This is a genomic window from Ferrovibrio sp. GW821-FHT12B10, from assembly GCF_058807515.1.
In genome coordinates this window covers 1,447,979-1,503,383 of sequence record NZ_JBXAQT010000001.1, presented here as the reverse complement: position 1 = coordinate 1,503,383, position 55,405 = coordinate 1,447,979, and the positions used below count along the sequence as shown (strand labels likewise).

Genomic DNA, 55,405 nt, shown 5'->3' with positions numbered 1-55,405 from the left:
GTCCAGGCCTTGCTGGACCATTTCCGCGTCGAGGCTGCCCGCCGCCGGTCCTGACCCGGCCGCCCTTAAATCCGCCACACTGGCGATTTAACGCACATTGCGTTAGACAAACGGGACCCTATCTCATGCCTGCCGGCCGTTTTTCCCGGTAGCTCTTTGGAATCAATGCGTTATGGATCGAATTCGGTTGCGCGGCGGCAAGCCGCTTGAGGGTAGCATCGCTATCGGCGGGGCCAAGAATGCGGCCCTGCCGCTGATGGCCGCCAGTCTGCTGACGGCCGACACGCTGTCGCTCGCCAACGTGCCGCATCTGGCCGACATCGCCACCATGGCGCATCTGCTGCAGCAGCATGGCGTCGACGTTTCGATGGACGGCGGCAACGGCACCCCTGAGGGCCGCACGATTCATCTCAATGCGTCCAAGATCACCTCCACGCTCGCGCCCTACGATCTGGTGCGCAAGATGCGCGCCAGCGTGCTGGTGCTGGGTCCGCTGCTCGCGCGCTTCGGCGAGGCTGAAGTCAGCTTACCCGGCGGCTGCGCCATCGGCACGCGGCCGGTCGATCTGCACATCATGGGCCTGAAGGCGCTGGGCGCCGATATCACCGTCGAGAACGGCTATATCAAGGCCACGGCGAAGAAGGGGCTGAAGGGCGGCGTCGTGCGCTTCCCGCAGGTCTCGGTCGGCGCGACCGAGAACCTGCTCATGGCGGCGACGCTGGCCGAAGGCACGACTGTTCTCGAAAACGCCGCGCGCGAGCCCGAGATCAGCGATCTCGCCTATTGCCTCGTCGCCATGGGCGCGATGATCGACGGCATCGGCACCGAGCATCTCACCATCCATGGCAAGACCTCGCTGCATGGCGGTACGCACAAGATCGTGCCCGACCGTATTGAAATCGGCACCTATCTCGCCGCAGTGGCCATCTGCGGCGGCAAGGTCGAGCTGACCGGCGCGCGCATGGACCTGATCGATGCGGTGGCCGAGAAGCTGCGCGAGGCCGGCTGCGTCATCGAGGAGACCACGCGCGGCATGTCGATCGCGCGCAATGGGTCGCGGCTGAAGGGCGTCGATTTCCAGACCCAGCCCTATCCCGGCTTCCCGACCGACATGCAGGCCCAGGTGATGTCGATCATGAGCGTGGCCGAAGGTGCGGCCATGATCACCGAGACGATCTTCGAGAACCGCTTCATGCATGTGCCGGAACTGGCGCGCATGGGCGCGAATATCACGGTGCATGGATCGTCGGCGCTGGTGCGCGGCGTGCCCAAGCTGACTGGCGCGCCGGTGATGGCCACCGATCTGCGCGCCTCGGTGTCGCTGGTGCTGGCGGGCCTGGCGGCCGAAGGCGAAACCGTCGTCAACCGCGTCTATCACCTGGATCGTGGCTACGAACGCCTGGAAGAGAAGCTCGCCGCCTGCGGCGCGGTGATCGAGAGGCTGAAGGACTGATGATCGAGCGTCGTGCGCAGCCGAGACTGCAGCCCCTGCGGCTGCGTGCCGAGGATGTCGAAGACATCACGGTGCTTTCGGCATGCCTGCAGGACGCGACCGTCAAGACGGTCGACATGGTGTGGCAGCCGAAACAGCGCCGCTTCGCGCTGCTGGTGAACCGCTTCCGCTGGGAAGACGAAACCAACCCCGATGCGCAGCGCCGCATGATCCGTGCCACGCCGCATATCCGCGTGCAGGCCGGCCTGCATTTCGATGGCGTGCTGGCGGTGAAATCCGCCGGCGTGGACCGCAATGATCCCAAGGCCGTGCTGGAACTGCTCTCCATCCTGGCTGATCCGGGTGAAGATGGCGCTGCGACGCTGACGCTGGTGTTTGCCGGCGGCGCGGCGGTGAAACTGGATGTCGAATGCGTGGATGCGCAGATGCAGGATATCGGCCAGCCCTGGCCGGTGCGGCGCGCCCCGCAACACAAGGACCTGTCATGACGACCGCCGATAACAACAAATTGGTGATGGCGCTGCCCAAGGGCCGCATCCTGAAAGAGGTTCTGCCGCTGCTGAAAGCCGCGGGCATCGAGCCCGAGCCGGAATTCTCCGACGAGAACAGCCGCAAGCTGCGCTTTGCCACCAGCCAGCCCGATATCGAGCTGATCCGCGTGCGCAGCTTTGATGTCGCCACCTTCGTCGCCTTTGGCGCGGCGCAGCTCGGCGTCGCCGGCAACGACGTGCTGATGGAATTCGATTTCCCCGAAATCTATGCCCCGCTCGATCTCGATATCGGGCATTGCCGGTTATCAGTTGCCGAGCCGGTGGAACTGTCGGCATCCGATGACCCCAAGCGCTGGAGCCATGTGCGCGTCGCCACCAAATATCCGCATGTGACGCAGAAGTATTTCGCCGCGCGCGGCGTGCAGGCCGAATGCATCAAGCTGAACGGCGCCATGGAACTGGCGCCGACGCTGGGCCTGTGCCGCCGCATCGTCGATCTGGTCTCGACTGGCGCGACGCTCAAGGCCAACGGCCTGGTGGAAGTGGAAGTGATTGCCCAGGTCACCTCGCGCCTGGTCGTCAATCGCGCCGCGCTGAAGACGCGCCCGATCCAGGTTGGTGGCTGGCTGGAGAAATTCCACGCCGCTGTTGATGCCGCGGCCGCCCAGAAGATCAAGAAAGTCGTGTAATGCCCGTTTCGCTCAATGCATCCGACAGGGATTTCACCCAGCGCTTTGATGCGATGGTGAAGGCCAAGCGTGATGCCGAGGCCGATGTCTCGGGCATTGTCGCGCAGATCATTGCCGATGTGCGCAAGCGCGGCGATGCCGTGCTGCATGAGCTGAACCTCAAGTTCGACAAGGTCGACTCCGCCAGGCTCGGCCTGCGCATCAGCCAGTCTGAGATCGATGCCGCCGCCGCGCAGGTCGACAAGATCACGATGGCGGCGCTCGAAACCGCCGCCGCGCGCATCCGCGACTTCCATGCGCGCCAGAAGCCAGCCGATGATTTCTATACCGATGCCCAGGGCGTGAAGCTCGGCCATCGCTGGACACCGCTGGATGCCGTGGGGTTGTACGTGCCCGGTGGCAAGGCGGCCTATCCCTCCTCGGTGCTGATGAACGCGCTGCCGGCCATTGTCGCCGGCGTGCGCCGCGTCGTCGTTGTCGTGCCGACGCCTGGCGGCGAACTCAATCCGCTGGTGATGGCGGCGCTGAAACTTGCCGGTGTGACCGAAGCCTATCGCACCGGCGGTGCGCAGGCGGTGGCGGCATTGGCCTATGGCACCGAAAGCATCAAGCCGGTCGACAAGATCACCGGCCCGGGCAACAGTTATGTCGTCACCGCCAAGCGCCAGGTCTTCGGCCAGGTCGGCATCGACAATCCGGCCGGCCCATCCGAGATTCTGGTCGTCGCCGATGCCAAGAACGATCCGGCCTGGATCGCCGCCGATCTGCTCAGCCAGGCCGAGCATGATGAAGTGGCGCAGTCGGTGCTGATCACCGACGACGCCAAATATGCCGAACAGGTCGGCGCCGCCGTGCGCCAGCAGCTCTCGACAATGCCGCGTGCCGACATTGCATCGGCGAGTTGGGAAAAGTTCGGCGCGCTGATCACGGTGAAGCAGCTCGCCGATGCCGCGCCGCTGATCGACGCCATCGCGCCCGAGCATCTGGAGCTTGCCATCGACAACCCGCAGGATCTGGCCTCGAAGGTGCGCCATGCCGGCGCGATCTTCCTCGGCCGCCATACCCCCGAGGCCATCGGCGATTATGTCGCCGGCCCGAACCATGTGCTGCCCACGGCGGGTGCCGCGCGCTTCGCCTCGGGACTCAACCTGCTCGATTTTATGAAGCGCACCACATTGGTCCAATGTGACGAAGCCTCGCTGCAGAAGATTGGTCCGGCTGCCGTCACGCTGGCCGAGGCCGAAGGCCTGCAGGGCCATGCGCTTTCGGTCGCAATAAGGCTGAATAAGGCATGACCGAGAAGGCGCCGCCGGCCAACCACCGTCTTGTCGGGATCGATCTCGACGAGCGCAGCGTGGTGCGGCGCAATGCCGATATCGAACATGAGCAGCGCGTCGCCATTTTTGACCTGCTGGAACAGAATGTCTTCTCGCCGGTCGGCGCCCACGAGGACCAGGGTCCATTCCAGCTCATACTGGCGATCGAGGACAACCGCCTGGTCTTCGACATCCGTGGCGAGGATGCCGTGGCGCTGGGCAAGATCATTCTGGCGCTGTCGCCCTTCCGCAAGATCGTGAAGGACTATTTCGAGATCTGCGACAGCTACTATCAGGCGATCAAACGCTCCTCGCCGGCGCAGATCGAGACCATCGATATGGCCCGGCGCGGCGTGCATAACGAAGGATCGGAGCTGCTGCGCGAACGGCTGAAGGGCAAGATCGACTGCGACTTCGACACCGCGCGGCGGCTGTTCACCCTCATTTGCGTCTTGCATATCCGGTAAGCCGCGATGAACGAGCGGCTTCCCGGCAGCGTGCTGTTCTGTTGCACCATGAACAGCGTCCGATCCCCGATGGCCGAGGGCATCCTCAAGGCGCTGTATCCCAAGCAGGTCTTCGTCGACTCCGCCGGCGTGCGCAAGGAGAAGGTCGATCCGCTCGCCGTGGAGGTCATGGATGAGATAGGCCTCGATATCGCCAAGCATCGCTCCAAGACTTTCGATGACCTGGAAGACAGTTCGTTCGACCTGATCATCTCGCTGTCGCCCGAGGCCCAGCACACCGCCGTCGACATGACCCGCACCATGGCCTGCGACGTCGAATTCTGGAACACCTTTGATCCCACCATCGTGGAAGGCTCCCGCGAGCAGCGGCTGGCCGCCTATCGCGAGGTGCGCGACTTCCTTCAGAAGAAAATCCGCGAACGGTTCGCGCCGGCGCGAAGCGGAAGTTTGATTTGAATCAAGACTGATCGGCCGCGGCGGCCTTACTCTGCAAGGGAACCCAGCAGGATTCTTTTTTGGAGAGGTCGCTCGTGACTCACTATCATGCCGTGGTGTGGCTGGACCATGCCGAAGCTCGCATTTTCCAGTTCAACCAGAATGCCGCCGAACGCATTCTGGTCCATGGCCACAAGCATCACCTGCATCACAAGGCGGGTTCGATCGGATCGGGCCGTGAAACCGCTGATGCGGAATTCTTTGATGATATCATGCCCACCCTTACCGACTGCGGGGAGATCCTGTTGGTTGGTCCCGGTGCGGCCAAGCTGGAATTCCTCCGTCACCTGCATCGTATGCGGCCGGCGCTGGAATCGAAGGTCGTCGGCATCGAGACCGTCGATCACCCCAGCGATGGCCAGCTGGTTGCCTATGCGCGCAAGTATTTCCATGCCCGTGATCGCATGCTGCCCCTGCGCGTCGGAGCCTGACTGCCGCAAATCCGCCAAGATTGGGCGATACTCCTTGGCCTTCTCATTGCCTGGAGTATGCCCGTCATGACCCGTCGCCTGCTGTCCGCCCGCCATCTGTCTGTCCTGGGCGCTCTTGCCCTCATCTCTGGCCTCGCCGCCTGCGACAACGCCAAGGCGCAGACTGTGCAGCGCACGCTGCCCGATGACGCCACCGTGGTGAACCTGAGCGAAAGCGCCGACCGGGACGTCACACCCGACACCATCCGCGCCCGCCTGATGGCGCAGGCCAGCTCTGAATCCGCTGCCACCGCGCAGAACAGTGTCAACCAGGCGATGGCCAAGGCGCTGGATCGCGCCAAGGCGCTGGGCCTCGAGGTCGAGACCGGCGGCTATAACACCTATCAGGAAACCCCGCCGCGCCCGGCCAGCCTGCCGCCGGGCGCCAAGCCGCCGGCGCCGCTCTGGCGCGCGCAGCAGAGCCTGATCCTGACCACCAAGGAAGATGCCAAGCTACTTGAGGCTGTCGGCGCGCTGCAGAACGAGGGCCTGCTGCTGCAGGAACTTGGCTACACCGTGTCGCGTGCCCAGCAGCGCAGCCTGCAGGACGACATGTTCGCCGAGGCGCTGCAGCGGTTGACGGCGCGCGCCGAGAAGGCCGCGCAGGCGCTGGGTATGCGCTTCGAGGGCTGGGCCCGCGTTGGCCTGAACGGCGGCATGGTGCAGCGGCCGGTGATGATGAAGACCATGGGCATGGCTGCAGAGAGCCGCGCCGCGCCGCCGGTGGCAGCGGCCGGCGAGCAGACGGTGAGCGTCACCGTCGATGGCGAGGCGATCCTGCGCCGCCGTTAAGTCAATTTGGGCTAGGTCAGTTCCTTCACACCGTGCGGGGTGTCGATCAGCGCGCGATAGCGCAGGCGCTCGCCGTGTTTCACGATGGGCGGCCTGTCGATGGCGAGCGCGTCATACAGTGCCGTCACCTTTGCCGGCTCCGGATGCTCGATGATGAAGGACTCCAGCCGCGCGCCCAGGTCGGCCATGGTGGCCACTGACGGCGGACGACCACCGCGATCGATCACCGATGGCGCGATACCGCCCGATGGCAGCGTGCCGTCATCCGGGATCGCGAAATGAAAGACAACATCGCCAGACATCATCCGGACTTTCCTGCCCAGGGCAGCTGCATGCTTTGACAGCACGGCATCGATGTCCGTCGTGCGCGTCACCCAGCCGCGCAGGCGCCGACCGTCTTCCCAGGCTGCGCGCACTGCAGCCTGGTCGTCGAGGCCGAACCAGCGCGGGCGGGCAGGGCGCGGTGCGTCGGGGTTGACCGCGATGATCTCCAGGTAGACGGCGTCGCCTGGTTTATCGCCACTCAGGCGCAGCAGGTGGTTATGCGTATCCATGCCCTCGTGGCGCCGGCCAAACGGCACGTCGAGATCCAGGCAGGCCCGCACATGCGCCACGCCGTCGGCCAGGGAGGGCGCAATGATGGTGATATGGTCGAGCTGCAGCATGGGGCCTCTTCCGCAACCTGCGGGTTCTTTTAATGATGCAGACGCGGGAAATTGCGTCCTGCGCGAGCAGACTATAAGCGGCAAATCGCCGCGGGAATCGTCATCCCAATGCCTTAACCATAACTTGCCGTGATCCGCAGCGCGACGGGGCTTGCCCGCGGGCATATCAGCCGCCTAAATACCGCCGCTGAATTTTGAGACTTCCCCCTTGCAGGCCGCACCACTTCCTCCCAATGAAGCCGCACGCCTCGACGCGCTGCGCAGCTTCGCCATTCTGGACACGCCGCCCGATCCGCGGTTTGACCGGCTGGTGAAGCTTGCCGCGCGCGTCTTTGGCGTGCAGGCGGTGGGCGTGGCGATGATGGATACCGATCGTCTGTGGTTCAAGGCCAGCGTCGGCGTCGATGTCCCCCAGGTGCCGCGCGAGAACGCCTTCTGCAGCTGGACCATCCTGGGCAATGAAGTCTTTGTCATCGAGGACACCGCCAAGGACCCGCGCTTCTGCGACCATCCCATCGTCATCGCCGGCCACGAGGCGCGTTTCTATGCCGGCGCTCCGCTGATCACCGTCGATGGCTACACCATCGGCACGCTGGCACTGATCGATACCATGCCGCGCGTCTTCGCCGAGGCGCAGCGCCAGCAGTTGCGGGATTTCGCCGGCCTGGTGATCGATGCGCTGGAGCTGCACCGGTCTCTCGCGCGCACCGAGGCCGCCCATGAGGAAGCCCAGCTTGCCTCGCGTTCCAAGGGCGAGTTCCTCGCCTTCATGAGCCACGAGCTGCGCACGCCGCTCAATGCCGTCATCGGTTTTGCCGAGATGACGGAATCCGAAGCCTTCGGTCCGCTCGGCGATATCCGCTACAAGGATTACGCCGGCCTGATCCGGCAGGCCGGCACGCATCTGCTGGAAGTGATCAATTCCATCCTCGATCTCAGCCGCATCGAAGCCGGTAAGATGACGCTGACCTTGGACCAGCTCACCATCGTCAGCGAGGCCGATGCGGTGATATCGCTGCTGCTCACGCAGGCGAGGCAGAAGGAGCAGTCGCTGGTCATGGATGCCTCGCTGCATGACCTGCCGACACTGCGCGCCGACCGCAGTGCCTTCCGCCAGGTGCTGCTCAACCTGATCTCGAACGCCATCAAGTTCACGCCGCGCGAGGGCCGCATCGTGGTGAGCGGCAGTGCCGATGCGCGCACGCTACGCATTACCGTGCGCGACGACGGGCCCGGCATCGCGCCCTCCGACCTGCAGCGCCTGGGCGAGGCTTTCTACCAGGCCGGCCCGAAGAACCAGCGCCAGCAGGGCACCGGGCTTGGCCTCACCATCAGCCATCGCCTGATGGCACTGCATGGCGGCCGCCTCAGCATCGAGAGCGAGCTCGGGCAGGGCACCGCCGCCAGCATGGTCTTCCCGCTCAGGCAGGACTGACGCCGCGCGACTGGCCGCGTATGCGAGACGCGGCATGGCCCAAAGCTCTGGCCAAAAACTCTGGCCAAAAACTCTGGACAGCCCAGCCCCGATGCGCGTAACGACAAGGCCTGTCGCTTTCTCTTCGGGGAGATTCCGCATGCTTCGCTCGCTCATTGCCATCCTGGTCGCGCTCTGCCTCGTCACGGCTGCTCAGGCTGCCGATCTGGCCAAGCCGACTGGCCCGGTCGTGCTCACCGTGCATGGCAATATCGCCAATGCCAATCGTGGCGCGCTGAACGACTTCGACGACGCCTTTTTCAAGTTCGGCAATGTCGCCTTCGACAAGGCAGCCAGCTTCGATCTCGCCATGCTGGAAAAGCTGGGCAAGAAAAAGCTGACGGTGAAATACGACACCTGGCCGAAATCCTACGTATTCGAGGGTCCGCTGCTGCGCGACGTGCTCAAGGCCGCCGGCGCCAAAGGGAAATCGATCAAGGTCTTTGCCCTTGACGGCTATGGCGCGGAAATTCCACTGGCCGAGACCCAGCAGTTTGACGTGCTGCTGGCTGTGAAGGCAGACGGCAAATATCTGGGCCTCGGTGGCCGCGGCCCGACCTGGGTGGTCTATCCGCGCGACGACAAGCATCCGGCGCTGAAAAGCCATGACGACGCCAAATGGGTCTGGTCGGCCGTCCGGGTCGAGGTTGAATAATAAAACGTGTATTAACTGTAATACTAAACACGCCAGACTAGAAACGAAGCAAAACGAGGCCTGGCGAAGCTGGATGACCCCAGGGGGCTGGCGCCGGTCCGGTCCGGTCCGTGGTCATCCCCCCATGCTATCTGTCGGGCCGGCTTGATTTTCGGCAGGTCCGCGCGCATGTTCTCGCCCGCGCCGGTCGACGGCGCCGAAGCCGCGCAACCTTATGCGCGCGGATCACCAGACAGAGGCTGAATGGCGAAGGAAGAATTGCTGGAGTTCCCCGGCGTGGTTGAGGAGTTGCTCCCCAACGCGAATTTCCGGGTCAAGCTGGACAACGGCCACGAGGTGCTGGCGCATACCTCGGGCAAGATGCGCAAGAACCGCATCCGCGTGCTGGCGGGTGACAAGGTCATGGTGGAAATGACCCCCTACGACCTGACCAAGGGCCGCGTCACCTTCCGCTTCAAATAACGTCTACCCGCGCCGATGGCCCCCTTTATCCTGGCCTCGGCCTCGCCGCGTCGCCGCGATCTGCTGCGGCAGATCGGCATCGAACCGGCGGCGATCCTGGCCGCCGACCTCGACGAAACCCCGCATAAAGCCGAGCTGCCGCGCGCCCTGGCCGAACGCCTGAGCGCGGCGAAAGCCACATTGATCGCGCAGCAGCGTCCCGATGCCATGGTGCTGGCCGCCGATACCGTGGTGGGGCTGGGCCGCCGCATCCTGCCCAAGGCCGAAACCCCCGATGACGTCCGCCACTGCCTGGAAATGCTGTCGGGCCGCCGCCATCGCGTCACCACCGGGCTTTGCCTGATCCATCCCGATGGCCGCCGGGCCAGCCGGCTGGTCGAGACCATCGTGCGCTTCCGCAATCTGAGTGCCCCCGAGATCGCGGCCTATGTCGCGACCGGGGAAGGGCAGGGCAAAGCCGGCGGCTATGCCATCCAGGGCCGGGCCGAACAGTTCGTGACCTGGCTGGGCGGGCCGTATTCGAATGTCGTGGGGCTGCCGCTGGCCGAGACCACCAAGCTGCTGCACGGCTTCGGCTATCCGCTTTGGCCCGAAACTTAGTATAGTCGATTCGATGGCCAACGAGCTTCTGATCGATGTCGGACTGACCGAGACGCGCGTCGCGCTGGTCGAGGACGACCGCCTGGTTCACCTGGATCTGGAACGGCCCGAGCGCGATTCCGCGCTGGGCGCGATCTTCCTCGGCCGCGTGCGCCGCATCGAGAAGGGTCTGCAGGCGGCCTATGTCGATATCGGCCTCAGCCGCGACGGATTCTTGGGCCGCGACGATCTCATCGATACCGGCGACAAGCCGATCGAGCAGTGCATCCATGAAGGCGAGACCATCCTGGTGCAGGTGATCCGCGACCCGATCGGGGAGAAGGGCGTCAAGCTCAGCTGCCATATCGCGCTGCCTGGTCGCTTCCTCTCGTTTACGCCCTATGATGCCGCTGTGCGCGTCACCAAGCGCATCGTGCAGGATGCCGAACGCATGCGGCTCGCCGCCGTGATGCAAAGCCTGATGGCGCTGGCCGCCGATACACCGCTGGAAGTCACCGCGCGCCTCAAGCGTCGCGCCGGCGACCGCCGCAGCGTCGAGAAGGTCGTGGAGCAGGAACGCCGGGAGGGCGAGCGCCGCAAGCATATGGGCTGCGTGCTGAACGCCAATGCTGATGGTGTGTCCAAGGAAGAGCTGCATGCCGATCTGGACCGCCTGCGGTCGCGCTGGATCGCCATCGAGGAGCGCCGGGACAAGGCTTCTGACGCCGGCAATGTGCCGGCCGAGCTCTGGCGCGAGATGGGTCCGGTTGGCCGTGCGTTGCGCGACTATGTCGGCGCGCGCCTGGATGCGATCCGCGTCAATGCGGCGGCCGGCTTCGCCGAGGCCCGCGCCTGGCTGTTCGAGCATGCGCCCAATCACGTGGCGCGGCTGCAGCGTTTCGATGATCCCGCCGGCCTGTTCGAGCTGTTCGATATCGAGCAGGACATCGCGGCAGCCTTGGGGCGCCGTGTCGACCTGCCCGGCGGTGGCGCGGTTATTTTCGGAGAGACCGAAGCGCTGACCGCCGTCGATGTCGATTCCGGTCGGGCGTCGTCGCGCGGTCATGCCTTCGAGGAACAGGCGCTCAAGATCAACGAGGAAGCCGCTGTCGAGATCGCGCGCCAGCTTCGCCTGCGCGGCATCGGCGGCATCGTGGTGATCGATTTCCTGCACATGGAAAACGCCGCGTATCGCGCCCGCACCGTGAATGCGCTGCGCGAGGCGCTGAAGCGCGACCCGGCGCCGACCAAGGTGCTGGGCATGTCTTCGCTCGGCCTGGTCGAGATGACCCGCAAGCGCGTGGGCGAGCCGCTGGCTGCCCGCCTGTTCGAGAACTGCCCCACCTGCGACGGCGACGGGCGGCTGCCCTCGCTGCCCGCCGTTCTGGCCGAACTGCTGCGCCGGGCCTTCCGCGAGGCCTCGGGTAGCCCGGGCGGTAAGCTGGAAATCGCCTGCGCTCCCGACGTGGCCGCCATGTTCGACGCCGAGCTGCGGACCCGGCTGGAACGCCAGATCGGCGCCGTGGTGCATGTGAAGCCGGAAAGCGGCCGCCGTCGCGAATCGTTCTCAGTGGCCAAGTTGGGGCGCTGAGCCGTCATGACGGCGCCCGCGAAACCCTGCCCCATCTGCGGCAAGCCGGCCGGGGGAAAGACCGCGCCCTTCTGTTCGCCGCGCTGCGCCGACGTCGATCTCAACCGCTGGCTCAAGGGGTCCTATGCGATTCCGGTGGTCGAGACCGATGAGGAGGATGGCGAGGAGGGCGGCGACGGCGGCCCGTCCGAATCCGACGGCGCGCCATCCAGCCGCCTGCACTGAAACGGGCCAATCCGCCCATCATCCTGACTTGCCGGACTGACCTGGGGTTGTCATGACCGAGTCGGCTGCAGGTGGCGGCAAATACCCGGTGATGCAGTTCTGCAACACCATGGGGCAAAAACCTGCCGCCCGGGCCGGTTGTGCCGATGACGGTCACAAGTTCCGGGATTCGGCTTGCGCCTGCCGGGGGGATGCCTGATAAGGTAACCCTAAGAATTATAACGAGGTCCCAGCATCATGTCTGTTGCCCTGCGCGTCTCTGACTCGCGCCCGTCCCAGTGGAAGACCCTTGCCGCGGTTGCGCTGTTATCCACCGGACTTCTCGTCGGCTGCGCCTCCGCACCGACCGATCCTCAGGCCAAGGCCGATTACGACGCCGTGAATGACCCGCTCGAGCCGGTCAATCGCGCGATGTTCGAATTCCACAACGTGATCGACGACCTGCTGCTGAAGCCGGCCGCCTTCTTCTACTCGACCTTCGTGCCGCCGCCGCTTCAGACCGGCATCCGCAGCGCGCTGCTCAACCTGAAGGCTCCGATCTTCCTGGCGAACGACCTGCTGCAGGGCGAGACCGGCCGTGCCGGCGATACCGTGTCGCGCTTCGCCATCAACTCCACCATCGGCGTGCTCGGCTTCTATGATGCCGCCGACAAGTGGTTCGGCATCGCGCCGCATACCGAAGACTTCGGCCAGACGCTCGCTGTCTGGGGTACCGGTGAAGGCCCGTATCTCTTCGTGCCGATCCTCGGGCCGTCGAATCCGCGCGACCTGACCGGCTTCGTGGTCGACTCCGCCGCCGACCCGCTGAACTGGTATCTGCGCAACACCGATCGTGACGAGTGGATCTTCGCCCGCGCCGCCGTCACCGGCATCGACGCGCGCGCCCAGCTGCTCGAGACACTCGACAATCTGGAAAAGACCTCGCTCGACTACTACGTGACGCTGCGCACGGTCTATCGCCAGCGCCGCGCCGACGAGATCGCCAACCGCGCCTCGAAACAGCCGAACGTGTCGCCCACCTCGATCAGCCGCGCCGCCGATGCCGGCAGCCAGATCGAGACCCAGCCGATCAAGCAGTAAGCTTATCCGGCATACCGAAGATCAGACGGCGCGTCGCAAGACGCGCCGTTTTCTTTTACGGCCGTTGCGTTTTTAACGCCGCGACGAAACGCAGCTGGCGGGGAAATGCAGCGTCACCCGCGTGCCCTGCTTGGGCGTTGACGTGACACTGACGCTGCCCTGATGCAGCTCGATCAGCTTGCGGCAGATGTTGAGTCCCAAGCCGCTGCCCTCGCTGCGGCGGATGCCGGCATCCGCCTGCCAGAAGGGTTCGAATACGCGCTCCAGGTTCTCTTCCTCGATGCCGATACCGGTATCGGCCACCGTCAACGCGAAGCCGCCATCGGTCTGCATCTGGCCCTCGATGCTGATGGCGCCGCCACTGGGCGTGAACTTCACGGCATTGCCCAGCAGGTTGATCAGCATCTGCTTCACCGCGCGGGCATCCACCAGCAGCAGCGGCAGGTCCTCGGGCAGACGATTCGCCAGGGTCAGGCCGGCCTCGCGCGCACGACCCTTCACCAGCCGCATGCTGTCTTCCACCAGGTCGTAAGGATCATGCGCGCCAAGCTCGAGCGCAAAGCGGCCGCTCTCGATCTTGGAGACGTCAAGGATATCGTTGATCACGCCCAGCAGGTGATGCGCGCTGCCGCTGATGTCGCGGGCGTATTCAAAGTATTTGTCCGATCGCTCGCCCAGAAGGCGGCCAGCAATCATGTCGGAGAATCCGATAATGGCGTTCAGCGGTGTGCGCAGCTCGTGACTCATATGGGCGAGGAATTCGCTTTTCGCCCGGTTTGCGGTCTCGGCGACCTCGCGCTGTCGCGCATAATTCTCGGCCAGGCGCTCGCGCACCTCCGCCTGCTCGCGCAGAGCCGCTTCCAGTTGCTTGCGCTCCGTGATGTCGGTGGCAATGCTGCCAACTGCCAGCAGCGTCTCGCCTGCGTCGTAGATGGGAAAGCGCACGATGATGAAGTCGCGCATGTTGCGGCCCTGTCGCGCCGAGGCATCAAAGACCAGCGCCTTGCCGGCGGCCAGTGTGTCCCCGATCTGCCGCATCAGCGCGTCAGCCATATCGGGTGGATAGAAGTCATGCGGCACATGCCCGATCATCGAGGCAGGGTCGCGGCGCATCTGCTCGCCGTAATGGCGATTGACCATCAGGTAGCGGCCCTGGGCATCCTGCAGCGCCATGATCAGCGGCGGATTGTCCATCATGCCGCGCAGCAGCGCCTCGGTGGCAGCGCGCCGGCGCTGCTGCCGCCAGTTGCTCCACACCGCGGCGATGGCGCCTAGCGTCACCAGGCCGAACAGCCCGCCATAGCCCAGCGCGGCGCCCAGCCAACTGCTTTCAATGCGCGTGCGGTCAAGCCGCATGAGCAGCGTCACCGGCAGGTCGGTCAGACGCGACCAGTACAGGGTGTCATCGGCAATGGCGGCATGACCATGCGGGGCGGTGATAAAGCCGGTCATGCCAGTCAGCCGCTCGGCCTCGCTGCGCGGCCAGCCGGCGACCAAGCGACCTTCGTCATGCACCAGCGCCATGGCGGCGGGCGGTAGGGTGAAATAGGCCGGATCGATCAGATCGTCGACGCTGATGTCGAGTGTGGCGATCAGCACGCCGGCAAAGGGTTCACCCGGCTGTCCGATGCGCCTTGTCAGCCATATGCGCGCGTCCTCGGTATCTGGTGCATTGCCGAGCAGTGCGGCCGTGATTTGCTGCGGCAGTCCATTTTTGTGGGCGACGAAACCCGGATGCCAGCCGATCTCCAGCGGCATGGCGACCGAGCCGACAGCGAACCAGTATCGGCCGCGCTCGTCATAGACATGCACGGCCTTCACTTGTGGCATGCTTTCGATGCGGGTGTTAAGCAGTGAGATGATAGCATCGCTCGGCGTCAGGCCGCGGCTCATGCGCTCGCTTGTCTCTGCGGCGGCGAATTGCAGCAGCAGGTCGGCCACATCGATCTGACGCTGGGCGGAATCAGCCAGCGTGCGGGTCAGGGCTTGGGCCTGTAGGGTGATGCGCTCCTGCTCGTTGCTGCGCAGGTTCAGCACCAGCGATAGCGACACACCGCCGGTGGCCACCAGCAGCAGGACGACGGCACTGACCAGCGCGGCAAAGCCGCGCGGAATTCCGCTGCGGCCTCGTCTACCCGTCGCACTCCCGGATGTCGTCATGCGTGTCAGCCTATACGCGAATTCAGTTCTGGAATTCGTGGCCTGAAATCAGGCGGTTGACTGGCAGTTTGTCACAGACCCCGCGCCGCCTACAAAGGTTTTGCGCTGGGCTGCCGCAGAGAAAGTGATCAGGCCGGATTGACCGGGAACCAGGCCGGATCGACAGCATCGCCCAGACGGGCGAGGTCGGGTTGCGCGATGCGATAGGGCAGCCACTCGGTCTTATGGAGGATACCGAGGCGATGATAGAAATCGCGCGTCGGATTCCAGTCCAGCACGTTGAGGTCGAGGCGTTTGCAGCCACGCGCATTGGCGATGGCAGCCAGCGCGGTGATCAGCTGCCGGCCCAGGCCATGGCCGCGAGCGCGCTCCAGCACGAACAGGTCCTCGATGAACAGGCCGGCCCGGCCCTCCCAGGTCGAATAGTTATGGTAGTACAGCGCAAAGCCCACCGGCTCGCTGTCCAGCTCGGCGATCAGTGCCTCGAAGCGCGGCACCGGACCGAAACCGTCGCGCCGCACATCCTCGGCCGTTATCTTTACGCTGGTCAGCGGTTCCTTCTCATAGATCGCCAGCGCCTGCACCAGGGCCACGATGGTGTCGGCATCGGTCGCGGTGGCCGCGCGGATCAGGGTCTTGCTCATGGTCACTCAGGCTTTCTTCTTGGCGGGAGACGAATCGGTTATCGTTGAATCGGTCTGGCGCAGCGCGGCCACCAGCGCCTCGCCGAACAGCGTGAATTCCTTGGCACGCTGTGTGCCGCGGCGCCAGGCCAGGCCGATATGACGTGCAGTGCTGCCGCTGCCTGCTGTAGTGCTGAGCGGGCGGGTCACCACATCGGTGCCGCGCAAGATGCCGGCATCGAGGGCCAGTTGCGGCAGCAGGGTAATGCCAAGCCCGCTATCCACCATTTGAACCAATGTGTGCAGTGAGGTGGCGGCGAAACCGTCCCTGCGAGGCGATGGCGGCAAACGACACGCCGCCAGCGCATGGTCGCGCAGGCAATGGCCGTCTTCCAGCAGCAGCAGTGGCACGTCGGTCAGGTCGTCGAGCTTGACGCTGCCGCGTTTGGCCAGCGGGTGATCGCTGCGGCTGGCGACCTGGAAGTCGTCATCGAAGAGTTTCAGCGTATCCAGCGAGCCGCCCTCGTAGGGTAGCGCCAGCAGCAGCAGATCAAGTTTGCCAGCCTGCAACTGCTCGACCAGCCGGCCGGTCAGATCCTCGCGCAGGAACAGCCGCAGGTCGGGAAAGCGCTTGCGCAGATTGGGCAACACGCGCGGCAGCAGGAAGGGCGAGATGGTCGGGATCACGCCCAGACGTAACGGGCCGCTCAAGGGTGCCGAGGCGGCGCGCGCCAGCAGCACCATATCTTCCGCATCGGCCAGCAGCTCGCGCGCCCGGCCGGCCAGATCCTCGCCGAGCGGCGTCAGCACAACTTTCCGTTTGGTGCGGTCGACCAGGGCAGCGCCAAGCTGGGTTTCCAGTTCCTGGATGCCGGCTGAGAGCGTCGATTGGGTGACGAAACAGGCCTCGGCGGCGCGGCCGAAATGCCGGCTTTCCGCCAAAGTCACCAGATACCGCCACTGCCGCAAGGTGGGGAGATTCAGCATGAGGTTAATATAATCGTCTCAATCGATTAGTTTCAACGAAATTATCTGTTTGAACAATATTAGAAGATATCTAAGTATCACTCTCAGTGGGAACGGACCCCGCCGCCTGTCCCTCCAGGGGAGGCGACAGGGTTGCGAGACCAGCCCGCTGCCCCAGACTTTTGAAACCGTAAGAGAGGAGCATTTTCATGCTGACCATTGGCGACAAGTTTCCGCAGTTCAATCTGAAGGCCGTTGTCTCGACCGACCCGAAGAAAGCCTTCACAGACATCACTTCGACCAGCGACAAGGGAAAGTGGAAGGTCGTGTTTTTCTGGCCGAAGGACTTCACCTTCGTCTGCCCGACCGAGATCGCCGCCTTCGGCAAGATCAATGGTGACTTCAAGGATCGCGACACCGTCGTCTACGGCGTGTCGACCGACTCTGAATTCGTCCATCTGGCCTGGCGCAACAACCATGCGGATCTGAAGGATCTGCCGTTCGCCATGCTGGCCGACATCAAGCGCGAGCTGAGCCAGGAACTCGGCATCCTCGACAAGAACGAGGGCGTCTGCCTGCGCGCCACCTTCATCGTCGATCCGGAAGGCATCATCCGTTTCGTCTCGGTGAACGATCTCAGCGTCGGCCGCAACCCGGCGGAAGTGCTGCGCGTGCTCGATGCGCTGCAGACCGATGAGCTCTGCCCCTGCAACTGGCAGAAGGGCGAAGACGTCCTGAAGCCGGCCGCCTAAGCAAGACCGGGCTGCTGCACTCTCTGAGTGCGGCAGCCCATCTCGCCAGACTGAATAAGAATAACAAGGAGTGTCCCGATGAGCCTCGAAAGCCTGAAGAACCGCCTGCCCGACTACGCCCGCGACCTGAAGCTCAACCTGGGCTCGCTCGCTACCGAGCCGGGCCTGACCGAACAGCAGCGCGCCGGCACGTTCGTCGCTTCGGCGCTCGCCTCGCGCGACGCCAGCGTGATCCAGGCCGTGCTCGCCGAATTTTCGCCCAAGCTGTCGCCGGAAGCGCTGGAAGCCGCCAAGGCCGCTGCTGCGATCATGGGCATGAACAATATCTACTATCGTTTCGTCCATCTGATGGGCGAGGGCAATGCCGAGAACCAGTACAAGACGCTGTCGGCGAAGCTGCGCATGAACGTCATCGGCAAGCCCGGCGTCGACAAGGTGGATTTCGAACTCTGGTCGCTCGCTGTCTCGGCAGTGAACGGTTGCGGCATGTGCCTCACCGCGCATGAGCATGAATTGCGCAAGGGCGGGCTGTCATCGGAGCAGGTGCAGCAGGCCGTGCGCATCGCCGCGGTGGTGCACGCTGTGGCTGCCACGCTGGATGGCGAGGCGGCCATCGGGGCGGGTCTCGCCGCTGCAGCGGAGTAAATATTCGATAACATCACTGTTCTCCGCCGGGTTCCTGCCCCTCCACCCGGCGGACCATACGGGCGCCATCGCAAGATGGCGCCCGTTTTTCATGGCAGTTCAGCAGGATTCTTGCGCTGTGTGTATCGCGTGAATGCTGTTTGTGTCGTTTGGGCAGTCCAACGTGATCGCGCGCACAGAGTTGAAAATAGCGCTTGTCTGATCGCGTCCAGACTGTAAAAGCTCCGCCCGACACGTGACTTGCTGTCGTGTCGATATCGCCGCGTCGTCATGCGGTACATCCGGAATAACAACAATGCGTGCCCTGTAGGGAGGGTGAGTGAGGTGCGGTGCATGAGGCGCCGCGCCATGCCATTGCCAATTTCCGGTCTGCCGGTGCGTGCCACAGATCGCCCAACAGGAGCTTTTCATGTCAATCGGTCGTCTGTCGCTTGTCACCAAGATCGCGTTGATCGTGGTCGCGCTCATCGTCCTCACGGCAGCGGCCGTCGGCGGTGGAGCGATCTGGCAGATCCGTGGCGAACTGGCGGATCAGGTGATCCAGCGCCAGAATAACAGCCTGCGTACGCTGGCCGTGCTGGTGCAGAAAAGCTTCCCCGGCACCAAATTCGAAGTCGATGCACAGGGTCGTGTCGGCCGCGTCACCATGGCGGCCGTGCCGGACTTCGATAAGCATGACATGATCGACGAGGTCGGCGTGGTCACCGGCGAGACGGCGACACTGTTTCGTTGGCAAGAAGCCGAGCAGGATTTCGTCCGCAAAACCACCAACATCATCAATGCCGAGGGCAAGCGCGCCGTCGGTACGCCGCTGGGCAAGGCAAGCGCCGCCTATAGCCCGCTGAGCCAGGGCCGCACCTTCCTGGGTGAGGCCGTGATTCTGGGAAAACCTTATTACACTGTCTATCACCCGGTGCACGATCCGGCGGGTAAGGTGATCGGCATTCTATATGCCGGTGTGCTGAAGTCGCGCATCGAGGCCTTTGCCGACAGCATCGCGGTGAACATGCTGATCACCTCGGCCATCGCCATCCTGATCGGTGCCGGCGTCGCCGTCGCCATGATGCGCGGCATGATGAAGCCGCTACCGCGCCTGACCGATTACACCAACCGCTTGGCCCAGAATGACCTGACGGTGGAGATCGGCTTCCAGCAGCGCCAGGACGAGATCGGTGCGCTGGCCCGTGCAGTCGCCGTGTTCAAGCGTAATGCCGAGGACAAGCTGGCGATGGAAGCTGCGCAGGAGCAGGAGCGCCAGCGCTTCGCCAGAGACCGCGAGGCCCAGGAGCAGCGTTTTGAACAGGCCATTGGCCGCGTCGTGTTAGCGGCTGCTGATGGGGACCTGTCGCAGCGCGTGGAAACCGGCGATCTGGGTGGTGTGCTGCAGCGCGTCGGCAATAGCGTCAACGCTCTGCTGGACCGTACCGATGAAACCATGGGCGCGGTGATCGGCGTGACCTCGGCTATGGCCGGCGGCGATCTGAGCCGCAAGATCGAGCAGGACTTCCACGGCCGCTTCAACGAGCTGGCGCAGAACGTCAACAATATGATCGACCGCCTGCGCGATTTCGCCCATCGTCTGGCCGACAGCACCGAGACAGTGCGGACGGCCTCGGCGGAAATATCGACCGGCAGCCTCGATCTGGCCCAGCGCACTGAAAGCCAGGCGGCTTCGATCGAAGAGACGGCGGCGAGTATGCACGAGATCACGACGACCGTGCGACAGAATGCCGATAACGCCCAGGCCGCCAACCAGTTGGCGGCGGTTGCGCGGGACACTGCTGAAAAGGGCGGTGTCGTGGTGGCGGATGCGGTCGCTGCCGTGACCCAGATCGAGGCGAGCGCCCAGAAGATCAGCGACATTATCGCGATGATCGACGAAATCGCCTTCCAGACCAACCTGTTGGCGCTCAATGCCTCGGTCGAGGCGGCCCGCGCAGGCGAGGCCGGCAAGGGTTTCGCGGTGGTGGCGCAGGAAGTGCGCGCTCTGGCGCAGCGTTCGGCCAATGCGTCGAAGGACATCAAGGCATTGATCTCGGCTTCCAATGCCCAGGTCAAAAGTGGAGCCGCCCTCGTCAACCAGGCCGGCGGCTCACTGGGCGACATCGTCGCCGCCGTGAAAAAAGTGACCGACATCGTGGCTGAAATCGCCGCCGCCAGCCGCGAGCAGGCGACCGGCCTTGACCAGATCAATACGGCGGTCGGCAGTATGGACGAAATGACGCAACGTAATGGCGCCTTGGTGGAAGAGACCTCAGCCTCGGCGCAGGCACTGGCCGATCAGGGCCGTCGCCTGTCGGAGCTGGTTGCCTTCTTTAGGTTGCGGTCATAAGCGGTAGTAAGGCGAAACTTCGCCTTGCGCGAGCAGTGCGGACGCGAAGGTCAATCTGGCATGTTAATTCGCGGTAACGTGGGGAAAATCTACGTAGTGACGGTAATCCCGTTGGACTAACGTCCCCCTCATCCGGCGCCGTATGCGCCATTCGTGGGGGATTGATCCATGCGTATCCGTGCCAGCTTCATGTTGTTTGTCGCCATCATCGGCGTCATCGTCCTGAGCCTCGCCTGGCAGGTGATGCACGATGCGTATCAGGACCGCCAGAATGCAGTGGTGGCCCGGGGTCTCGCCGCCACGCAGGGCGAGTTGCTGCGGATCGTCGAACTGCTTGGCATCGAACGGGGCGCCTACAATGCGGCACTGCGCGAAGACAAGATCGCCGATCCCAAGGGCGATTTCCTTGCCAAGCCGCGTAAGGTAACGGACGACACCATCGCCGCCGCCCTAGCCGCGGGCCGGGCTTCCGGCCATCCCGCCATTGATATCCGTCGGATCGAAGGCATGAGCGCCACGCTTGCTGACTGGCGCCGTCGCGCCGAGGCCGCGGTAAGCAAGCCGATGGCCGAACGGCCGGCCGATGTGATGAACGGTTATGTTCCTGCCATGACCGAACTGGTCACCAACATCATTCCGCTGCTCAACAGCATCGGTGCAGCGATCTCGCGGTCCGATGACGATGTTGCCACCCCGATGGAAATCGCGCGCCTGGCCGCCGACATGCGGGCGGAAGCCAGCGTACGCGGTACGGCAACGGTGAATGTAGTTGCCTCGGGAAAGCCGATTCCCACCGCGACCCTGATCATGATGTCGGAGCAGGGCGGCAAGGTGGATGCGATCTGGGCCCGCATCGTCATCGGGCTAGGCGAGCTGGATCCGTCCGTCGAGTTGAAGGCGAAATTCGAGGAAACCCGCAAGGCATTTTATGAAACGCTGCCCCCTATCTATGCCGCGATCCGGGCGGCCAGCGAAAAGGGCGAAGCCTATCCCTTCACCATGGCCGAATTCCGCGGCAAGCAGAATCCACTGCTCTATACCGCCGGCTACCTGCGCGATGCCGCGATCGCCGACGCCCTGAAGGTGTCGGATAACCTGATCGAGGAGCGGACCCGGCATATGATGATCGAGGCCGGCTTCACTGCCCTGGGCATTCTGGTGTTGCTGGCGGGTGCGATATTCTTCCTGCGTCGCGTGGTCAGCCCGCTGGGTATGATGACCGGTGCGATGACCAGCATTGCCGAAGGCCGCTCAGCCGAGATCGGTCATGTCGAGCGCAAGGACGAGGTGGGTGACATGGCGCGCGCGCTGGGCATCTTCCAGCGCAACGCCGAAGAAAAAACCCGCATGGAAGCCGAGGAACGCAGCCGCGCCGAGGCCGAACGCACCCGACTGACCGAACAGCGTCAGCTTGAGGAGGCCGTCAGCCGCGAGATCGCGCAGTTCTGCGTCGCCGTCGGCAATGGCGACTTCTCGCGCCGCATCGACCTGGCCAACAAGGACGGCGTCTTCCGCGAACTGTCGCAGCAGATGAACGGCCTGGCCGACACCATGCAAGGCGTACTTGATGATCTGGGCGGCGTGCTGCGTGGCTTGAGCCATGGCGACTTGACCGTCAACACTACCGGACAGTACCAGGGTTCCTTCGGCACCCTGGCCGACGCGGCGCGCGAGACCATCGTGCGCCTGCGCGACTTCGCCGGCCGCCTTGCCGAAAGTGCCGCCACGGTGCGCGACGCCTCCAGCGAAATCTCCACCGGCAGCCAGGATCTGGCGAGCCGCACGGAATCGCAGGCTGCATCCATCGAGGAAACCGCGGCCTCGATGCATGAAATCACCAGTACGGTGCGTCAGAATGCCGATAACGCGCAGGCCGCCAATCAGCTCGCCACGGCTGCCCGCGACACCGCCGAAAAGGGCGGCAGCGTGGTGTCGGATGCCGTCACCGCCGTGACGCAGATTGAGGCGAGCGCGCAGAAGATCAGTGACATCGTTGGGCTGATCGACGAGATCGCCTTCCAGACCAACCTACTGGCGCTCAATGCTTCGGTGGAAGCGGCCCGTGCCGGTGAAGCCGGCAAGGGCTTTGCCGTGGTGGCCCAGGAAGTGCGCGCGCTGGCCCAGCGCTCGGCCAATGCGTCGAAAGACATCAAGGCGCTGATCACTGAGTCGAACGCCCAGGTGAAGACCGGGGCTGCCCTGGTGAACCAGACTGGCAGCTCGCTGAGCGATATCGTGGCAGCGATCAAGAAGGTGTCGGATATCGTCGCCGAGATCGCCGCCGCCAGCCGTGAACAGGCCACCGGCCTTGACCAGATCAACACCGCCGTCGGGACCATGGACGAGATGACCCAGCGCAACGGCGCCCTGGTCGAACAGACCTCGGCCTCGGCGCAGTCACTCGCCAACCAGGGCCGCGAGATCGCCGATCTGGTCGGCTTCTTCAAGACCGGCACGGTCACCGCACCGCGTCCGGCGATGGCCAAACCCGCCGCGATGCCGGCTCCTGCCGCCGCTGCGCCGGCTGCTGTCGTGAAGCTGTCGCCGGCCGCCAAGCCTGCACCGGCGAAGCCGGCAGCGACCAAGTCGGCCGCCAAGCCGCTGGCCACGAAAAGCGGCGGGGCGGCAACTGCGGCTGCAGCCAAACCCGCGCCTCGTCCGGCGCCCGCACCAGCGGCCAGGGCGGAGAATGACGACGACTGGCAGGAATTCTGACGCCTGAGGCACGGCGGCTGGGAACCCCCGTCTTGTCCGACCTGCAGGCAGTGAAAGAGGTGCTTCATGCGTATCCGTAGCAGCTTCATGCTTTTGATGGCGCTGATCGCCATCGTGATTCTGGGCGTAACCGGCGTAATGATCCAGGACGCCTGGCAATCGCGGCAAAGTGTCGTCACCGCTCGCGGCCTCGCCGCGGTTCAGGGCGCGCTGATGCGCACCAACGAACTGATTGGCATTGAGCGCGGTGCCGACAACGCCTTCCTGTTCGATGCCAAGCTGACCGATCCAAAATCCGATCCGGTCACCAAGCCGCGCGCCACGACGGACGAGTCTTTCAAGACGCTGTTCGAGCTGGCTCGCGCACTACAGCATCCGGCCGTTGACCTCGCTCGCATCGAAAAGGCACAGTCCACCATCGCGGATTGGCGCAAGAAGGTCGATGCGACCATCACTCGTCCGCTGGCCGATCGCCCGCAGGATGTCCTGAAGAACTATGCGCCGGCCTATATCGATCTAGTCAGCAGCATGACGCCGGCGCTGAATGCCCATGACGCAGCGATCAGCCGTGCCGATTCCGATGTCGCGGCGCCGATGGTGTTGGCCCGCCTGGCCGCCGATATCCGAGCCACTGGCAGTGCGCGCGCCACTGGCATGACCAATGTGATCGTCTCTGGAAAGCCGATGACACCCGATGTGATGCCGCGGCACAATGATTTCACCGGTCGTCTCACGGCAATGTGGGATCGCATTACCATGACGATGCAGCAGATCGATGCTTCGTCTGCCTTGAAGGCCGAGGTCGACAAGACCTATCAGGCTTATTTCAAGCTTATTCCCAGCATGTATGACGAAATCATCGCCGGCAGCGACAAGGGTGGTCAGTGGCCCTTCACGCCGGCTGAATTCCGGGCCCGTCACAATCCGCAGCTCTATACCGCCGGCTTCCTGCGTGACGCGGCGGTGACCGAGGCCCTGCGCATTGCCGATGATCTGATTGCTACCCGCACCCAGGCCCTCGCCGTGCAGGGTGGTGTCATTCTGGTGGTCCTTTTGCTGCTGCTGGGCAGTGCGGTCTTCTTCCTGCGCCGTGTGGTCAGTCCGCTGGGTGCCATGACCGGCACGATGACACGCATCGCCGAGGGCCAGCAGGCGGAAATCGGCTATCGCGACCGTACCGATGAGATCGGCGATATGGCCAAGGCGCTGGGCGTCTTCCAACGCAATGCGGACGAGAAAGTCCGCATGGAGACCGAGGAGCGCGGCCGCGCCGAGACCGAGCGCAGCCGGCAAGCCGAGCAGCGTGAGAGTGAAGCCGCGATCAGCCGGGAAATTGCTCAGTTCTGCATGGCGGTCGGCAATGGCGATTTCTCGCGCCGCATCGACATGGCAGGCAAGGATGGCGTTTTTGCCGAACTGTCCGGCCAGATGAATGGCTTGGCCGATACGCTGCAGAGCGTGCTCAATGATCTGAGCCGCGTGCTGCGTGGCCTGAGCCAGGGCGACCTCACCGCGACGGCGTCAGGTCAGTATCAGGGAGGCTTCGGTGAACTGGCCGAGGCTGCCCGGGAAACCGTGGCCCGTCTGCGCGACTTCGCCGGCAAGCTGGCGGAAAGCGCCGACACGGTGCGTGTGGCTTCGGCGGAAATCTCCACCGGCAGCCTGGATCTCGCCCAGCGCACGGAAAGCCAGGCCGCCTCGATCGAGGAGACGGCCGCCTCGATGCATGAGATCACGGCGACCGTGAAGCAGAATGCCGACAATGCTCAGGCGGCCAACCAGTTGGCGGTGGCGGCTCGCGATACGGCGGAGAAGGGCGGCAGCGTGGTGAGCCGCGCCGTGGCCGCGGTCAGCCAGATCGAAGGCAGCGCCCAGAAGATCAGCGACATCGTCGGGCTGATCGACGAGATCGCCTTCCAGACCAACCTGCTGGCGCTGAATGCCTCGGTGGAAGCGGCCCGTGCCGGCGAGGCCGGCAAGGGCTTTGCTGTCGTCGCCCAGGAAGTGCGTGCCCTGGCCCAGCGCTCGGCCAATGCCAGCAAGGACATCAAGGCGCTGATCGGCGAATCGAATGCCCAGGTGAAGACGGGTGCAGAACTGGTAAACCAGACCGGCAGCTCGCTCACCGAGATCGTCGGCGCCATCAAGAAGGTGGCCGATATCGTTGCCGAAATATCGGCCGCGAGCCGTGAGCAGGCCACAGGGCTGGAGCAGATCAACACCGCCGTCGGCAGCATGGATGAGATGACCCAGCGCAATGGCGCCCTGGTCGAACAGACCTCGGCCTCGGCGCAGTCGCTGGCCGATCAGGGCCGGCAACTCTCCGAGCTGGTCGGCTTCTTCCGCACCGGTGGTGCTTCGGCCCCGGCGCTGCGGGATGCGGCCGACTGATCGCGCCTCTTGTCGCGGGCATTGCATTGCCCCATATGAGAAAAGGCCGGGACGACCCGGCCTTTTTCTTTTTGAGGGGCGGGGACGACCCTGTCAGCAGAGCGCCAAGACGGCTTGCTCGCAGAGCGAAAAGGACATTCGCCATGGCATGGATCATTCTGCTGTTTGCCGGTCTGGCCGAGATCGGTTGGGCTGTCGGCCTGAAATACACCGAAGGCTTCACCAGACTCTGGCCGACCATCGGCACGGTCAGCGCGATGATCGTCAGCCTGCTGCTGCTCGGCCTGGCGCTGAAGACCCTGCCGCTTGGCACCGCCTATGCGATCTGGACCGGCATCGGCACCATCGGCACTGCTGTGCTGGGCATCTGGCTGTTCGGCGAAAGCGCCGCCGCGCTGCGGCTGGTCTGCATCGGGCTGATCGTGGCCGGCATCGTCGGGCTGAAGCTGGTCAGCCCGGCTTGAAGCGGTGGGATCAGACTTCCAGCCATTCCTTGCGGATGGCGGTGTCATCCATCAGCTGCTTCGGCGTACCCTCGAAGACCATGTGTCCGTGGCCCATCACATAGAGCCGCTGGCAGATCTTGAGCGCGATGGTCAGCTTCTGCTCGACAAGCAGGATGGACACGCCGCGCGCGGCAATGCGTTCCAGCAGGACGCCGACCTTCTCCACCATCATGGGCGACAGGCCTTCGGTCGGTTCATCCACCATGATCAGGTCGGGGTCGCCCATCAGCGTGCGGCACATGGTCAGCATCTGCTGCTCGCCGCCTGACAGCACGCCGGCGGCGGTGTCGGCACGTTCCTGCAGGCGCGGGAAGATGTCGAACATGTCCTGCATCGACCAGCGGCCGGCGGTCTTGCTGTCCTTCTGGCCGAGATAGAGATTCTCGCGCACGGTCAGCGCCGGGAAGATGTCGCGGTTCTCGGGCACATAGCCTAAGCCCCGGCGCGCGATCTCATGGGGCTTGCGGCCGGCGATCTCCTCGCCCTTGAACATGATCGAGCCCTGCGGCGGCACGTCGCCCATGATCGCCTTGATGGTGGTCGAACGGCCGACGCCGTTGCGGCCCAGCAGCGACACGATCTCGCCGGTCTTCACGTTGAAGCTGACGCCGTGCAGGATATGGCTCTTGCCGTAATAGGCGTGCAGGTCGCGGACTTGCAGCATGGTCTCGCTCATCTTCAATGCTCCGCTTCCATGGCCTGGCCCAGATAGGCTTCCTGGACCGCCTTGTTGCCGCGGATATTGGCCGGTGTGTCGGATGCGATGATCTGGCCATAGACCAGCACCGAGATGCGGTCGGCGAGGTCGAAGACCACACCCATGTCATGTTCCACCATGATCAGCGTGCGGCCTTCGGTGACCTTGCGGATCAGGTTGACGAAATGCGAGGTCTCCGAGCGGCTCATGCCCGCCGTCGGCTCGTCCAGCATCACGACCCCGGCACCGCCGGCGATGGTGATGCCGATTTCCAGCGCGCGTTGCTCGGCATAGGTCAGCATGCCAGCGGGGAATTCGCGGCGCTCCAGCAAGCCGATCTGCTGCAGGATCGCGTCGGCCCGCTCATTGGCATCGGCCAGCTTGCGGGTGTTGTGCCAGAAGGAATAGCGGTAGCCCAGATGATACAGCACGGCGCAGCGCACATTCTCGAAGACGCTGAGCTTGGGGAAGATATTGGTGACCTGGAAGCTGCGCGACAGGCCGCGCCGGTTGATCTCGTAGGGTTTCAGTCCGGTGATGTCCTCGCCGTTCAGCGCGATGCTGCCCTCGGTGAGGCCGAAGCGGCCCGAGATCAGGTGGAACAGCGTCGACTTGCCGGCGCCATTCGGCCCGATGATGGCATGGCGCTCGCCCTTACCGACTTTCAGCGAAACGCCACGAATGATGGGGGTGACGCCGAAGCTCTTATGCAGGTCCTGCAGCTCAAGGGCTGCTGCCGAAGCGTTGCTCATCGCGCGCCCTCCTGTGTGGAGGCCGGTCCATGGGCGGCATCCGAGAAGGCGGCAGCGAAGCGCGGGCCATACCAGCGGCCCAGCCCCAGGCTGGCGGCGATCAGTACCAGCGCCACGATCCAGGGCAGCAGGTTGTTTGAGTTATAGGCGATGCCGAACAGCTTCATGGCCGGGCCATCGGTGGCGGTCTTGACCATCTGATGATGCGCGGTTTCGATCAGTGCGATCAGCCCGGCAATACCCAGCACGGCCGGCACCGCCATCACCGCGTAATGCGGCAGCACGTGATGCAGGCTGCGGCGCCGCACCAGCGGCAGATGCAGCATGATCAGGCCGGCCATGCCGCCGGGCGCGAAGATCACCATGCCGATAAAGATCAGGCCGAAATACAGCATCCAGGCGCCGGTGATGTCGCTCAGGAACACCTGCAGCAGCACGACCAGGATGGCACCAAGAACAGGCCCCATGAAATGGCCGACGCCGCCGATGAAGGCCATCAGCAGCACGCTACCCGATTGCGCACCGGAAATGTTCACCGCATTCATCAGTTCAAAGTTGATGGCGGCCAGGCCGCCGGCGATGCCGGCGAAGAATCCGGATATGCAGAAAACGATGAAACGCACGGTCTGGGTGGAGTAGCCGATGAACTCGGCGCGCTCCGGGTTCTCGCGTACCGCGTTGCACATGCGGCCGAGCGGCGTGCGGGTGAAGGCGAACATCAGCGCCATGCAGACCAGGCACCAGCCGGCGATCAGATAATAGACCTCGATCTGCGGGCCGAAGCGCACGCCCCACAGCGTCATCATCTTGGTGCGGTTGGCGTTGATGCCTTCCTCGCCGCCGAAGAAGCCGCGCAGGATCAGCGATAGCGAGGCGATCAGTTCGCCCAGACCCAGCGAGATCATGGCAAAGGCCGTCCCGGCGCGCTTGGTGGAGACGGCACCGAAGATGAAGCCGAACAGCAGGCCCATCAGGCCGCCAACCAGCGGCAGAACCGGCAGCGGGATCGGCAGCTTGTCGGCGGCGATGGTGTTCATCGCATGGACGGCGATGAAGCCGCCCAGGCCGTAATAGACGGCATGGCCGAAGCTCAGCATGCCGGTCTGGCCCAGCAGCATATTATAGCTGAGCGAGAAGACGATCATGATGCCGATCAGGCACATCGTGGTCAGCGCTGCGCCCGAGGTGAAGATCTTGGGCAGTACCAGCATGATCGCGGCGGCGATCACCCAGACGCCATAGCGCTTGACGATGTCGAGGGCGGATGCCGGCTGCGCGGCAGAAAGCGTGGTCGTTGCCATGGATCAGGTCTCCCGCGTGCCCATCAATCCGGTGGGCCGGAAGATCAGGATCAGAACCAGCATCAGATACGGCACCACCGGGCCCACCTGGGCCACGGTCACCTGCCACAGGTCGCTGAGCAGGCCGCTGACCGGCCGCATCATGCCCAGCGACGACAGCAGGTCGCCGAAGGAATAGTTGATGGCGATGGCGAAGGTCTGGATCAGGCCGATCATCAGCGAGGCGATGAAGGCACCGGACAGCGAGCCGAGTCCGCCGAAGACCACCACGACAAAGAGGATCGGACCCAGCACATGGGCCATGCTGGGCTGGGTCACCAGCGCCGGTCCGGCAATGACGCCGGCGATGCCGGCCAGGCCGCAGCCGACGCCAAAGACCAGCATGAAGACCTTGGGCACGTTATGGCCCAGCATCGCCACCATGTTGGGATGGGTCAGCGCCGCCTGGATGATCAGGCCGATGCGCGAGCGGGTCATGATCACCAGCAGGACGAGGAAGATCGCCACCGAGATCAGCAGCATGAACATGCGGAAAGCGGGATAGGTGGTGCCGAAGAGTTCGAAGGCGGCGAAGTCGAGCTGCGGCGGCACGCGATAATCCGCGGGCAGCTTGCCCCAGATCATCTGCACCAGCTCCTCGATCACGAAGGCGAGGCCGAAGGTGAACAGCAGTTCAGCGACATGGCCCCATTTATGGACGGTGCGCAGGCCCCAGCGCTCAACCAGCGCGCCAATCACGCCGACGATCACGGGCGCGACCACGAGCGCGACCCAGAAATTCATCCACTGGCTGATCTGGAAACCGAAGTAGGCGCCCAGCATGTAGAAGCTGGCATGGGCGAAGTTCAGCACGCCCATCATGGAAAAGATCAGAGTGAGGCCGCTGGCCAGAAGGAAAAGCAGCATGCCGTAGAGCACGCCGTTCAGCGTCGAGAAAATCACCAGTTCCAGCACTGCACGACCCCGTTTGAACTAGATAGCCCCGTCAGTCTTTTTTCGTCACGCCTCGTGAAACGGGTGTGACGGGTCTTCAGTCAAGAAACGGCCCCGGTGTGACCCGGGGCCGCCCAGTCTTGCAGCTGATATCAGCTCGGCTTCGCCATCTTGCAGGTGGTGGCGACATCGGTTTCACCCATAGGCACCTTGGCCATGGTTTTCCAGCCCCAGCCGGTATTCTCCTCGTCGAACTTCATGTCGCCGGCCACCGGGGTGAGCGCGGAGATGTAGATGTCCTGGAAGAACTGATGATCCTCGGCGCGCATGTAGGACTCCGTGCCATAGATCAGCTTGTACTTCATGCCGCGCAGCTTTTCGGCGAAGACCTTGGGGTCGTTCGACTTGGCTTCGTTCATGGCGTTGGCGAGCATTTCCATCTCGTTGCGCACGCGCGGATACCACCAGCCCTGGCCCGCGCTCTTCTTGCGGAATTCCTCTTCCCAGGCGTAGTTTTCCTTGGTGTTGACGTTGGCATGGCCTTCGGTGATCTGGAACACCTTGTCCTTCAGGCCGGTCTGCTTCACCGCCGTCGGCCCGCCGGCGCCGCCGGCATAATAGGTGTAGTAGTTCACCTGCAGGCCGGCATCGGCCGAAGCCTTGAGCAGCAGCGCGATATCGCTGCCCCAGTTGCCAGTGATCACGCTGTCTGCGCCGCTCGCCTTGATCTTGGCGATGTAAGGGGAGAAGTCGGTGATCTTGGCCAGCGGATGCAGTTCGTCGCCGACGATCTGGATGTCGGGGCGCTTGGCCTTCAGCATCTCGTTGGCGGCCTTGCGCACGGCCTGGCCGAAGGAATAATCCTGATTGATCAGGTAGACCTTTTTGATGTTCGGCTGGGTTTTGATGTAGCTGGTCAGCGCCTGCATCTTGATGTCGCTATGGGCATCCCAGCGGAAATGCCAGTAGCTGCATTTGTCGTTGGTGAAGGCCGGATCGACGGCGGCGTAGTTGAGATACACCACTTCCTTGCCGGGATTGCGCTCGTTGTGCTTGTTGACGAAGTCGATCAGCGCCGCGGCGGCACCCGAGCCGTTGCCCAGCGTGAGGACGCGCGCGCCGGCGTCGATCGCCTTCTGCGCCGCGATCACGGTTTCTTGGGGCGAGAGCTTGTTGTCATAGGTCAGCAGTTCCAACTTCTGGCCGTTGACCCCGCCCTTGGCGTTGATCTTGTCCATCATGTACTGGAAATGCTTCACGCCATGCTCGCCGATCGGCGCCATGGCGCCGGACAACGGATCGATAAAGGCGACTTTCACCTGCGCCATGGCGGGCGCTGTCATGCAGATGCCGGCGGCGGCCGCAACAGCGGCTACGACCATGCCTGTCCCGTAACGAGTGGGCATTATTTCCTCCATCCTGTTATGTCACGGCGGCTTCCGGTCCGCCGATCCGCCGTTCAACGGCGAATTCGTTTATCGCACAAAGCGTGACGGCGTGGCTCGACGGTGTCAAGCCAATCCATGGCATCGGTTATGACGTGATGATCCTCCTCATACCGATATTGCCCGCGCGCTGAAACTTTGAGCAGAGCGTGATCACTGCCTTTTGCATCGTCACTTCACAAGTGCGGCATAGACCATGTCGCGCATCAATGCGCGGTAGGTCAGGCGCTGCTTAGGTGACTGCATCATGAACACGACGAACATCTTTTCCTTCGGGTCGACCCAGAAATAGGTCCCGCCGGCGCCGCCCCAGTAATAGTCGCCCGGCGAGCCCGGATCGGCTGAGACGCCGGCCTCCTTGCGCACGCCGAAGCCCAGGCCGAAACCATAGCCGGGACCGGGCAGGTAATAGGGGCCTGGCACTGCGCTGCCCATATGGTCTGCGGTCATATAGGCCAGGATTTTCGGGCTGATATAGCGTTTGCCGTTCTGCGTACCGCCATCCAGCAGCATCTGCAGGAATTTCGCGTAATCCATCGCCGTGCCGGTCAGGCCGCCGCCGCCGGATTCGTATTTGCCGGGCTTGCGCGGATCGAAGAATTCCACGCCGCCGCCAAGGCTGCGGTCGTTGTCGAAGGGTTCGGCCACGCGCGGCACTTTGCTGGCGTCCGTGACGAAGAAAGCAGTATCCGTCATGCCGAGCGGACCAAGTAGACGATCCTTCAGCACCGCGCCCAGGGGCTTCTTGTCGGCGACCTCGACAACACGGCCGAGCACGTCGGTGGAATGGCTGTAATCCCAGACGGTGCCGGGTTGGTAGGCCAGCGGCAGCGTGGCGATGCGATCGGCGAATTCGGCATTGTCGAAATCGCCGGCCAGCACGCCGCCGTCGCGATACAGCGCCTTCACCGCGCCCTCGCCGAAGAAGCCATACGTGATACCCGAGGTGTGGCGCATCAGGTCCTGCACCGACATGGGCCGGCGCGGCGGCACGAGTTCAAGCGTCGGCTTGCCGCCGGCTTCGGCTGCCGGTTTTTCCACGCCCACCTGCACTTTTGCGTAGGCGGGGATGAATTTCGCCACCGGGTCGCCGATATGATAGCGGCCTTCCTCCACCTGCATCATCGCCGCCACCGTGGTGAGCGGCTTGGTCATCGAATAGATGCGGAAGATGGTGTCGCGCGTCATCGGCGCCTTGGTCTGCGGATCGCGTTCACCGAAAGCCTCGAAATACGCAAGCTTGCCCTGGCGCGCGATCAGCAGCACGGCGCCGGGAATGGCCTTCGCCGCGATGTCGGTCTTCAGTCTGGTACTGATGCGCTCGAGGCGATCGGGCGCGAAGCCGAGGCTGGCGGGATCCGTGCGGGGGAGAAGCTCTGCAGCCAGAGATACCGGCGCATGCAGGAGAGTGACGATCAGGCCGGCCAGCAAAGCCGACCGTGGCAGCATCATGGTCATTCCGGTGGCCTCCCTAGGCCTATCTATGTGAGCCGATTTTTTTGTTTGGCTTCACCACCATGATTGTCGGACAATCAGACGCGAGTCAAACACACTGTGCAGGTTTGCCGGCATCGCTGGACCTGGGCGGTGGAAATGCCGATCATCGGCGCAGCAACACTTGTGACGAATCAGTGTGGTTTCACACAGTTCTGGGGTTAAATGTCTGAAGCGGCTGAGAAATTCACGCGTCTGACGCCGGTGCCGGCCTACCAGATGGTGGCGGAGGCGATTGAACGCGAAATTCTGTCCGGCCGCCTGCGCCCCGGCGACCCGATCGGCACCGAGGCCGAGCTGGTGCGCCAGTTCGGGGTCAACCGCTCGACCGTGCGTGAAGGCATCCGCCTGCTCGAGCATAGCGGCCTGGTGCATCGCGCCTCCAGCCGGCGTCTCGCCGTCGGTCTGCCGCATTACGACCGCCTCGCCACCCGCGCCAGCCGTGCGCTGATCCTGCATCAGGTAACATTCCGTGAATTGTGGGAAGCCACCATCGCGCTGAGCCTGGCCTCGATCGAACTCGCGGTCGAACGTGCGACGGAAGAAGAGATCGCTGTGCTGGACGCCAATATCGAAGCCACCATCCGCGACCAGGACGATCCGGCGTTGGTGGCGGCCCATGACAGCGAATTCCATCTGCTGCTGGAAAAGAGCGCGCGCAACCGCGTGCTCGAGCTCGCGCGCGAGCCCTCCAACATGCTGATCTATCCCACCACCAATGTCGCGGTGCGGGGCACGCCGGAAGGCACGCAGCGCCTGATCGAGGCGCATAAGATGCTGGTGGAAGCGATGCGCCGCCGCGATGCGGACATGGCGCGGCTGTGGACGCGCCGCCATCTGAACGACTGGCGCAAGGGCTTCGAGAAAGCCGGCATGGATCTCGACCAGCCGGTCGATCTGGTCACGTCGGTCGAGTAATTGGCGGCCGCGTAATCAGAACGCCGGCATTTTGCAGGTTGTCGGCAATGCGGTATCAGCAGCCTTCACCATGCCTGCCGTTTTCCAGCCCCAGCCGGTTTTTTCCTCGTCATACTTCATGCCCGGCCCGAAGGACGTCACATAGAGGTCCTGCAGCACCTGGTGATCCTGCGCCGGCATCGTGGCTATGGCGTCATACATGGTCTTTGCCTGTGCGCCGGCCATGGCGGCGGCGATCAGCCTGGGCTCACTGCTTTTAGCCTTCACCACGCCATCGCGCAGCATTTCCATCAGCAGGCGGATGCGCGGCACGTTGAAGCTGCCGCCAAAACGCGCGCGATACTCGTCTTCGATCTTGTCGGTCATGCGCATGTTGGCATGGCCCTCGATCACCGCGAAGACGCGATGAGCCAGGCCGGTCTGGCGCACCGCCGTCGGGCTGCCAATGCCGCTGGCGTAATAGGTGTACCAGTCGGTTTTCAGGCTGGCCTCGGCGGCAGATTTCAGCAGCAGCGCCAGATCACTGCCCCAGTTCCCGGTGATGACGCTGTCGGCGCCACTGGCCTTGATCTTGGCCACGTAAGGCGAGAAGTCGGTGAGCTTGGCCATCTGATGCAGGTCGTCACCGACGATCTGGATGTCGGGGCGCTCTTTGGCGAGCATTGCCAGGGCGGATGCGCGCACCGCCTGGCCAAAGGAATAATCCTGGTTGATCAGATAGACTTTCTTGATCTGCGGCTGAGTGGCGATGAATTTCACCAGCGCCACCATCTTCATGTCGGCATGGGCATCGAAACGGAAATGCGCCGCCGTGCATTTGTCGTTGGTCAGTGCGGGATCGATGGCGGCATAGTTCAGGAACAGCGCCGCCTTGTCGGGATTGCGCTCATTATGCTTCTCGATGAAATCGGCCAGCGCGCCGGCGGCGGCCGAGCCGTTGCCGGCCGCGATGATGCGGATGCCGGCATCGATGGCCTTCTGCGCCTGGATCACGCTTTCCTGCGGGATCAGCCGGTTGTCGTAGCCGGTGACTTCATAGGTGGTTGTAGCATCCGACAGCCGCGCCGCTATGAAGCGGAAATGATTCAGCGCATTCTCGGTGACGGCGGCGGCCGGGCCTGACAGCGGATCGATGAAGGCGATGCGCACGGTCTCCGCGCGGGCGGAGACGCTCAGGAAAACAACGGCGAGAATGGTGAAAAGACGCATGGCGGACTCCGCGGGGACAGGTGCGCGCAGCCTAAGAAAAAGCCGCCGCAGATCAAGCGGCAGTGCGATCAAATCAGCGCGTCACCGCCGGCAGGATATGCTGGTTGAGAATGGCCGGGCCGACATAGCCCTGCAGTCCCTTGCCATACAACCCGAAATTCAGCACCACCACGATATCCAGCTCTGGGACGACAAAGACGCGCTGGCCACCTTCGCCGAAGCCGGCCGTCCAATCGACCTGGCGGCCTTTCAGCAATGAGCGGCCCAGCCACCATTGATAACCATAGAAATACGGAGGTTGGCCGTTGATCTGCGGTGCGATGGACTCAGTTATCCATGCCTCCGACACGATCTGTTTGCCCTGCCAGCGGCCCTTGTCGAGCACCATCTGGCCGATCCTGGCCAGGTCACGGGCACGCAGGCGCAGGCCCGAGGCGATCACCGGCCTGTCATTCCAGGTCGCCCATTCAAAATCGGAAATCCCGAGCGGATCGAACAGCAGCGTCTTTGACAGCGCATTGATCTCCATGCCGCCGGAGACTTTCTGCAGGATGGCCGCCAGCACTACGGCCGAACCCCCGCTGTAATTGTAATTATGGCCCGGCTCGCTGCGCCACATCGGCTGCTCCAGCACATAGCGCACGGCGTCGGGCGCGAGATTCATCGCGGTTTCGCTGTTGCGCCGGTCGCTGTAGGGCAGGCTCTCGTCCCAGGCGAGACTCGAGGACATGGTCAGCAGATGGCGCACCGTGATGCGGTCTTTCTCCGGCGTGCGCAGATCGGCATGTTCGGGGAAGAAAGCCAGCACGGACTGGTCGATGGTCAGCCAGCCGCGATCAACTGCGACACCGGTCAGCAGCGACACCACGCTTTTGCTGATCGACCGTACATCATGCTTGCGGCCGGCCTCATGCCGGATCGCGCCGACCGACCACTTGCCCCATTCCTGGTCTTCACCGGTGAAATATCTCTCATAGACCAGCTTGCCATGGCGCAGCACCAGCACCGCATGGGCGTTGGCCTCTTTCCATCCCTCGAAACGCGTGCCGATATCGCAGAGCAGCGCTGCATCGAGACTCTGGCTGGCTGGCGATGCTGTCGCCCAGCCATCACGCAGATCAGCGGGCGGGGCGCAATCCTGCGCTTTCGCCGGAACGACGAACAGCAAGATGGCAAGGCAGGCGATACGGACGATCATGGCTTTTCCCGGATGCAGCCTAGCACAAAGCAAAAGGCCCGGGATTGCTCCCGGGCCTTCCGTCATCGAATTTTGATGAAGGCTTACCGCGCGCTGTAGGCCGCCAGCGCGGCGAGGTTGACGATGTCGCTGACGCTGGCGCCCATCTCGGCGATCTGCACCGGCTTTTCCAGGCCGACCAGCAGCGGGCCGATCACGGTGCCGCCGCCCAGTTCCTGCAGCAGCTGCGCCGAGATCAGCGCCGAGTGCAGGCCGGGCATGATCAGCACATTGGCGGGACCCGAGAGCCGGCTGAACGGATAGATCTTCATCAGGTCGGGGTTGAGCGCTACGCGGGCGGAGATTTCGCCGTCATATTCAAACCCTAAGCCCTGGCCGCCGGCATCGCGGGCATCCAGTTCCATCACCGCTTCGCGCACCTTGTCGACCACGCCGCCCGGCGCATTGCCGAAGTTGGAATGCGACACCAGTGCGACGCGCGGCTCATGCCCCATCTGCCGGGCCACGGCGGCGGCCTGAATCGCGATCTGGCAGATGTCCTTGGGTTCGGGCAGTTCGGCCACGCTGGTATCGGCGATGAACACTGTGCGGCCCTTGGCGACAACGATGCTCAGGCCCATCACGCGCTGGCCGCGCAGGGCATCGATCGCCATGCGCACGCCGTCATAGGACACCGAATAGGTGCGGGTGACGCCGGTGATCATCGCGTCGGCATGGCCGTTCGCCACCATGCAGGCGCCGAACACGTTGCGGTCGAGATTGACATAGCGCTGCGCGTCGCGATGCAGCAGGCCACGGCGCTGCTGGCGTTTGTACAGGAAGTTGGCGTAATCGGCGTTATGCTCGCTGATGCGGGCATTGTGGATTTCGCAGCCGTCCAGGTTGGTCAGGCCGATGGCGGCCATGGTGGCGGCGATCCGCTCGTTGCGGCCGATCAGGATCGGCGTGCCATAGCCGGCATCGCGGAACTGCAGCGCGGCGCGGATCACGGTCTCTTCTTCGCCCTCGGCGAAGACGACGCGCTTGGGGTTCTGCACCACCTGGTCGAAGAAGATCTGCAGCGAACCCACGGTCGGGTTCAGGCGCGCCCGCAGCTTGGCGGCATAGGCGGCCCAGTTCTCGATCGGCTTGCGCGCCACGCCCGACTTCACAGCGGCCTTGGCCACCGCCAGCGGAATCTCGACGATCAGGCGCGGGTCGAAGGGCGAGGGGATGATGTAGCCCGGGCCGTATTTCGGGCGCTCGCCCTTGTAGGCGGCAGCGACCTCGTCCGGCACGTCTTCGCGCGCCAGCATGGCGATGGCTTCGGCCGCCGCGATCTTCATCTCGTCGTTGATGGTGCTGGCGCGCACGTCGAGCGCACCGCGGAAGATATAGGGGAAGCCCAGAACGTTATTGACCTGGTTCGGGTAGTCCGACCGGCCGGTGGCCATGATCACGTCGCTGCGGGTGGCAGCGGCATCTTCGGGCGTGATTTCCGGATCGGGATTGGCCATGGCGAAGACGATGGGATTCGGTCCCATCGATTTCAGCATCTCAGGCGTCAGCGCGCCCTTCACCGACAGGCCGAAGAAGATGTCGGCGCCTTTCAGCGCATCGGCCAGCGTGCGGGCATCGGTTTTCACGGCATGCGCGGATTTCCATTGGTTCATGCCCTCGGTACGGCCCTGATAGACCACGCCCTTGGTGTCGCAGAGGATGACATTCTCGTTCTTCATCCCCATCGCCTTCACCAGTTCGGTGCAGGCGATGCCGGCGGCGCCGGCGCCATTCACCACCATCTTGGCGTTCTTGAAGTCGCGGCCGGTGAGGTGAAGTGCGTTGATCATGCCCGCAGCCGAGATGATGGCCGTGCCATGCTGGTCGTCATGGAAGATCGGAATGTCCATCAGTTCGCGCAGGCGCTGCTCGATCACGAAGCATTCCGGTGCCTTGATGTCTTCCAGGTTGATGCCGCCAAAGCTGGGGCCCAGATAGCGCACCGCGTTGATGAACGCCTCAACCTCTTCGGTATCGACTTCCAGGTCGATCGAATCGACATCGGCAAAGCGCTTGAACAGCACAGCCTTGCCTTCCATCACCGGCTTGGAGGCGAGCGCGCCAAGATTCCCCAGGCCCAGAACGGCGGTGCCGTTCGAGATCACCGCCACCATGTTGCCGCGCGAGGTGTAGTCGTAGGCGGTGTCGGGGTCTTTCTCGATGGCGAGGCAGGGCGCAGCGACGCCCGGGCTGTAGGCCAGGCTGAGATCGCGGGTCGTCGCCATCGGCTTGGTCGGTACGACCTCAAGCTTGCCGGGCTGACCCATTTTGTGGAATTCGAGGGCGTCGTCGTAAAGAGATGGGCTTTTCGAGTCGCTCATTTTTCTCTGTGCTTCGGTTATGACGCAGGTGTTCTTCCGGTGAGAACACGGGTTTTTGCTCCCGTCCGGCATCATAAGGCCAAGGCCTGAGGGGTTAAAAGCCTCGTCGGCTGTGGTATGTCTGCGTTCAGACGATATTTTACCGCCATGAACACGACCACACCCGCTCTTCCCCCCGGCACTTCCCCGCTGATGGCCCAATATTTGACCATCAAGGCGGCATATCCCGATTGCCTGCTGTTCTATCGGATGGGGGATTTTTACGAACTGTTCTTCGACGACTCGGTCCAGGCCGCACGTGCACTCGACATTGCGCTGACCAAGCGTGGCGAGCATGACGGCCAGCCGATCCCGATGTGCGGCGTGCCGGTGCATGCCGCCGAAGCCTATCTGTCGCGCCTGATCCGGCAGGGCTTCAAGGTCGCGGTCTGCGAACAGGTCGAAGATCCCGCAGAAGCGAAGAAGCGCGGCTCGAAATCCGTGGTGAAAAGAGATGTCGTGCGCGTGGTGACGCCCGGCACCATCACTGAGGACAGCCTGCTTGATGCGCGGCGCAACAATTATCTTGCTGCACTTGCTCAGTCTGGTGGCAGCGACGGCGTGCTGGCCCTGGCCTGGCTCGACCTCTCGACCGGTGAATTCGGCCTGACCGAAACAACGCAGGCGGGCCTTGCCGCCGATCTGGCGCGCGTCAGCCCGCGCGAACTGGTGCTGCCCGAAGGCCTCCTGGCCCGGGCGGAACTGCGGCAGCTTCTGGAGCAGGCGGAATGCGCGCTCTCGCCGCTGCCCTCGGCCCGTTTCGATTCGGTCGCCGGCGAGCGCCGGCTGAAGGTGGCGTTGGGCGTGGCGGCCCTTGAGGCTTTTGGCGATTTCAGCCGGGCGGAATTCTGCGCCGCCGGCGCCTTGCTCGATTACGTCGAGATCACCCAGTGCGGCAAGGTGCCCCGGCTCGATCCGCCGGTGAAGCAGCCGCCCTTGAGCGTCATGGCCATCGATCCGGCCACACGGCGCAATCTGGAACTGGTGGAAACCACCTCAGGCAGCCGGGATGGCGCGCTGCTGAGCTGCATCGACGCCACGCTGACCGGTGCCGGCGCGCGGTTGCTTGCCCAGAGATTGCAGGCGCCGCTCACCGATCCCGCGCTGATCGCCGCGCGCCATGATACCGTGGCGGCACTGACCGACAACACGCGGCTGCGCGATGATATCCGTGCCGCGCTCGGGAAAGTGCCCGATCTGGCCCGCGCGCTGTCACGCATTTCGCTGGGTCGCGGCGGTCCGCGCGACCTCAGCTCCATGCGCGATGGCCTGGCCCAGGCCGGCGACCTGCGCAAGCGACTGGCCGCTGAAAGCGCGTTGCCGGCCGAGCTGGCGGCCTTGCGTGATGCGCTGGGTGATCATGCCGTACTGGTGGGTTCCCTGGTGGAAGCGCTGGCGGAAGAGCTGCCACTGCTGCAGCGTGACGGCAATTTCGTGCGCGCCGGCCATCATGCGCCGCTGGATGAATTGCGCGTGCTGCGCGACGAAAGTCGCCGCCATATCGCGGCGCTGCAGGACAAGTATGCGCAAGATACCGGCATCAGCGGCCTGAAGATCCGCCACAACAACGTGCTGGGCTATTATATCGAGATCACGCCCACGCATATGTCCAAGATGGGCGCGCAGTATATCCATCGCCAGACCATGGCGAATGCCGTGCGATATGCCACGCCGGAACTGGGCGAGCTGGAAGCCAAGATCAGCCAGGCCGGCGACCGCGCGCTGGCCATGGAGCTGGAAATCTTCGAGCGCCTGTGCAGCGAAGTGTTGGCCAACGCTCAACCGATTACCAAAGCCGCGCAGGCGCTGGCCGCGCTCGATGTCTCGGCCAGCCTGGCGCAGCTCGGCATCCAGCGCCGCTGGGTGCGGCCGCAGATCGACGACAGCCTGGATTTCAACATCATCGGCGGCCGCCACCCGGTGGTGGAGGCGGCACTGGAGCGCAATGGCCAGGGCGAACGCTTTGTCGCCAACGATTGCGATCTCTCCGATGGCCAGCGGCTGTGGCTGCTCACCGGCCCGAACATGGCCGGTAAATCAACCTTCCTGCGCCAGAATGCGCTGATCGCCGTGCTGGCCCAGATGGGCAGTTTCGTACCGGCCACATCGGCCAAGCTTGGCATGGTGGATCGCCTGTTCAGCCGCGTCGGCGCCGCCGATGATCTGGCGCGCGGCCGTTCGACTTTCATGGTCGAGATGGTGGAAACCGCCGCGATCCTGCATCAATCGGGTAACCGCGCGCTGGTGATTTTGGATGAGATCGGTCGTGGCACGGCGACGTTTGATGGCCTGTCGATTGCCTGGGCCGTGGTGGAATACCTGCACGAGAAGAATCGCTGCCGTGGGCTGTTCGCCACGCACTACCACGAACTGACCGCGCTGGCAGAAAAGCTGCCGCAGCTCAGCAATCACACGCTGAAGGTCAAGGAGTGGGAGGGCGAGCTGGTCTTCCTGCATGAGGTCGGCGCCGGCTTCGCCGACCGCTCCTATGGTATTCAGGTGGCCAAGCTCGCCGGCCTGCCCGATGGCGTGCTGCAGCGTGCAAGCGAAGTGCTGCACAAGCTGGAACAGTCCGACCAGACTGGCAAATCCGCCAAGCTGATCGACGACCTGCCGCTCTTCTCGCTCAGCCAGCCGGCCAAGACGGTAGCGGTTGCTGCGCCGTCGGAAGTGGAGGGCGCGTTGAAGAGGGCCGATATCGACGCGCTCTCGCCCAAGCAGGCGCTTGACCTGCTGTATCAGCTCAAGGCGCTGATCAAGTAATCCGAACTATCATGCCGCGGCATCCATGTTTCTACGGTGCCAGATGCTGGGCGAAGAAGGCCAGCATACGCTTGGCCGCATCCTGTGCCGCCTCTGGGCTGTAGCCCAGCGAATAGCCGGCGCTCTCCTTCATGCAGGCCTGCAATTCCGGCGGACTGAACGGCCGCTCGCCGCCGTTGATGTCGATGAAGCGCACGGCGGTGCCGAAATCCATGACGGGGCATTTGCGCGCGTTGACATGGGCGGGGTGGAAAGCCGGCCTGTTCGCCGGATTCTCCCAGGCGTGATAAGCGTCCGGATACCAGTGCACCTGCCAGTTCAGCCCCGGTTCCGCAGCGCGCACCAGTGCATCGACGCGCTCGCATTTCTCCCGCGGTGTGGTCTCGTCCTTGCCGGCATAGAGCTTCAGCATCGGTGCGCCAGTGGTCATCGGCCCGCCGCCGTTGGAGAAGATGTTGCCGCAGGGCGCATAGAAGGCGACATGGGCGGCAAAGCGCAGGGTGCTGTCGCCCAGAACCTTGCGGCGCACGAAGTCGTAACTGGACAGTTCGGTGGTGATCCCGCCCATCGACAGGCCCATGATGCCGATGCGCGCCGGATCTATGGCGGGATGCGTGGCGGCGAGCTTGAGCGCCAGCAGTGCATCCGAGGTCGGCGTGATCGGGTTGATCGCGCCCGGCACGTCGGCGGCGCGTTTGATGTCACGCGGGCCGAAGTGATCGAGGCCCAGCACGGCATAGCCGGCATCCAGCAGCGGCTTCACATAGATGCCCTCGGAACCGTCCTTCCAGCCGCCGATGGAATGGCCGATCATCACGGCTGGCACCTTGCCGCCGCCAGCAGCGCGCGCTGGCAGCCAGATGGTTACCGAGGCCTTGCTCGGCGTGCCCTGGCCGGCGCGGAAGGTGCCGTAATTCGTATAGGTCGGTGCATCGAAGACGATAGTGCCCGTGGTGGTCGCGGTCAGCGGCTGGGCCGGCGCGGCGAACGGCAGGATGCTGCAGGCCGCAGCAAGAAGCAGATGAAGCAGACGCATGAGATCCCCCCTCAGGATGCGATGAGTCTACGACAGGGGCCAAAGCGTGCGCACGGATTTTCTGCCGGCGGCCCTACGCCACGCCATCCACCAACCGCTTGAGCTCCTGCCACGGCTTGATATCCCAGAAGCTGCCGGCCAGGCCCGATGTCGAGGGCAACACGAACAGTCTGGTCCTGCCGATGCGCTGGTCCTGCAGGCCATAGGCGGGCGGTGCCTTCAGGCCGAAGCTGGCGCGCAAGAATACCTGCGCCGGCCGTTTCGCCGTGAAGGCGAGGATGGCCGGCTGATACTGCTCGATCTTCGCCGCCAGGCCGGCGACATCGTCATGCACGGCGGCCAGCGCGTCGTCATTGCCGAATTGCGTCTTGTTGATGTCGGTCAGGCCGATGCGCAGATCCAGCAAGGCGGGATAGTCGGCCGGCAGGAACCGGCGTGGCGTCAGGCCCACCTCATGCAGGGTGGGCCAGAACTTGTTGCCCGGTTTGGCGTAATAGGCTTTTGCCTGCGCCGAGGCCTTGCCCAGGGCCGAGCCGCAGAAGACCAGGCGCAAGTCGGGCGCCAGCAGGTCGGGGATGATGTAGCGGTCGTCACGCGGAGTCATGCGAGGCTCATATAGGGGTGTCGTAGCGTCAATTGGCCTTGTATTCGCCGCATTTTAAGCCTAGGGTCCCGCCCATCGACATTTTGGCCGGACCTTCTGGCTGTACGCCTTTGCTTCATTGCCGGGCGCATCTCCGACTTTCTCTCCAAAAAATCGAAAACCGGGTTCCGGTCGCAGTCTTTCTGCGTCCTGTTCCCATCATGCATACGACAAACCAAGGATAATCCCATGCAGACGGGTATCGTCAAATTCTTCAACACCACCAAGGGCTTCGGTTTCATTCAGCCGGAAGACGGCAGCAAGGACGTGTTCGTCCATGTGTCGGCGCTGGAACGCGCTGGCATGCATTCGCTGAATGAAGGCCAGAAGGTTTCCTTCGACACCGAACAGGACAGCCGCTCCGGCAAGGTCGCCGTGCGCAGCATCCAGGCCGCTTAATCCAGCCTGCGATCCAGAGCGTGGCGTCCTTCGATTGCCAGAGCTGCGGGGCCTGCTGCGCGTATTCGCGTGACTGGCCCCGTTTCTCGCTCGAAGACGATGCCGCGCTCGCGCGCATCCCGGCCCGTTTCGTCGATGACGAGGCGGGCCGGATGCGCTGCGACGGTGACCGCTGCTCCGCGCTCATCGGCACGGTCGGCGCGCAGACCTCCTGCAGTGTCTATGCCGTGCGCCCCGAGGTCTGCAGTGCCGAGCAGCCCGGCGGCGAAGCCTGCCGCATCGCGCGGGCGCATTACGGCCTGTAAGGCTGCGACGCCGGTTTAGGCGCTTTTTCCGTCGTAGGGCATCGGCTCCAGCGACTCCAGATCAAACCCTTCCAGACACCGCACATTGATCGCCACCATCTTGGTGCCGTTCGGCGCCGTTCCGGTGGCAAAGGATTCCACGCCACAGGTTTTGCAGAACAGGTGGTGGATGTTCATCGTGTTGAACTGGTAGTCCGTCACGTTATCCTTGCCGCCCATCAGCTTGAAATCATCGGCCGGCACGAAGGACAGCAGCGAACCCTTCTTCGAGCAGATCGAGCAGTTGCAGGAAATCACCGGCGGGTTATGCCCAGTGATGACCGAATAGCGCACGGCGCCGCAATGGCAGCCGCCGTTATAGGTGTTCTTCGGTTCCGACATGAATCCTCGCGCAAATAATATGGTCGACGGTATTTAGCACCACCGCCAGGACTGTGGCGACCTATACGGACAGCGATAGCGTATCTGGCGTTTGTCGCGGCCCGGGCCACAGGCGCAGCAGGTCGGCAATGGGAAAAGCCAGCGCCCGCCAGGCCACCTTGCGGCCCTTTGCCTGCCGGGCTTCCGATGGCGCCACCGGTACCAACGTATTCCACTCGGTGGCGGGCACGGCCAAGGGCGTTGCCGAAGTCGCACCGGCCGGCAGGCCATGCGTCACCAACCGGCCGTCGCACAGCGCAGCCAGCAGGGCAGCGCGATGATCTTCCTCGATCACTGGCGTGCCGTCCGGAAACACGATCTCTTCGGCAATCCCAAGATGCGTTTCCGTCGCATAGGCTGCTGTCTTGGCCATGTCCCGCCAGCGGATCCAGGCCCAGGTCTGCGTCAGGTTCCAGTCATCGCTCATGATGCGGCCATGATGCCGCCGCCGGACCAGACAGCGCAAGGGCAGCCGGTGCGGACCCTGACGCGGCCAGGTGCATCATGTCGGCGATCCGTTGCGATCAGTGCGGCCGTGGCTGCCGACGAACTGCAGGACCTGCACATCCTGCGGCAGTTCGATCAGGAATTCCTTGTCCCGCTCCAGGTGATGAATCTTGCGTGGGTCTGGGCCGGCGAAACGCGACATCGCCTCGATCGATTCCCAGTAGGAAATGGTGACGAACTCGCTTTCTGTCTCGCGATCCTCACGCATCATCTGCACGCCCAATGCCTTTTGCTCCAGCGGGCGGATGCCATGCTCATACAGATAGGCGGCATAGTCATTGGCCCTCGCGCGAGTGGTGCGGCCGCGCCAGATGCGGGCAATAGCTGGGGTAAGAGCTTTGCGTGACTCGTCCATGGGGCCTCCTGTGGGGATGCAATGCAAATTCCATGGCCGCGTTAACACCGGCCTGTTTTTACTGTTCCGGCATTCCATGGCGGGATCTGGGTGGGGATTGGATGTCCCCGGATTGGTTGGCATTGGTTCGGGCGCATTGCCGCCAGTCTGCTGCACCAGAAGATTGAGCCCGCAGTTTCAGGCGCTTATGCTCACGTCTGACGATTCACCCTTTGAGCAAGCGGCAGCATGAGCATCGAACAGCGCCTGATCCCCGAAACGCCCACCTTCGTCACCCATCTGGAATGTGGCATGACCGGTGAAAGGCTGCCGGCCGATACGCTGCATAACCTGTCGCCCAAGGGCTACCCGATCCTGGTGCGCTACGATCTCGCCGCCGTGAAGGCGACGCTGACCAAGGACAAGATTGCGGCGCGCGCGCCCAACTGGTGGCGCTATCGCGAACTGCTGCCGGTGCGCAAGACCGAGAATGTCGTATCGCTGGGCGAAGTCATGACGCCGGTGCTGTCGCTGCCGCGTCTGGCCAAGATGCTTGGTCTCAGCGGCAGCGGCGAGGTCATCGTCAAGGATGAAGGCCGGCTGCCGACGGGCTCGTTCAAGGCGCGCGGTCTGGCGCTGGCCGTCTGCATGGCCAAGGAACTCGGCGTCAAGAAGATGGCGATGCCGACCAATGGCAATGCAGGCGCGGCGCTGGCGGCTTATGCGTCGCGCGCCGGCATCGAGACAGTGGTCTTCTGCCCCGACGACACGCCGCAGGTCAACATGAACGAGATCGTGCTGCAGGGCGCGCGGCTCTATAAGGTCAACGGCCTGATCAACGATTGCGGCAAGCTCGTCGGCGCCGGCAAGGAAACTGCGGGCTGGTTCGATACCTCCACGCTCAAAGAGCCCTATCGCATCGAGGGCAAGAAGACGATGGGGCTGGAACTAGCCGAACAGCTCGGCTGGGAACTGCCCGATGCCATCTTCTACCCCACCGGCGGCGGCACCGGGCTGATCGGGATGTGGAAGGCCTTCGAGGAATTGGAGGCCATCGGCTTCATCGGCTCCAAACGTCCGAAGATGATTGCGGTGCAGGCGGCCGGTTGCGCGCCGATCGTCCGCGCCTTCGAGGGCAACGAGCGCCATGCCAAGCTGTGGGAGAATGCCCATACCGTGGCCGCCGGCATTCGCGTGCCGGCTGCGATTGGCGATTTCCTGATCCTGGATGCCGTGCGCAATTCCAGCGGTTTCGCCATGGCGGTGGAAGACAATGCCATCACCGCGGCGCTGGATGAAGTCGCGAAGCAAGAGGGCTTCCTGATGTGCCCCGAGGGCGCCGCCACCTATGCCGCCTACAAGCAGGCGCTGGGCGAGGGCAAGGTGAAGAAATCCGACCGCGTGGTGCTGTGGAACTGCGCCGCTGGCCTGAAATATCCGATGCCAGATGGTGGCAGCCCGCTGGATCGCCACGGCAGCATCGATTATGCGAGCCTTTGACGGCTGAGGCGGGGCGTATCTGGCATGACGCCATCCATCAGCAGCAGCGACGCCGCCTTCACCATGCTGATGGGCGACGAACAGCTGGGAACGCTGAAGCTGGCGCGCTGCTATCGTGACTGGCGCCGGGCGATGCGGGGCGATGCGCCGCCATCGCCCGATTTCATCGCGGCCCAGCCCTGCGAATACCTGGCTGGTGCGCGGCTGATCTTCGATATCGAGTATGGCGTCGCGGAGCGGAGCGGCGAAGAGCGGGCTGCGCCATGTCGCTACCGCTATCGCCACATGGACCGGCAGATCCTCGACTACAGCCCGCGTGACATGAGCGGCCTCTATCTGGACCAGCACGCTGAGCCTTACTTCGTCGAGACCGCGACCCGCGCCTTCGAACTGGTGGTGGAAACGCAGCGCCCCATTCATGCACGGGCCAACCGCCAAGTGGGTGATCAGATCTATCTGATGGAATTCCTGATCCTGCCGCTGGTGGCCGGCGACCGGGTCGAGGTGCTGTTTGTCGCCCAGCTATTCACGCTGATGGCCGGGAATGCCGGCCGCTGATCATTTGCCGGAGGGCTGGACTCGCCCTATCCTTCTCTGACTATGGCTACCCCGTTTACCAGTCGCGAACCCGATTTCACCATCCTGGTTGCCGATGAGCAGCTGGGCACCATGCGGCTGAACCGGCTGTATCGCGAATGGCGCGAGGCCGTGGTTGACGGTGCGCCGCCTGGTGCGGGCTTCATTGATCCGCAGCAGCATTCCTACCTGGCCGGTCTGCAGATGGTGCTCGACGTGCTGCGCCAAGACGACCGGCTGCGGTTCCGCTATCGCCATGTCGGCAGCCATGTCCGCGCTTATATCGGCGCCGATCCCACCGGCATCCATCTGGACGAACATCCCGAGCCGGCCTTCGCCGAAATAGCGATCCGCGCCTGCACTCTGGTGGTGGAAACCAGGCGCCCGGTGCATGCGCGCATCAAGCGCGAGATGAACGGTCGCGACTTCACCGTGGAGTTCCTGGTGCTGCCGGTCAACGGCAGCAGTGGTGACGTCGACTTCCTGTTCGTCGCCCAGCTCTTCACCCCTGCGGGTGAAGCTTCGTGACGTAAGGTCATACTGTTTCCGTTTCTCCGGCTGTGGCAGGCTTTCCGGAAAACAGGGAGGCCCGCATGACCGACACTCTTGATATCGCGCGCCAGCTGATCGGTGGCGTGCTGCTGCGACAGCCCTTCATGAAATTGCTGGGCGTGACGCTGGGCGAGGTGGCCGAGGGCCGCGTCGAATTGCGTGTCGACCTCAGGCCTGAGCTGACCCAGCATGGCGGGGTCGCCCATGGCGGTGTGGTCGGTGCGCTGGCCGACAATGCCGCCGGCGCCGCTGCCGGGACGCTGACATTGCCCGACAAGGTGACGGTGACAGCGGAATACAAGATCAACTTCATCGCGCCGGGCGCGGGCCATGCCTTGCGCGCCGTTGGCCAGGTGCTCAAGCCCGGCAGGTCGCTGATCGCCGTCGAAAGCCGTGTCTATGCCGTGAAGGACAATGGCGAAGAAACGCTCTGCGCCATGGCGCTGGCGACGATGGTTCCGGTTCCTATGCCGGCTCGCGCATGAAGAAGATCATGTCCAGTTCGGGCGGATCGACGCCGGCATGCGACAAGAGGCCATGCACCTGGCCGCGGTGATGGGTCTGGTGATTGAAAAAATGCATCAGCGGCGGGAGCAGCGGGTCGGTGAAGCTCTGACCGCGCGTGTTGGTGTAGCTGAAGGTGGCATTGATGCCAGCCTCGGTCAAAGCGTCGCAGAACACGATGATCTCGGCATCCTTGGCCTCGCGCGCCGTGCGTAGGCCCGCGAAATCCTCATGCAGGATCTGATTCAGTTTCGTCACGCCGGCTGGCAGGTTGCCGGTGAAGCGGCCGAACCAGATGCTGTCGCCCACCAGGATATGATTAAGCGTGGCATGCAGGCTGCCGAAGAAGCTCGGTCGCGTCGCATGATACGCATCCGGCGGCAGGGTGGCGCAGGCATCGTAAAGCCGGCGGTTGGCCCAGCGGTTGTAGCGACCGAAACGGCGGACATGCTGGAGAAGAAGATCGTCGGGCATGGCCGCAGTTTAAGGCCCGGCCGCGCGGCCATAAAGCGCGGAATTGTCCGGCTGCAATTGCAGAAAACTCAAAACAGAAAAACGGCCCGCCAGGTTTCGCTGACGGGCCGTTCAATTTTAGTCAAGGCTTGTGCGGCTTACCACTCGGTGAGAACCGGCTCCATGTTGGCCTTGGTCAGCGCGGCACTGCGCGCCTTCATCCAGGCCTTCATGAAGGCATCCTCATCGGCATGGCTGGCCTTGGCATGCGCAGCCCAGGCATCGGCCAGCACCTTCTGGCGCTGGATCAGCGCGGCGTTGCTTTTGTCATATTCCGGCTTCCAGACGCCGATCTCCTTGAAGTACTTGATCGCGCCCTCATGCACCGGCACCACCCAGTCGAAAACCTGGCGTTTGATGTCCCAGCCGCCGTTGCCCGGCGCCGCGTCCTTGTAATCGGGGAAGAGTTCCACCATCGCCTTGGTCATCGCATAGACCATGCCGGCATCGATGTTTTCGTAAGTCATCAGCACCGGATAGGGATAGGTCGCGGCTTCCACCGTTTTGGTCGCGCTGAGCTCGGGGCCTTCGGCGCCCATGAAGGGTACGAAGAACGGCGCCTTGCCCTTAAGCCGTGCCCAGCCGGCCTTGTCGCTATGCGGCACGGTCGGATACTGGATGCCGCGCGGGCTGGAGGCGAGCTGGTAGGCCGGGCCCGAGATCGACGAGCCGAAGGCGGCATCCACCTGGCCGTTGATCATGCCCTGCATGGCCTGGCCGAAGCCGCCAAACTCCACGCGCTGCACGTCTTTCCATTCGAGATTGGCAAAGGCCAGCAGCGCGGTGATGTTCTGGTTCAGCGACGGCGCACCGATCACCCAGGCAACGCGCTTGCCCTTCAGGTCGGCCATGGTTTTGATGTTGGCGTCTTTCGCCGTCATGATGGTGAGGAGCGCGTCAGAATTGTTCAGCAGCAGCGAACGCACCGGCTGCGGACCCCAGTCCTTGGCGCCGAATTCATACACTGCTTCCTGCGCCATGTAGGTGCCGCCCACGCCGTTGGCGGAGAAGGGCACCTTGCCTTCGCGCAACGGCACGGTGCGCGATACGTCATTCTTGCCCGGCAGCACGCGCAGCGTGATGTTCTGCTTGTTCTTCAGCGCATTGCCGACGGCGACGGCCTGATTGTAGCCGCCCGAACCGACGTCATAAGCGGTCCAGGTCAGCTGGTCGGGCAGCTTCTGCGCATTGGCGGTGCCGGCCACGGCCAATGCCGCAACGGCGCCGAGCAGGGCATAAGTGTAGTGACGCATCGGTGGTTTCCTCCTGTATAAGTTTATGTGTTGTTTATGCGGTGAGTGTGTCGCGGTTGCTGACTTTCAGCAACAAGAAAGCGCCGAGCGCCAGAGCTACACCAATCACCGCCAGCGTTGTGTTGCTGACGGGAATGAGGTTGCCGCCAGGTGCTGCGAGTGCAATGCCGCCGATTCCCAGCATGATGCGTGCCAGCAGGCGTAGCCATGTCCCGTCCAGCCGGCCAGCGCCGATCAGCCAGCCCTGGATTGCGGCTGCGATCAGCGCCACGCCGATGAAGGCGGTGGTGATCACCGATACCACCTCCATCGGTTCGCCTTTCAGGATCAGTGCCGGATTGAGGGCGAAGAAGAACGGCACGATGTAGATCACTGCACCCAGCCGTACGGCTTGGAAGCCGATCTTGAAGGGTGAGGTGCGGGCCAGCGGCGCTGCGGCGAAGGTTGCCAGTGCCACCGGCGGCGTAATGAAGGAGATCATGCCCCAGTACATGATGAACAGGTGAACCGCCAACGGATCGAGGCCGGCTTTTACCAGTGGCGGCGCCAGCACGATGGCGAGGAAGATGTAGCAGGCCGTCACCGTCATCCCCATGCCGAAGATGAAGCTGGTGATAGCGCCCATCAGCAGCAGCACGATCGGCTTGTCGCCAGCCAAATAGACCAGGTCGTTGGCCAGCGTGCCCGCCAGGCCCGTCACCGAGAAGGCGCCGATGATGAAGCCGACGCCGGCCAAGATCGCCACCAGTTCGGCCAGCGCACGGCCAGTGGCCAGCACGAGATCGATAAAGCTTGCCCAGGTCAGGCGGCTCTTGGGCAGGATCTGGTTGATCACCAGCAGCATGCCGGTAGCGATGAAGGGCGCCATCGCCTCCTGTTGCTCGTTGATCATCAGGTAGACCAGCACGGCGAAGACGGCGATGTAGAGCCAGCCATCCTTCAGTGTTTGCTTCAGCGAGGGCAGCTCATCCTGCTTCATGCCTTTCAGGCCAAGCCGCGCGGCATAGGCATCGATCTGCATGGAGAGGCCGAAATAGAACAGCAGCGCCGGCACGGCGGCAGCCAGGGCGATATCGCCATAGGGAATGCCGAGGAAGCTCGCCATCACGAAGGCGGTCGAGCCCATCACCGGCGGCATCAGCACCGCGCCGGTCGAGGCAACGGCTTCGACGCCGCCGGCATAGTCGGCGCGAAAGCCGGTGCGCTTCATCGCCGGAATGGTGACGACGCCCGACGAGATTACGTTGGAGATCACGCTGCCCGAGATCGAGCCTTGTAAGGCGGATGAAATCACGCCGACCTGCGCTGCGCCGCCGCGCCAGCGGCCGACCAGCGCGAAGGCAATGTCGTTGAAGAACTTGCCGCCACCGGTGTGGTTCAGCGCCACACCGAAGACGATGAAGCCGATGACGATCTCGCCGAAGGCGCGCATCGGGATACCGAAAGCGCTCTCGGCCGAAACGATGTGATAGGCCAGCGTGTCGGTTAGCGGCTGGTCGATGCCGTTGAGCGGCGAGGGCAGCCTGCCTGCGACCACCGGATAGAGCGAGACGATGGTGACGATGATGAAGATCGGCGTGCCGCCGGTGCGGCGTAGTGCCTCCAGGATCAGCACCCAGAGCAGCGCGCCTAGCGCCTTGGCCATCGGTGGCGCAGCGAATTCCCAGCCTTCGCCCAGACTGGCTTCCGCTTTCCAGGAAAACCAGAATAGCGCCGCCATGGTGATGATGCAGAGCAGGATGTCGATGCTGAGCCAGAGCGGCGAGCGCGCGGCCTGCGGATGCCAGGGATAGGCCAGGAAAACCAGCGGCAGGGTGGCGGCGGCCAGCAGGAAGAGATAGCGGTTCTCGACCAGGGTGTAGCCGAAGAGATGCAGGTTGAACTGCTGGTTCAGCACCAGCACCATAGTCAGCAGTGTCAGCGTGCCAAAAGCGGCTTGCAGCCAGCCGGGCAGAATCCGGTAGGCGAGTTCTTCGACCATGCGATCGGCCGGGGAAATCCCCTGCTGCGCGCCAGTGACAGATACATCCTGATCGGCGCTCGCCAGAGAATCGCTCTCCTGGGCGCCGTTACGCTTTTGCATTCTGATTACCCCTCCCTGCGCCGATGCATACTCACCGGTCGGATTGTCGGACAGACATCCTAGGGATAAACGCGAGGTAATCAATCCTGTGCATTGGTCCGGGAAATGGATCGGCTTCACACTGGAGTGAAGCCAGCATCAGGGCTGGAAGAATGCCTGCGCATTGCAGCCATTCTGCATTAACGCGCGCGTCAATGCGATAAAGCACGAAGGCCGGCAGGTCCTGTCATCATGACAGCAGCCTGCCGGCGTCGTGAAGCGGATTACTTACTGTCGGCGGCGATATCGCGCAGCATCACCGGCGCTTGCCAGAAAGGCTGCGAGGCTTCGAACTGTGCCATGCCGGGCGAGATGCCGGCATCGCGCAGGGTGGCGGCATCCACTTCGGCCAGGGCGCGACGCGTGGCGGCGCGTTGCTTCCAGGTCGCCAGCGTCTGCTTCATCACCGGACCCACCAGTTTCCACCAGGGCAGGTCGAGATGATCGAAGACGGCTGGCGTGGTGACGCCGTCGAGCCAGCGCAGGTCGGCCTTGGTCGGACTCAGCACCAGCTTGGGGCCGAGCCAGGCCGGGCGTTCGCCGGTCGGCTGCAGCACGGCCAGACCGGCCGGCTGATTTTGCACTGCACCGGAACGGTCGTGCTTTTTTGAGGTAGTCTGGGGGGACTTCTGTGCGATCTGGGTCATGGGAGGCTCTTCTTTTTAGGTCTGGGGGTACTGAAAACTGAAACTCAGTTGGGCGCCGCCGAGCGGTCGAGCAGACTCTTGAACGAGACTTCGGCGCGCTCGATGGCCGAAGGGTCGCGCAGCAGGCGGCGGAAATAGGTCAGGCTTAGGAAGATGCCTTGCAGATCGTAGGCGAACTGCCGCGGATCGAGATCCTTGCGGAAATGCCCCTCTTCCATGGCGATCTTGGCGCTGCGCGCCAGGGTCGCCTGCCATTGGGTTTGCTTTTCGACCAGGTAATCGCGTACCGGGCCAGGCTTGTCGTCGTATTCGGCTGACAGAGTCACAAACAGACAGCCGCCCGGCAGATCGTCGTTATGGATGGACCAGTCCAGCCATTCGCGGAACATCACCTCGATGCGGGGACGGCCGCGCGGGGCGCGCATCGCCGGTTCCCAGATCGCGGTCATGAAGCGCTGGCCGGCCTCGTCCAGCAGGGTCCGCTCCAGCTCTTCCTTCGAGCCGAAATGGGCGAACAGGCCGGACTTGGACATCTTCAGCCGGTCGGCCAGCATGCCGATGGAAATCCCCTGAAAACCTTCGACGCTGGCGGCGCGGAGGGCCTCGGAAATGATGGTCGCACGGGTTTGCTGGCCTTTGCTCATGCCTCGAATATACGAACGGTCGTACGAAAAGTCAAAACCATACTGCCCGCCGGGCTGTGACGGGGCACACAAATGGGGTTTTTGGCTGGTGAAGCCCCCCTCAGAACCAGTCGGGGACAGCCGGCTTGATCCGACTCGCCGGCTGCACCCATGATTCCGACCATGATGGATCTCGCCACCCTGCTCACTTTCACCCTGGCCGCTTTCGCGCTGGCCGCCACCCCCGGCCCCGACATGCTGCTGGTAATGACCCGCAGTGTGGCGCAGGGGCGTGTCGCCGGGCTGGTCACACTGGCCGGCATCTGCGTCGGCTGTTATTTCCACGCCATCATTGCCGGGCTCAGTCTGAGCGGTGTGCTGCTGATGGCGCCGGTGATGTTCGAGATCATCCGCTGGGCCGGTGCGGCCTATTTGCTGTATCTGGCCGTGCAGGCCTTCCGCGGCGCCGGCGGTTTCCTGCCGCCGAATGCCAATACGCCGGCGTTGCCGCTGATGGCCCTGTTCCGGCAGGGGCTGCTGACCAACATCCTCAATCCGAAGGTGGCGCTGTTCTTCCTGGCGCTGTTCCCGCAGTTCATGCGCCCCGATCCGGAAACGGCGGTGGTGCAGGCGCTGATCCTCGCGAGCGTGCTGAACGTGGTGGGTGGGCTGCTCAATGGCGGCATCGTGCTGGTGGCAGGGCGTCTGGGCGAATGGCTGTCGCAGCGCCCCGGTTTCGTGCGCTGGCAGAACCGTCTGCTTGGCGGCGTCTTCGCGGCACTCGCGCTGCGTCTCGTATTTGACGCGAGACGGTAAAGCAAAAAAAGTGCGTCTCGCGTTTGAGCGGCGCGGGGTTCAGTAAAGCTGCTGTGGTTGCAGCAGGCGGGTGATCTCGCCACTGCGCAGCATCTCGTCGCAGGCGGCGGCCACCACGCCGGTCACCGCCGGCGCCGTCTTCTGTCCGAAGGCCAGATAGAGCTTCATGCTCAGGTCCGGTAACGGTATCAGGTTTTCAACCGCATCGCCGGGTTCGCCCAGATCGCGCATACGCTGGCGGATGCTGGCCGGATGCGAGGCAATGGCATCGACGCGGCCATAGGCCAGGAGCCGCACGGCTTCGTTTTCATCGGCGGCTGGAATCACCACAATGCCGTTACGCTCGAGATAAAGGGTTTTCACGTCCTGCGGCACGCCGGCGACGCGCCAGCGCTTCAGGTCGGTAACAGTCTTGACCGCCATGGGCGCGTGATTGCGGTGGCGAAATACCGCCACTTCGTAATCCAGCACGGGGCAAATCCACTGGAAACGGGTTTCACGCTCCGGCATGCGCGCGATCAATGCGATCAGGGTATTGGCTTCATTCTCGGTGGTGGCGAGCGCACGGGCAAAGGGCAGAACATCGAGCGGGCCGGATCGCTGCAGCCGCAGGCCGAGCGCCTCGATAAGCCGCGCCGTCGGACCGATGGCCTTGCCGTCACTGGTGACGGCCGTGTAGGGCGTGAAGGGCGCGGCGACATAGTGGATTGGCGGCAGCTCGGCGCTACGCACCGGAATCGCGATCAGCATCATGCCGGTCAGGATGACCAGCAGCGCAAAGACGGCGAAGCGGAGGGGGGTCTGCAGCATGGCGCGATCATAGGCGCAGGCCCGCTGTGTCAAAGGTAACTTTCCGGCTACCACCTTATATGGTCACAGGGTGCCGCCATAACAGGCGGGTTGTTCAGAGGCGCGCCGCCTTGATCCCTGAGACTTCGGCATTGCCGTCCAGAATGGCGGCCTTGATAGTCTCCAGGCCATGTTCGAATTCCTGGATGCGCTCGCGCAGGCCGCGCAGCTCGTCCAGCGCGACGGCGCCGATCGGGCGTTCGCTCTGGGCATATTCCAGCACCAGGCTGGCATAGCGGCCGCGCATCTTGGCCAGCGACTTCAGCATGGTCTCGATCTCGTTGGGCTCAATGCGGCCCAGCGCCCAGACCATCTGTGCACGGGTGATCTCTTTTTCACGCAGGCAGATCTGCTGCACATACTGGCGCGCGTTCAACGCGGCGGTGACCGCCTCGACCGGGCCTTCACGGAGCGCGAGGCGTTCGCGGGCGGTCAGTCCGGCTTCGGCCATCGACTTGGCGCTGGCCATTTTCTGCGGGGCGGACTCGGCGGCCGATTTGAGGGCGGCGCGGAGCTGCGGCTCGGCCTTTTCGGCCTGGCGCAACGACAACAAGGCAATTCCCATGACGACAGCTCCTCAACATCCGGTCTGACTTCTGCAGACCAGGCGGAGCAAGCCGCGTGCCATGGTTAAAATGGCGGATTTCTGGGGTTAAATTCAGGAGTTCAGCTGGTCCGGCGGCAGATTCTGCCGGCCTGAGTG

At 63.7% G+C, this 55,405-nt stretch carries 56 protein-coding genes (1 of these 56 only partly in view); 31 read left to right on the top strand and 25 right to left on the bottom strand.

The genetic code is table 11. From position 1 onward, the window contains the following. The 9 genes from AC1RRT_RS07630 to AC1RRT_RS07590 form a co-directional block, all read left to right on the top strand. Nucleotides 1-54, top strand: partial view of a hypothetical protein gene (locus AC1RRT_RS07630; protein WP_493013179.1) — the end only. 636 nt of this gene lie to the left of the window's left edge; only the last 54 of its 690 coding nucleotides appear in the window; the start codon falls outside the window, past its left edge; its stop codon occupies nt 52-54. A gap of 118 nt (nt 55-172) precedes the next feature. Beyond that, nucleotides 173-1,453 (top strand): UDP-N-acetylglucosamine 1-carboxyvinyltransferase, encoded by a 1,281-nt coding sequence (gene murA, locus AC1RRT_RS07625; protein WP_493013178.1) that lies wholly within the window; start codon nt 173-175, stop codon nt 1,451-1,453. Next, complete coding sequence (locus AC1RRT_RS07620) at nt 1,453-1,941, top strand: DUF2948 family protein (RefSeq protein WP_493013177.1); 489 nt, start codon at nt 1,453-1,455, stop codon at nt 1,939-1,941. Before murA ends, AC1RRT_RS07620 begins: the two co-directional genes overlap by 1 nt. Continuing rightward, a complete protein-coding gene (gene hisG, locus AC1RRT_RS07615) occupies nt 1,938-2,633 on the top strand; it encodes an ATP phosphoribosyltransferase (RefSeq protein WP_493013176.1) in 696 nt (231 codons plus the stop codon). The genes AC1RRT_RS07620 and hisG overlap by 4 nt, the downstream gene beginning before the upstream one ends. Then, on the top strand, nt 2,633-3,928 hold the full coding sequence (hisD, locus tag AC1RRT_RS07610) for a histidinol dehydrogenase (RefSeq protein WP_493013175.1): 1,296 nt from the start codon (nt 2,633-2,635) through the stop codon (nt 3,926-3,928). Before hisG ends, hisD begins: the two co-directional genes overlap by 1 nt. Continuing rightward, nucleotides 3,925-4,416, top strand: a complete 492-nt coding sequence (locus AC1RRT_RS07605; RefSeq protein WP_493013174.1) for a UPF0262 family protein — start codon at nt 3,925-3,927, stop codon at nt 4,414-4,416. The genes hisD and AC1RRT_RS07605 overlap by 4 nt, the downstream gene beginning before the upstream one ends. A gap of 6 nt (nt 4,417-4,422) precedes the next feature. Further along, nucleotides 4,423-4,872, top strand: coding sequence for an arsenate reductase ArsC (locus AC1RRT_RS07600; protein ID WP_493013173.1), 450 nt, complete (start codon nt 4,423-4,425; stop codon nt 4,870-4,872). A gap of 74 nt (nt 4,873-4,946) precedes the next feature. After that, on the top strand, nt 4,947-5,342 hold the full coding sequence (locus tag AC1RRT_RS07595) for a hypothetical protein (protein WP_493013172.1): 396 nt from the start codon (nt 4,947-4,949) through the stop codon (nt 5,340-5,342). Between the two features lie 66 nt (nt 5,343-5,408). Continuing rightward, on the top strand, nt 5,409-6,173 hold the full coding sequence (locus tag AC1RRT_RS07590; RefSeq protein ID WP_493013171.1) for an SIMPL domain-containing protein: 765 nt from the start codon (nt 5,409-5,411) through the stop codon (nt 6,171-6,173). 11 nt (nt 6,174-6,184) lie between these two features. Here AC1RRT_RS07590 and AC1RRT_RS07585 read toward each other — a convergent pair whose 3' ends face one another. Beyond that, the gene (locus AC1RRT_RS07585) at nt 6,185-6,838 is read right to left on the bottom strand and encodes a VOC family protein (RefSeq protein ID WP_493013170.1); all 654 of its coding nucleotides are present in this window, start codon (nt 6,836-6,838) and stop codon (nt 6,185-6,187) included. 208 nt (nt 6,839-7,046) lie between these two features. Here AC1RRT_RS07585 and AC1RRT_RS07580 point away from each other — a divergent pair, with 208 nt between their 5' ends. From AC1RRT_RS07580 to AC1RRT_RS07550, 7 genes are all read left to right on the top strand, one after another. Then, the gene (locus tag AC1RRT_RS07580) at nt 7,047-8,273 is read left to right on the top strand and encodes a GAF domain-containing sensor histidine kinase (RefSeq protein WP_493013169.1); all 1,227 of its coding nucleotides are present in this window, start codon (nt 7,047-7,049) and stop codon (nt 8,271-8,273) included. A 139-nt stretch (nt 8,274-8,412) separates the two neighbouring features. After that, the gene (locus AC1RRT_RS07575; protein ID WP_493013168.1) at nt 8,413-8,967 is read left to right on the top strand and encodes a putative pterin-binding protein; all 555 of its coding nucleotides are present in this window, start codon (nt 8,413-8,415) and stop codon (nt 8,965-8,967) included. 243 nt (nt 8,968-9,210) lie between these two features. Further along, nucleotides 9,211-9,429: a translation initiation factor IF-1 gene (gene infA, locus AC1RRT_RS07570; RefSeq protein WP_492972493.1), complete on the top strand. Its 219-nt coding sequence runs from the start codon at nt 9,211-9,213 to the stop codon at nt 9,427-9,429. Between the two features lie 15 nt (nt 9,430-9,444). Further along, nucleotides 9,445-10,029 carry a Maf family protein gene (locus AC1RRT_RS07565; RefSeq protein WP_493013167.1) on the top strand — a complete coding sequence of 195 codons (585 nt, stop codon included), beginning with the start codon at nt 9,445-9,447 and terminating at the stop codon, nt 10,027-10,029. A 13-nt stretch (nt 10,030-10,042) separates the two neighbouring features. Next, nucleotides 10,043-11,599: a ribonuclease E/G gene (locus AC1RRT_RS07560; RefSeq protein WP_493013166.1), complete on the top strand. Its 1,557-nt coding sequence runs from the start codon at nt 10,043-10,045 to the stop codon at nt 11,597-11,599. A gap of 6 nt (nt 11,600-11,605) precedes the next feature. Next, nucleotides 11,606-11,824: a DNA gyrase inhibitor YacG gene (gene yacG / locus AC1RRT_RS07555; protein ID WP_493013165.1), complete on the top strand. Its 219-nt coding sequence runs from the start codon at nt 11,606-11,608 to the stop codon at nt 11,822-11,824. A 237-nt stretch (nt 11,825-12,061) separates the two neighbouring features. Next, nucleotides 12,062-12,904, top strand: a complete 843-nt coding sequence (locus tag AC1RRT_RS07550; protein ID WP_493013164.1) for an MlaA family lipoprotein — start codon at nt 12,062-12,064, stop codon at nt 12,902-12,904. A gap of 72 nt (nt 12,905-12,976) precedes the next feature. On the opposite strand, the gene AC1RRT_RS07545 is transcribed toward AC1RRT_RS07550, so the two are convergent. The 3 genes from AC1RRT_RS07545 to AC1RRT_RS07535 form a co-directional block, all read right to left on the bottom strand. Further along, complete coding sequence (locus tag AC1RRT_RS07545; RefSeq protein WP_493013163.1) at nt 12,977-15,064, bottom strand: ATP-binding protein; 2,088 nt, start codon at nt 15,062-15,064, stop codon at nt 12,977-12,979. A gap of 128 nt (nt 15,065-15,192) precedes the next feature. After that, nucleotides 15,193-15,708 carry a GNAT family N-acetyltransferase gene (locus AC1RRT_RS07540; RefSeq protein ID WP_493013162.1) on the bottom strand — a complete coding sequence of 172 codons (516 nt, stop codon included), beginning with the start codon at nt 15,706-15,708 and terminating at the stop codon, nt 15,193-15,195. Nucleotides 15,709-15,714: 6 nt separating this feature from the next. Further along, a complete protein-coding gene (locus tag AC1RRT_RS07535; RefSeq protein WP_493013161.1) occupies nt 15,715-16,674 on the bottom strand; it encodes a hydrogen peroxide-inducible genes activator in 960 nt (319 codons plus the stop codon). Between the two features lie 188 nt (nt 16,675-16,862). Between AC1RRT_RS07535 and AC1RRT_RS07530 the strand changes: the two genes are divergently transcribed. The 6 genes from AC1RRT_RS07530 to sugE all read left to right on the top strand — a co-directional run bounded on the left by AC1RRT_RS07530 (nt 16,863) and on the right by sugE (nt 25,952). Further along, nucleotides 16,863-17,405: a peroxiredoxin gene (locus AC1RRT_RS07530; protein ID WP_493013160.1), complete on the top strand. Its 543-nt coding sequence runs from the start codon at nt 16,863-16,865 to the stop codon at nt 17,403-17,405. 78 nt (nt 17,406-17,483) lie between these two features. Then, nucleotides 17,484-18,050 carry an alkylhydroperoxidase, AhpD family gene (ahpD, locus tag AC1RRT_RS07525; protein ID WP_493013159.1) on the top strand — a complete coding sequence of 189 codons (567 nt, stop codon included), beginning with the start codon at nt 17,484-17,486 and terminating at the stop codon, nt 18,048-18,050. A gap of 409 nt (nt 18,051-18,459) precedes the next feature. Continuing rightward, on the top strand, nt 18,460-20,382 hold the full coding sequence (locus tag AC1RRT_RS07520) for a methyl-accepting chemotaxis protein (RefSeq protein ID WP_493013158.1): 1,923 nt from the start codon (nt 18,460-18,462) through the stop codon (nt 20,380-20,382). 168 nt (nt 20,383-20,550) lie between these two features. Further along, on the top strand, nt 20,551-23,097 hold the full coding sequence (locus tag AC1RRT_RS07515; protein WP_493013157.1) for a methyl-accepting chemotaxis protein: 2,547 nt from the start codon (nt 20,551-20,553) through the stop codon (nt 23,095-23,097). 66 nt (nt 23,098-23,163) lie between these two features. Further along, nucleotides 23,164-25,488: a methyl-accepting chemotaxis protein gene (locus AC1RRT_RS07510; RefSeq protein ID WP_493013156.1), complete on the top strand. Its 2,325-nt coding sequence runs from the start codon at nt 23,164-23,166 to the stop codon at nt 25,486-25,488. Nucleotides 25,489-25,631: 143 nt separating this feature from the next. Continuing rightward, nucleotides 25,632-25,952 carry a quaternary ammonium compound efflux SMR transporter SugE gene (gene sugE, locus AC1RRT_RS07505; protein WP_493013155.1) on the top strand — a complete coding sequence of 107 codons (321 nt, stop codon included), beginning with the start codon at nt 25,632-25,634 and terminating at the stop codon, nt 25,950-25,952. A 10-nt stretch (nt 25,953-25,962) separates the two neighbouring features. Here the strand turns inward: sugE and AC1RRT_RS07500 are convergent, their stop codons facing one another. The 6 genes from AC1RRT_RS07500 to AC1RRT_RS07475 form a co-directional block, all read right to left on the bottom strand. Further along, entirely contained in the window at nt 25,963-26,670 is a 708-nt protein-coding gene (locus AC1RRT_RS07500; RefSeq protein WP_493013154.1) for an ABC transporter ATP-binding protein, read from the bottom strand. 2 nt (nt 26,671-26,672) lie between these two features. Beyond that, nucleotides 26,673-27,443: an ABC transporter ATP-binding protein gene (locus tag AC1RRT_RS07495; RefSeq protein WP_493013153.1), complete on the bottom strand. Its 771-nt coding sequence runs from the start codon at nt 27,441-27,443 to the stop codon at nt 26,673-26,675. Continuing rightward, entirely contained in the window at nt 27,440-28,744 is a 1,305-nt protein-coding gene (locus AC1RRT_RS07490) for a branched-chain amino acid ABC transporter permease (RefSeq protein WP_493013152.1), read from the bottom strand. Before AC1RRT_RS07490 ends, AC1RRT_RS07495 begins: the two co-directional genes overlap by 4 nt. 3 nt (nt 28,745-28,747) lie before the next feature. Then, on the bottom strand, nt 28,748-29,698 hold the full coding sequence (locus AC1RRT_RS07485) for a branched-chain amino acid ABC transporter permease (protein WP_493013151.1): 951 nt from the start codon (nt 29,696-29,698) through the stop codon (nt 28,748-28,750). Between the two features lie 131 nt (nt 29,699-29,829). Beyond that, the gene (locus AC1RRT_RS07480) at nt 29,830-31,083 is read right to left on the bottom strand and encodes a branched-chain amino acid ABC transporter substrate-binding protein (RefSeq protein ID WP_493013150.1); all 1,254 of its coding nucleotides are present in this window, start codon (nt 31,081-31,083) and stop codon (nt 29,830-29,832) included. A gap of 210 nt (nt 31,084-31,293) precedes the next feature. Beyond that, complete coding sequence (locus AC1RRT_RS07475) at nt 31,294-32,580, bottom strand: serine hydrolase domain-containing protein (RefSeq protein WP_493013149.1); 1,287 nt, start codon at nt 32,578-32,580, stop codon at nt 31,294-31,296. A 201-nt stretch (nt 32,581-32,781) separates the two neighbouring features. Between AC1RRT_RS07475 and AC1RRT_RS07470 the strand changes: the two genes are divergently transcribed. Beyond that, on the top strand, nt 32,782-33,534 hold the full coding sequence (locus AC1RRT_RS07470; RefSeq protein ID WP_493013148.1) for a FadR/GntR family transcriptional regulator: 753 nt from the start codon (nt 32,782-32,784) through the stop codon (nt 33,532-33,534). A gap of 15 nt (nt 33,535-33,549) precedes the next feature. Here the strand turns inward: AC1RRT_RS07470 and AC1RRT_RS07465 are convergent, their stop codons facing one another. The 3 genes from AC1RRT_RS07465 to AC1RRT_RS07455 form a co-directional block, all read right to left on the bottom strand. Continuing rightward, nucleotides 33,550-34,743 (bottom strand): ABC transporter substrate-binding protein, encoded by a 1,194-nt coding sequence (locus AC1RRT_RS07465; protein ID WP_493013147.1) that lies wholly within the window; start codon nt 34,741-34,743, stop codon nt 33,550-33,552. Nucleotides 34,744-34,816: 73 nt separating this feature from the next. Beyond that, nucleotides 34,817-35,941 (bottom strand): serine hydrolase domain-containing protein, encoded by a 1,125-nt coding sequence (locus AC1RRT_RS07460; RefSeq protein WP_493013146.1) that lies wholly within the window; start codon nt 35,939-35,941, stop codon nt 34,817-34,819. A gap of 83 nt (nt 35,942-36,024) precedes the next feature. After that, nucleotides 36,025-38,301, bottom strand: a complete 2,277-nt coding sequence (locus tag AC1RRT_RS07455; protein WP_493013145.1) for an NADP-dependent malic enzyme — start codon at nt 38,299-38,301, stop codon at nt 36,025-36,027. Between the two features lie 192 nt (nt 38,302-38,493). Between AC1RRT_RS07455 and mutS the strand changes: the two genes are divergently transcribed. Further along, a complete protein-coding gene (gene mutS, locus AC1RRT_RS07450; protein ID WP_493013144.1) occupies nt 38,494-41,103 on the top strand; it encodes a DNA mismatch repair protein MutS in 2,610 nt (869 codons plus the stop codon). 31 nt (nt 41,104-41,134) lie between these two features. Here the strand turns inward: mutS and AC1RRT_RS07445 are convergent, their stop codons facing one another. Together AC1RRT_RS07445 and AC1RRT_RS07440 are read right to left on the bottom strand one after the other, a co-directional pair. After that, nucleotides 41,135-42,139 carry a dienelactone hydrolase family protein gene (locus AC1RRT_RS07445; RefSeq protein WP_493013143.1) on the bottom strand — a complete coding sequence of 335 codons (1,005 nt, stop codon included), beginning with the start codon at nt 42,137-42,139 and terminating at the stop codon, nt 41,135-41,137. A 73-nt stretch (nt 42,140-42,212) separates the two neighbouring features. Next, entirely contained in the window at nt 42,213-42,743 is a 531-nt protein-coding gene (locus AC1RRT_RS07440; RefSeq protein WP_493013142.1) for a mismatch-specific DNA-glycosylase, read from the bottom strand. A gap of 228 nt (nt 42,744-42,971) precedes the next feature. Here AC1RRT_RS07440 and AC1RRT_RS07435 point away from each other — a divergent pair, with 228 nt between their 5' ends. Next, entirely contained in the window at nt 42,972-43,181 is a 210-nt protein-coding gene (locus AC1RRT_RS07435) for a cold-shock protein (RefSeq protein ID WP_493013141.1), read from the top strand. A gap of 20 nt (nt 43,182-43,201) precedes the next feature. Then, entirely contained in the window at nt 43,202-43,486 is a 285-nt protein-coding gene (locus AC1RRT_RS07430) for a YkgJ family cysteine cluster protein (protein WP_493013140.1), read from the top strand. A 15-nt stretch (nt 43,487-43,501) separates the two neighbouring features. Here the strand turns inward: AC1RRT_RS07430 and AC1RRT_RS07425 are convergent, their stop codons facing one another. The 3 genes from AC1RRT_RS07425 to AC1RRT_RS07415 form a co-directional block, all read right to left on the bottom strand. Beyond that, a complete protein-coding gene (locus AC1RRT_RS07425) occupies nt 43,502-43,867 on the bottom strand; it encodes a GFA family protein (protein ID WP_493013139.1) in 366 nt (121 codons plus the stop codon). Between the two features lie 61 nt (nt 43,868-43,928). Beyond that, complete coding sequence (locus tag AC1RRT_RS07420) at nt 43,929-44,333, bottom strand: hypothetical protein (protein ID WP_493013138.1); 405 nt, start codon at nt 44,331-44,333, stop codon at nt 43,929-43,931. A gap of 75 nt (nt 44,334-44,408) precedes the next feature. Next, on the bottom strand, nt 44,409-44,768 hold the full coding sequence (locus tag AC1RRT_RS07415; RefSeq protein ID WP_493013137.1) for a hypothetical protein: 360 nt from the start codon (nt 44,766-44,768) through the stop codon (nt 44,409-44,411). 228 nt (nt 44,769-44,996) lie between these two features. Here AC1RRT_RS07415 and AC1RRT_RS07410 point away from each other — a divergent pair, with 228 nt between their 5' ends. The 4 genes from AC1RRT_RS07410 (at nt 44,997) to AC1RRT_RS07395 (ending at nt 47,860) form a co-directional block, all read left to right on the top strand. Further along, nucleotides 44,997-46,247 carry a threonine synthase gene (locus tag AC1RRT_RS07410; protein WP_493013136.1) on the top strand — a complete coding sequence of 417 codons (1,251 nt, stop codon included), beginning with the start codon at nt 44,997-44,999 and terminating at the stop codon, nt 46,245-46,247. Between the two features lie 24 nt (nt 46,248-46,271). Further along, the gene (locus AC1RRT_RS07405; protein WP_493013135.1) at nt 46,272-46,805 is read left to right on the top strand and encodes a hypothetical protein; all 534 of its coding nucleotides are present in this window, start codon (nt 46,272-46,274) and stop codon (nt 46,803-46,805) included. A gap of 42 nt (nt 46,806-46,847) precedes the next feature. Continuing rightward, nucleotides 46,848-47,351 (top strand): PAS domain-containing protein, encoded by a 504-nt coding sequence (locus AC1RRT_RS07400; protein ID WP_493013134.1) that lies wholly within the window; start codon nt 46,848-46,850, stop codon nt 47,349-47,351. Between the two features lie 65 nt (nt 47,352-47,416). After that, on the top strand, nt 47,417-47,860 hold the full coding sequence (locus AC1RRT_RS07395; protein ID WP_493013133.1) for a PaaI family thioesterase: 444 nt from the start codon (nt 47,417-47,419) through the stop codon (nt 47,858-47,860). Here AC1RRT_RS07395 and AC1RRT_RS07390 read toward each other — a convergent pair. From AC1RRT_RS07390 to AC1RRT_RS07370, 5 genes are all read right to left on the bottom strand, one after another. Next, nucleotides 47,841-48,353 carry a DinB family protein gene (locus AC1RRT_RS07390; protein WP_493013132.1) on the bottom strand — a complete coding sequence of 171 codons (513 nt, stop codon included), beginning with the start codon at nt 48,351-48,353 and terminating at the stop codon, nt 47,841-47,843. The genes AC1RRT_RS07395 and AC1RRT_RS07390 overlap by 20 nt on opposite strands. 137 nt (nt 48,354-48,490) lie before the next feature. Further along, the gene (locus AC1RRT_RS07385) at nt 48,491-49,645 is read right to left on the bottom strand and encodes a TAXI family TRAP transporter solute-binding subunit (protein WP_493013131.1); all 1,155 of its coding nucleotides are present in this window, start codon (nt 49,643-49,645) and stop codon (nt 48,491-48,493) included. Between the two features lie 34 nt (nt 49,646-49,679). Continuing rightward, nucleotides 49,680-51,728, bottom strand: coding sequence for a TRAP transporter permease (locus AC1RRT_RS07380; RefSeq protein WP_493013130.1), 2,049 nt, complete (start codon nt 51,726-51,728; stop codon nt 49,680-49,682). A 263-nt stretch (nt 51,729-51,991) separates the two neighbouring features. Continuing rightward, a complete protein-coding gene (locus AC1RRT_RS07375; protein WP_493013129.1) occupies nt 51,992-52,414 on the bottom strand; it encodes a DUF1127 domain-containing protein in 423 nt (140 codons plus the stop codon). Nucleotides 52,415-52,458: 44 nt separating this feature from the next. Further along, nucleotides 52,459-53,058: a TetR/AcrR family transcriptional regulator gene (locus AC1RRT_RS07370; RefSeq protein WP_493013128.1), complete on the bottom strand. Its 600-nt coding sequence runs from the start codon at nt 53,056-53,058 to the stop codon at nt 52,459-52,461. 162 nt (nt 53,059-53,220) lie between these two features. Between AC1RRT_RS07370 and AC1RRT_RS07365 the strand changes: the two genes are divergently transcribed. Then, nucleotides 53,221-53,853, top strand: a complete 633-nt coding sequence (locus AC1RRT_RS07365) for a LysE family translocator (RefSeq protein WP_493013127.1) — start codon at nt 53,221-53,223, stop codon at nt 53,851-53,853. A gap of 39 nt (nt 53,854-53,892) precedes the next feature. On the opposite strand, the gene AC1RRT_RS07360 is transcribed toward AC1RRT_RS07365, so the two are convergent. Both AC1RRT_RS07360 and AC1RRT_RS07355 read right to left on the bottom strand, forming a co-directional pair. Then, a complete protein-coding gene (locus AC1RRT_RS07360) occupies nt 53,893-54,663 on the bottom strand; it encodes a substrate-binding periplasmic protein (protein ID WP_493013126.1) in 771 nt (256 codons plus the stop codon). Between the two features lie 94 nt (nt 54,664-54,757). Then, entirely contained in the window at nt 54,758-55,267 is a 510-nt protein-coding gene (locus AC1RRT_RS07355; protein ID WP_493013125.1) for a hypothetical protein, read from the bottom strand. Nucleotides 55,268-55,405 lie beyond the last annotated feature (138 nt).

Excerpts from the sequence above, each read along its gene's own strand:
- AC1RRT_RS07380 (WP_493013130.1), bottom strand. The coding sequence starts at position 51,728 with ATGCAAAAGCGTAACGGCGCCCAGGAGAGCGATTCTCTGGCGAGCGCC.
- AC1RRT_RS07535 (WP_493013161.1), bottom strand. The coding sequence starts at position 16,674 with ATGCTGAATCTCCCCACCTTGCGGCAGTGGCGGTATCTGGTGACTTTG.
- AC1RRT_RS07575 (WP_493013168.1), top strand. The coding sequence starts at position 8,413 with ATGCTTCGCTCGCTCATTGCCATCCTGGTCGCGCTCTGCCTCGTCACG.
- yacG (WP_493013165.1), top strand. The coding sequence starts at position 11,606 with ATGACGGCGCCCGCGAAACCCTGCCCCATCTGCGGCAAGCCGGCCGGG.
- AC1RRT_RS07370 (WP_493013128.1), bottom strand. The coding sequence starts at position 53,058 with ATGAGCAAAGGCCAGCAAACCCGTGCGACCATCATTTCCGAGGCCCTC.
- AC1RRT_RS07360 (WP_493013126.1), bottom strand. The coding sequence starts at position 54,663 with ATGCTGCAGACCCCCCTCCGCTTCGCCGTCTTTGCGCTGCTGGTCATC.
- AC1RRT_RS07605 (WP_493013174.1), top strand. The coding sequence starts at position 3,925 with ATGACCGAGAAGGCGCCGCCGGCCAACCACCGTCTTGTCGGGATCGAT.
- AC1RRT_RS07520 (WP_493013158.1), top strand. The coding sequence starts at position 18,460 with ATGTCAATCGGTCGTCTGTCGCTTGTCACCAAGATCGCGTTGATCGTG.
- AC1RRT_RS07540 (WP_493013162.1), bottom strand. The coding sequence starts at position 15,708 with ATGAGCAAGACCCTGATCCGCGCGGCCACCGCGACCGATGCCGACACC.
- AC1RRT_RS07390 (WP_493013132.1), bottom strand. The coding sequence starts at position 48,353 with ATGCCCGACGATCTTCTTCTCCAGCATGTCCGCCGTTTCGGTCGCTAC.
- AC1RRT_RS07565 (WP_493013167.1), top strand. The coding sequence starts at position 9,445 with ATGGCCCCCTTTATCCTGGCCTCGGCCTCGCCGCGTCGCCGCGATCTG.
- AC1RRT_RS07355 (WP_493013125.1), bottom strand. The coding sequence starts at position 55,267 with ATGGGAATTGCCTTGTTGTCGTTGCGCCAGGCCGAAAAGGCCGAGCCG.
- AC1RRT_RS07395 (WP_493013133.1), top strand. The coding sequence starts at position 47,417 with ATGACCGACACTCTTGATATCGCGCGCCAGCTGATCGGTGGCGTGCTG.
- AC1RRT_RS07420 (WP_493013138.1), bottom strand. The coding sequence starts at position 44,333 with ATGAGCGATGACTGGAACCTGACGCAGACCTGGGCCTGGATCCGCTGG.
- AC1RRT_RS07550 (WP_493013164.1), top strand. The coding sequence starts at position 12,062 with ATGTCTGTTGCCCTGCGCGTCTCTGACTCGCGCCCGTCCCAGTGGAAG.
- AC1RRT_RS07530 (WP_493013160.1), top strand. The coding sequence starts at position 16,863 with ATGCTGACCATTGGCGACAAGTTTCCGCAGTTCAATCTGAAGGCCGTT.
- AC1RRT_RS07495 (WP_493013153.1), bottom strand. The coding sequence starts at position 27,443 with ATGAGCAACGCTTCGGCAGCAGCCCTTGAGCTGCAGGACCTGCATAAG.
- AC1RRT_RS07445 (WP_493013143.1), bottom strand. The coding sequence starts at position 42,139 with ATGCGTCTGCTTCATCTGCTTCTTGCTGCGGCCTGCAGCATCCTGCCG.
- AC1RRT_RS07470 (WP_493013148.1), top strand. The coding sequence starts at position 32,782 with ATGTCTGAAGCGGCTGAGAAATTCACGCGTCTGACGCCGGTGCCGGCC.
- AC1RRT_RS07455 (WP_493013145.1), bottom strand. The coding sequence starts at position 38,301 with ATGAGCGACTCGAAAAGCCCATCTCTTTACGACGACGCCCTCGAATTC.
- AC1RRT_RS07585 (WP_493013170.1), bottom strand. The coding sequence starts at position 6,838 with ATGCTGCAGCTCGACCATATCACCATCATTGCGCCCTCCCTGGCCGAC.
- murA (WP_493013178.1), top strand. The coding sequence starts at position 173 with ATGGATCGAATTCGGTTGCGCGGCGGCAAGCCGCTTGAGGGTAGCATC.
- AC1RRT_RS07515 (WP_493013157.1), top strand. The coding sequence starts at position 20,551 with ATGCGTATCCGTGCCAGCTTCATGTTGTTTGTCGCCATCATCGGCGTC.
- AC1RRT_RS07400 (WP_493013134.1), top strand. The coding sequence starts at position 46,848 with ATGGCTACCCCGTTTACCAGTCGCGAACCCGATTTCACCATCCTGGTT.
- infA (WP_492972493.1), top strand. The coding sequence starts at position 9,211 with ATGGCGAAGGAAGAATTGCTGGAGTTCCCCGGCGTGGTTGAGGAGTTG.
- AC1RRT_RS07375 (WP_493013129.1), bottom strand. The coding sequence starts at position 52,414 with ATGACCCAGATCGCACAGAAGTCCCCCCAGACTACCTCAAAAAAGCAC.
- AC1RRT_RS07365 (WP_493013127.1), top strand. The coding sequence starts at position 53,221 with ATGATGGATCTCGCCACCCTGCTCACTTTCACCCTGGCCGCTTTCGCG.
- hisD (WP_493013175.1), top strand. The coding sequence starts at position 2,633 with ATGCCCGTTTCGCTCAATGCATCCGACAGGGATTTCACCCAGCGCTTT.
- AC1RRT_RS07410 (WP_493013136.1), top strand. The coding sequence starts at position 44,997 with ATGAGCATCGAACAGCGCCTGATCCCCGAAACGCCCACCTTCGTCACC.
- AC1RRT_RS07490 (WP_493013152.1), bottom strand. The coding sequence starts at position 28,744 with ATGGCAACGACCACGCTTTCTGCCGCGCAGCCGGCATCCGCCCTCGAC.
- AC1RRT_RS07435 (WP_493013141.1), top strand. The coding sequence starts at position 42,972 with ATGCAGACGGGTATCGTCAAATTCTTCAACACCACCAAGGGCTTCGGT.
- AC1RRT_RS07560 (WP_493013166.1), top strand. The coding sequence starts at position 10,043 with ATGGCCAACGAGCTTCTGATCGATGTCGGACTGACCGAGACGCGCGTC.
- AC1RRT_RS07460 (WP_493013146.1), bottom strand. The coding sequence starts at position 35,941 with ATGATCGTCCGTATCGCCTGCCTTGCCATCTTGCTGTTCGTCGTTCCG.
- AC1RRT_RS07500 (WP_493013154.1), bottom strand. The coding sequence starts at position 26,670 with ATGAGCGAGACCATGCTGCAAGTCCGCGACCTGCACGCCTATTACGGC.
- AC1RRT_RS07405 (WP_493013135.1), top strand. The coding sequence starts at position 46,272 with ATGACGCCATCCATCAGCAGCAGCGACGCCGCCTTCACCATGCTGATG.
- AC1RRT_RS07475 (WP_493013149.1), bottom strand. The coding sequence starts at position 32,580 with ATGACCATGATGCTGCCACGGTCGGCTTTGCTGGCCGGCCTGATCGTC.
- AC1RRT_RS07620 (WP_493013177.1), top strand. The coding sequence starts at position 1,453 with ATGATCGAGCGTCGTGCGCAGCCGAGACTGCAGCCCCTGCGGCTGCGT.
- mutS (WP_493013144.1), top strand. The coding sequence starts at position 38,494 with ATGGCCCAATATTTGACCATCAAGGCGGCATATCCCGATTGCCTGCTG.
- hisG (WP_493013176.1), top strand. The coding sequence starts at position 1,938 with ATGACGACCGCCGATAACAACAAATTGGTGATGGCGCTGCCCAAGGGC.
- sugE (WP_493013155.1), top strand. The coding sequence starts at position 25,632 with ATGGCATGGATCATTCTGCTGTTTGCCGGTCTGGCCGAGATCGGTTGG.
- AC1RRT_RS07510 (WP_493013156.1), top strand. The coding sequence starts at position 23,164 with ATGCGTATCCGTAGCAGCTTCATGCTTTTGATGGCGCTGATCGCCATC.
- AC1RRT_RS07425 (WP_493013139.1), bottom strand. The coding sequence starts at position 43,867 with ATGTCGGAACCGAAGAACACCTATAACGGCGGCTGCCATTGCGGCGCC.
- AC1RRT_RS07600 (WP_493013173.1), top strand. The coding sequence starts at position 4,423 with ATGAACGAGCGGCTTCCCGGCAGCGTGCTGTTCTGTTGCACCATGAAC.
- AC1RRT_RS07385 (WP_493013131.1), bottom strand. The coding sequence starts at position 49,645 with ATGCGTCACTACACTTATGCCCTGCTCGGCGCCGTTGCGGCATTGGCC.
- AC1RRT_RS07545 (WP_493013163.1), bottom strand. The coding sequence starts at position 15,064 with ATGACGACATCCGGGAGTGCGACGGGTAGACGAGGCCGCAGCGGAATT.
- AC1RRT_RS07590 (WP_493013171.1), top strand. The coding sequence starts at position 5,409 with ATGACCCGTCGCCTGCTGTCCGCCCGCCATCTGTCTGTCCTGGGCGCT.
- AC1RRT_RS07415 (WP_493013137.1), bottom strand. The coding sequence starts at position 44,768 with ATGGACGAGTCACGCAAAGCTCTTACCCCAGCTATTGCCCGCATCTGG.
- AC1RRT_RS07465 (WP_493013147.1), bottom strand. The coding sequence starts at position 34,743 with ATGCGTCTTTTCACCATTCTCGCCGTTGTTTTCCTGAGCGTCTCCGCC.
- AC1RRT_RS07440 (WP_493013142.1), bottom strand. The coding sequence starts at position 42,743 with ATGACTCCGCGTGACGACCGCTACATCATCCCCGACCTGCTGGCGCCC.
- ahpD (WP_493013159.1), top strand. The coding sequence starts at position 17,484 with ATGAGCCTCGAAAGCCTGAAGAACCGCCTGCCCGACTACGCCCGCGAC.
- AC1RRT_RS07480 (WP_493013150.1), bottom strand. The coding sequence starts at position 31,083 with ATGCCCACTCGTTACGGGACAGGCATGGTCGTAGCCGCTGTTGCGGCC.